The organism is Clostridium sp. LXY-7, assembly GCF_056172015.1.
Window position 1 is genome coordinate 1 of the sequence record NZ_JBLLJL010000001.1, and the last position, 57671, is coordinate 57671.

Annotated in this window: 69 protein-coding genes, 2 tRNA genes, 2 rRNA genes and 2 other annotated features (1 of these 75 running past the window's edge); of the genes, 71 read left to right on the plus strand and 2 right to left on the minus strand. The window is 32.7% G+C overall.

What is annotated here, in order from left to right; translation table 11 throughout:
* The 3 genes from ACI48Q_RS00005 to ACI48Q_RS00015 form a co-directional block, all read left to right on the plus strand.
* Positions 1 to 179 (plus strand): 23S ribosomal RNA (locus tag ACI48Q_RS00005); the annotation flags it as partial.
* A gap of 177 nt (positions 180 to 356) precedes the next feature.
* A 5S ribosomal RNA gene (rrf, locus tag ACI48Q_RS00010) occupies positions 357 to 474 on the plus strand.
* A 6-nt stretch (positions 475 to 480) separates the two neighbouring features.
* A tRNA-Asn gene (locus ACI48Q_RS00015) sits at positions 481 to 555 on the plus strand.
* Between the two features lie 225 nt (positions 556 to 780).
* Here the strand turns inward: ACI48Q_RS00015 and deoD are convergent.
* On the minus strand, positions 781 to 1488 hold the full coding sequence (gene deoD / locus ACI48Q_RS00020; protein WP_474916985.1) for a purine-nucleoside phosphorylase: 708 nt from the start codon (positions 1486 to 1488) through the stop codon (positions 781 to 783).
* 341 nt (positions 1489 to 1829) lie between these two features.
* Here deoD and fusA (ACI48Q_RS00025) point away from each other — a divergent pair, with 341 nt between their 5' ends.
* The 14 genes from fusA (ACI48Q_RS00025) to disA all read left to right on the plus strand — a co-directional run bounded on the left by fusA (ACI48Q_RS00025) (position 1830) and on the right by disA (position 16983).
* Positions 1830 to 3908, plus strand: a complete 2079-nt coding sequence (gene fusA, locus ACI48Q_RS00025; protein ID WP_474916986.1) for an elongation factor G — start codon at positions 1830 to 1832, stop codon at positions 3906 to 3908.
* A 137-nt stretch (positions 3909 to 4045) separates the two neighbouring features.
* On the plus strand, positions 4046 to 4282 hold the full coding sequence (locus ACI48Q_RS00030) for a hypothetical protein (RefSeq protein WP_474916988.1): 237 nt from the start codon (positions 4046 to 4048) through the stop codon (positions 4280 to 4282).
* On the plus strand, positions 4245 to 4400 hold the full coding sequence (locus ACI48Q_RS00035; protein ID WP_474916989.1) for a hypothetical protein: 156 nt from the start codon (positions 4245 to 4247) through the stop codon (positions 4398 to 4400). Before ACI48Q_RS00030 ends, ACI48Q_RS00035 begins: the two co-directional genes overlap by 38 nt.
* A 190-nt stretch (positions 4401 to 4590) precedes the next feature.
* A complete protein-coding gene (locus tag ACI48Q_RS00040; protein ID WP_474916991.1) occupies positions 4591 to 5235 on the plus strand; it encodes a histidine phosphatase family protein in 645 nt (214 codons plus the stop codon).
* 38 nt (positions 5236 to 5273) lie between these two features.
* Entirely contained in the window at positions 5274 to 5972 is a 699-nt protein-coding gene (locus ACI48Q_RS00045; protein WP_474916992.1) for a TraX family protein, read from the plus strand.
* A gap of 97 nt (positions 5973 to 6069) precedes the next feature.
* Entirely contained in the window at positions 6070 to 7320 is a 1251-nt protein-coding gene (locus ACI48Q_RS00050) for an aminopeptidase P family protein (protein ID WP_474916994.1), read from the plus strand.
* 67 nt (positions 7321 to 7387) lie between these two features.
* Entirely contained in the window at positions 7388 to 9130 is a 1743-nt protein-coding gene (locus ACI48Q_RS00055) for an ABC transporter ATP-binding protein (RefSeq protein WP_474916996.1), read from the plus strand.
* 103 nt (positions 9131 to 9233) lie between these two features.
* On the plus strand, positions 9234 to 9458 hold the full coding sequence (locus ACI48Q_RS00060; RefSeq protein WP_474916998.1) for a hypothetical protein: 225 nt from the start codon (positions 9234 to 9236) through the stop codon (positions 9456 to 9458).
* A 385-nt stretch (positions 9459 to 9843) separates the two neighbouring features.
* Positions 9844 to 10302, plus strand: a complete 459-nt coding sequence (locus ACI48Q_RS00065) for a CtsR family transcriptional regulator (protein ID WP_474917000.1) — start codon at positions 9844 to 9846, stop codon at positions 10300 to 10302.
* A 19-nt stretch (positions 10303 to 10321) separates the two neighbouring features.
* Positions 10322 to 10831: a UvrB/UvrC motif-containing protein gene (locus ACI48Q_RS00070; protein WP_474917001.1), complete on the plus strand. Its 510-nt coding sequence runs from the start codon at positions 10322 to 10324 to the stop codon at positions 10829 to 10831.
* 12 nt (positions 10832 to 10843) lie between these two features.
* Positions 10844 to 11866: a protein arginine kinase gene (locus ACI48Q_RS00075; RefSeq protein ID WP_474917002.1), complete on the plus strand. Its 1023-nt coding sequence runs from the start codon at positions 10844 to 10846 to the stop codon at positions 11864 to 11866.
* A gap of 23 nt (positions 11867 to 11889) precedes the next feature.
* Entirely contained in the window at positions 11890 to 14325 is a 2436-nt protein-coding gene (locus tag ACI48Q_RS00080) for an ATP-dependent Clp protease ATP-binding subunit (RefSeq protein ID WP_474917004.1), read from the plus strand.
* 189 nt (positions 14326 to 14514) lie between these two features.
* Positions 14515 to 15885, plus strand: a complete 1371-nt coding sequence (gene radA / locus ACI48Q_RS00085; protein WP_474917006.1) for a DNA repair protein RadA — start codon at positions 14515 to 14517, stop codon at positions 15883 to 15885.
* Between the two features lie 33 nt (positions 15886 to 15918).
* On the plus strand, positions 15919 to 16983 hold the full coding sequence (disA, locus tag ACI48Q_RS00090; protein WP_474917008.1) for a DNA integrity scanning diadenylate cyclase DisA: 1065 nt from the start codon (positions 15919 to 15921) through the stop codon (positions 16981 to 16983).
* Positions 16984 to 17013: 30 nt separating this feature from the next.
* Here the strand turns inward: disA and ACI48Q_RS00095 are convergent, their stop codons facing one another.
* Complete coding sequence (locus ACI48Q_RS00095; protein WP_474917010.1) at positions 17014 to 17424, minus strand: nucleoside triphosphate pyrophosphohydrolase family protein; 411 nt, start codon at positions 17422 to 17424, stop codon at positions 17014 to 17016.
* 260 nt (positions 17425 to 17684) lie between these two features.
* On the opposite strand from ACI48Q_RS00095, the gene ACI48Q_RS00100 reads away from it, so the two are divergent.
* From ACI48Q_RS00100 to rpsD, 54 genes are all read left to right on the plus strand, one after another.
* The gene (locus ACI48Q_RS00100; RefSeq protein ID WP_474917011.1) at positions 17685 to 18776 is read left to right on the plus strand and encodes a PIN/TRAM domain-containing protein; all 1092 of its coding nucleotides are present in this window, start codon (positions 17685 to 17687) and stop codon (positions 18774 to 18776) included.
* A 163-nt stretch (positions 18777 to 18939) separates the two neighbouring features.
* Positions 18940 to 19111, plus strand: a binding site (T-box leader).
* 65 nt (positions 19112 to 19176) lie between these two features.
* Complete coding sequence (locus ACI48Q_RS00105) at positions 19177 to 20889, plus strand: proline--tRNA ligase (protein ID WP_474917012.1); 1713 nt, start codon at positions 19177 to 19179, stop codon at positions 20887 to 20889.
* A 163-nt stretch (positions 20890 to 21052) separates the two neighbouring features.
* Positions 21053 to 22264, plus strand: coding sequence for a threonine ammonia-lyase (gene ilvA / locus ACI48Q_RS00110; protein WP_474917013.1), 1212 nt, complete (start codon positions 21053 to 21055; stop codon positions 22262 to 22264).
* A 183-nt stretch (positions 22265 to 22447) separates the two neighbouring features.
* Entirely contained in the window at positions 22448 to 22858 is a 411-nt protein-coding gene (locus tag ACI48Q_RS00115) for a Mini-ribonuclease 3 (RefSeq protein ID WP_474917014.1), read from the plus strand.
* Position 22859: 1 nt separating this feature from the next.
* A complete protein-coding gene (thyX, locus tag ACI48Q_RS00120; RefSeq protein ID WP_474917015.1) occupies positions 22860 to 23651 on the plus strand; it encodes an FAD-dependent thymidylate synthase in 792 nt (263 codons plus the stop codon).
* Between the two features lie 16 nt (positions 23652 to 23667).
* Positions 23668 to 24597, plus strand: a complete 930-nt coding sequence (gene rlmB, locus ACI48Q_RS00125; protein WP_474917016.1) for a 23S rRNA (guanosine(2251)-2'-O)-methyltransferase RlmB — start codon at positions 23668 to 23670, stop codon at positions 24595 to 24597.
* Between the two features lie 18 nt (positions 24598 to 24615).
* Positions 24616 to 25125, plus strand: coding sequence for an NYN domain-containing protein (locus ACI48Q_RS00130; RefSeq protein ID WP_474917017.1), 510 nt, complete (start codon positions 24616 to 24618; stop codon positions 25123 to 25125).
* A 70-nt stretch (positions 25126 to 25195) separates the two neighbouring features.
* Entirely contained in the window at positions 25196 to 25846 is a 651-nt protein-coding gene (gene sigH / locus ACI48Q_RS00135; protein ID WP_474917018.1) for an RNA polymerase sporulation sigma factor SigH, read from the plus strand.
* Between the two features lie 57 nt (positions 25847 to 25903).
* Positions 25904 to 25979, plus strand: a tRNA-Thr gene (locus ACI48Q_RS00140).
* Between the two features lie 80 nt (positions 25980 to 26059).
* The gene (gene tuf, locus ACI48Q_RS00145) at positions 26060 to 27253 is read left to right on the plus strand and encodes an elongation factor Tu (protein ID WP_474917019.1); all 1194 of its coding nucleotides are present in this window, start codon (positions 26060 to 26062) and stop codon (positions 27251 to 27253) included.
* Positions 27254 to 27517: 264 nt separating this feature from the next.
* Positions 27518 to 27667, plus strand: a complete 150-nt coding sequence (gene rpmG, locus ACI48Q_RS00150) for a 50S ribosomal protein L33 (protein WP_021285011.1) — start codon at positions 27518 to 27520, stop codon at positions 27665 to 27667.
* Positions 27668 to 27707: 40 nt separating this feature from the next.
* Entirely contained in the window at positions 27708 to 27932 is a 225-nt protein-coding gene (secE, locus tag ACI48Q_RS00155) for a preprotein translocase subunit SecE (RefSeq protein WP_474917020.1), read from the plus strand.
* A 46-nt stretch (positions 27933 to 27978) separates the two neighbouring features.
* Entirely contained in the window at positions 27979 to 28500 is a 522-nt protein-coding gene (nusG, locus tag ACI48Q_RS00160) for a transcription termination/antitermination protein NusG (protein ID WP_474917021.1), read from the plus strand.
* A 95-nt stretch (positions 28501 to 28595) separates the two neighbouring features.
* Positions 28596 to 29021: a 50S ribosomal protein L11 gene (gene rplK, locus ACI48Q_RS00165; RefSeq protein WP_474917022.1), complete on the plus strand. Its 426-nt coding sequence runs from the start codon at positions 28596 to 28598 to the stop codon at positions 29019 to 29021.
* Between the two features lie 64 nt (positions 29022 to 29085).
* On the plus strand, positions 29086 to 29775 hold the full coding sequence (gene rplA / locus ACI48Q_RS00170; RefSeq protein WP_474918307.1) for a 50S ribosomal protein L1: 690 nt from the start codon (positions 29086 to 29088) through the stop codon (positions 29773 to 29775).
* A 33-nt stretch (positions 29776 to 29808) separates the two neighbouring features.
* Positions 29809 to 29934 (plus strand) — a sequence feature (ribosomal protein L10 leader region).
* A gap of 30 nt (positions 29935 to 29964) precedes the next feature.
* On the plus strand, positions 29965 to 30471 hold the full coding sequence (gene rplJ / locus ACI48Q_RS00175; protein WP_474917023.1) for a 50S ribosomal protein L10: 507 nt from the start codon (positions 29965 to 29967) through the stop codon (positions 30469 to 30471).
* An 81-nt stretch (positions 30472 to 30552) separates the two neighbouring features.
* On the plus strand, positions 30553 to 30918 hold the full coding sequence (gene rplL / locus ACI48Q_RS00180) for a 50S ribosomal protein L7/L12 (protein WP_474917024.1): 366 nt from the start codon (positions 30553 to 30555) through the stop codon (positions 30916 to 30918).
* Positions 30919 to 31230: 312 nt separating this feature from the next.
* The gene (gene rpoB, locus ACI48Q_RS00185; RefSeq protein ID WP_474917025.1) at positions 31231 to 34944 is read left to right on the plus strand and encodes a DNA-directed RNA polymerase subunit beta; all 3714 of its coding nucleotides are present in this window, start codon (positions 31231 to 31233) and stop codon (positions 34942 to 34944) included.
* 20 nt (positions 34945 to 34964) lie between these two features.
* Complete coding sequence (gene rpoC / locus ACI48Q_RS00190; RefSeq protein ID WP_474917026.1) at positions 34965 to 38492, plus strand: DNA-directed RNA polymerase subunit beta'; 3528 nt, start codon at positions 34965 to 34967, stop codon at positions 38490 to 38492.
* Positions 38493 to 38606: 114 nt separating this feature from the next.
* The gene (locus ACI48Q_RS00195; RefSeq protein WP_474917027.1) at positions 38607 to 38843 is read left to right on the plus strand and encodes a ribosomal L7Ae/L30e/S12e/Gadd45 family protein; all 237 of its coding nucleotides are present in this window, start codon (positions 38607 to 38609) and stop codon (positions 38841 to 38843) included.
* A gap of 119 nt (positions 38844 to 38962) precedes the next feature.
* A complete protein-coding gene (rpsL, locus tag ACI48Q_RS00200; protein ID WP_474917028.1) occupies positions 38963 to 39340 on the plus strand; it encodes a 30S ribosomal protein S12 in 378 nt (125 codons plus the stop codon).
* A gap of 129 nt (positions 39341 to 39469) precedes the next feature.
* Positions 39470 to 39940, plus strand: coding sequence for a 30S ribosomal protein S7 (rpsG, locus tag ACI48Q_RS00205; protein WP_474917029.1), 471 nt, complete (start codon positions 39470 to 39472; stop codon positions 39938 to 39940).
* A 76-nt stretch (positions 39941 to 40016) separates the two neighbouring features.
* On the plus strand, positions 40017 to 42074 hold the full coding sequence (fusA, locus tag ACI48Q_RS00210; RefSeq protein ID WP_474917030.1) for an elongation factor G: 2058 nt from the start codon (positions 40017 to 40019) through the stop codon (positions 42072 to 42074).
* An 82-nt stretch (positions 42075 to 42156) separates the two neighbouring features.
* The gene (tuf, locus tag ACI48Q_RS00215; protein WP_474917019.1) at positions 42157 to 43350 is read left to right on the plus strand and encodes an elongation factor Tu; all 1194 of its coding nucleotides are present in this window, start codon (positions 42157 to 42159) and stop codon (positions 43348 to 43350) included.
* Positions 43351 to 43957: 607 nt separating this feature from the next.
* The gene (gene rpsJ / locus ACI48Q_RS00220; RefSeq protein ID WP_474917031.1) at positions 43958 to 44266 is read left to right on the plus strand and encodes a 30S ribosomal protein S10; all 309 of its coding nucleotides are present in this window, start codon (positions 43958 to 43960) and stop codon (positions 44264 to 44266) included.
* A gap of 112 nt (positions 44267 to 44378) precedes the next feature.
* Positions 44379 to 45008 (plus strand): 50S ribosomal protein L3, encoded by a 630-nt coding sequence (gene rplC / locus ACI48Q_RS00225; protein ID WP_474917032.1) that lies wholly within the window; start codon positions 44379 to 44381, stop codon positions 45006 to 45008.
* A gap of 17 nt (positions 45009 to 45025) precedes the next feature.
* Positions 45026 to 45646, plus strand: coding sequence for a 50S ribosomal protein L4 (gene rplD / locus ACI48Q_RS00230; RefSeq protein WP_474917033.1), 621 nt, complete (start codon positions 45026 to 45028; stop codon positions 45644 to 45646).
* On the plus strand, positions 45646 to 45942 hold the full coding sequence (rplW, locus tag ACI48Q_RS00235; protein ID WP_474917034.1) for a 50S ribosomal protein L23: 297 nt from the start codon (positions 45646 to 45648) through the stop codon (positions 45940 to 45942). Before rplD ends, rplW begins: the two co-directional genes overlap by 1 nt.
* Before the next feature lie 57 nt (positions 45943 to 45999).
* On the plus strand, positions 46000 to 46833 hold the full coding sequence (gene rplB / locus ACI48Q_RS00240) for a 50S ribosomal protein L2 (RefSeq protein ID WP_474917035.1): 834 nt from the start codon (positions 46000 to 46002) through the stop codon (positions 46831 to 46833).
* A 63-nt stretch (positions 46834 to 46896) separates the two neighbouring features.
* Positions 46897 to 47178 carry a 30S ribosomal protein S19 gene (rpsS, locus tag ACI48Q_RS00245; RefSeq protein WP_474917036.1) on the plus strand — a complete coding sequence of 94 codons (282 nt, stop codon included), beginning with the start codon at positions 46897 to 46899 and terminating at the stop codon, positions 47176 to 47178.
* A gap of 22 nt (positions 47179 to 47200) precedes the next feature.
* Positions 47201 to 47536, plus strand: a complete 336-nt coding sequence (rplV, locus tag ACI48Q_RS00250; RefSeq protein WP_474917037.1) for a 50S ribosomal protein L22 — start codon at positions 47201 to 47203, stop codon at positions 47534 to 47536.
* Positions 47537 to 47551: 15 nt separating this feature from the next.
* Complete coding sequence (gene rpsC / locus ACI48Q_RS00255) at positions 47552 to 48217, plus strand: 30S ribosomal protein S3 (RefSeq protein ID WP_474917038.1); 666 nt, start codon at positions 47552 to 47554, stop codon at positions 48215 to 48217.
* 27 nt (positions 48218 to 48244) lie between these two features.
* Positions 48245 to 48688, plus strand: coding sequence for a 50S ribosomal protein L16 (rplP, locus tag ACI48Q_RS00260; RefSeq protein ID WP_474917039.1), 444 nt, complete (start codon positions 48245 to 48247; stop codon positions 48686 to 48688).
* Positions 48678 to 48890: a 50S ribosomal protein L29 gene (rpmC, locus tag ACI48Q_RS00265; RefSeq protein WP_474917040.1), complete on the plus strand. Its 213-nt coding sequence runs from the start codon at positions 48678 to 48680 to the stop codon at positions 48888 to 48890. Before rplP ends, rpmC begins: the two co-directional genes overlap by 11 nt.
* 21 nt (positions 48891 to 48911) lie before the next feature.
* On the plus strand, positions 48912 to 49166 hold the full coding sequence (gene rpsQ / locus ACI48Q_RS00270) for a 30S ribosomal protein S17 (protein ID WP_474917041.1): 255 nt from the start codon (positions 48912 to 48914) through the stop codon (positions 49164 to 49166).
* 23 nt (positions 49167 to 49189) lie between these two features.
* Entirely contained in the window at positions 49190 to 49558 is a 369-nt protein-coding gene (gene rplN, locus ACI48Q_RS00275) for a 50S ribosomal protein L14 (protein ID WP_474917042.1), read from the plus strand.
* 17 nt (positions 49559 to 49575) lie between these two features.
* A complete protein-coding gene (gene rplX, locus ACI48Q_RS00280; RefSeq protein WP_474917043.1) occupies positions 49576 to 49890 on the plus strand; it encodes a 50S ribosomal protein L24 in 315 nt (104 codons plus the stop codon).
* A gap of 22 nt (positions 49891 to 49912) precedes the next feature.
* Positions 49913 to 50455, plus strand: coding sequence for a 50S ribosomal protein L5 (rplE, locus tag ACI48Q_RS00285; protein WP_474917044.1), 543 nt, complete (start codon positions 49913 to 49915; stop codon positions 50453 to 50455).
* Between the two features lie 15 nt (positions 50456 to 50470).
* The gene (locus ACI48Q_RS00290; protein ID WP_010295312.1) at positions 50471 to 50656 is read left to right on the plus strand and encodes a type Z 30S ribosomal protein S14; all 186 of its coding nucleotides are present in this window, start codon (positions 50471 to 50473) and stop codon (positions 50654 to 50656) included.
* A gap of 32 nt (positions 50657 to 50688) precedes the next feature.
* Complete coding sequence (gene rpsH / locus ACI48Q_RS00295) at positions 50689 to 51087, plus strand: 30S ribosomal protein S8 (protein WP_474917045.1); 399 nt, start codon at positions 50689 to 50691, stop codon at positions 51085 to 51087.
* A gap of 23 nt (positions 51088 to 51110) precedes the next feature.
* Entirely contained in the window at positions 51111 to 51650 is a 540-nt protein-coding gene (gene rplF / locus ACI48Q_RS00300; protein ID WP_474917046.1) for a 50S ribosomal protein L6, read from the plus strand.
* Positions 51651 to 51672: 22 nt separating this feature from the next.
* Positions 51673 to 52035: a 50S ribosomal protein L18 gene (gene rplR / locus ACI48Q_RS00305; RefSeq protein WP_474917047.1), complete on the plus strand. Its 363-nt coding sequence runs from the start codon at positions 51673 to 51675 to the stop codon at positions 52033 to 52035.
* A gap of 17 nt (positions 52036 to 52052) precedes the next feature.
* Positions 52053 to 52550 (plus strand): 30S ribosomal protein S5, encoded by a 498-nt coding sequence (rpsE, locus tag ACI48Q_RS00310; RefSeq protein WP_474917048.1) that lies wholly within the window; start codon positions 52053 to 52055, stop codon positions 52548 to 52550.
* 13 nt (positions 52551 to 52563) lie between these two features.
* Complete coding sequence (rpmD, locus tag ACI48Q_RS00315; protein ID WP_474917049.1) at positions 52564 to 52743, plus strand: 50S ribosomal protein L30; 180 nt, start codon at positions 52564 to 52566, stop codon at positions 52741 to 52743.
* Between the two features lie 17 nt (positions 52744 to 52760).
* The gene (gene rplO, locus ACI48Q_RS00320) at positions 52761 to 53201 is read left to right on the plus strand and encodes a 50S ribosomal protein L15 (protein ID WP_474917050.1); all 441 of its coding nucleotides are present in this window, start codon (positions 52761 to 52763) and stop codon (positions 53199 to 53201) included.
* Positions 53202 to 54482: a preprotein translocase subunit SecY gene (secY, locus tag ACI48Q_RS00325; protein WP_474917051.1), complete on the plus strand. Its 1281-nt coding sequence runs from the start codon at positions 53202 to 53204 to the stop codon at positions 54480 to 54482.
* Positions 54483 to 54508: 26 nt separating this feature from the next.
* Entirely contained in the window at positions 54509 to 55171 is a 663-nt protein-coding gene (locus ACI48Q_RS00330; protein WP_474917052.1) for an adenylate kinase, read from the plus strand.
* Positions 55158 to 55904: a type I methionyl aminopeptidase gene (map, locus tag ACI48Q_RS00335; protein WP_474917053.1), complete on the plus strand. Its 747-nt coding sequence runs from the start codon at positions 55158 to 55160 to the stop codon at positions 55902 to 55904. The genes ACI48Q_RS00330 and map overlap by 14 nt, the downstream gene beginning before the upstream one ends.
* 13 nt (positions 55905 to 55917) lie before the next feature.
* Positions 55918 to 56187 (plus strand): RNA-binding protein, encoded by a 270-nt coding sequence (locus ACI48Q_RS00340; protein ID WP_474917054.1) that lies wholly within the window; start codon positions 55918 to 55920, stop codon positions 56185 to 56187.
* Positions 56188 to 56208: 21 nt separating this feature from the next.
* Positions 56209 to 56427, plus strand: coding sequence for a translation initiation factor IF-1 (infA, locus tag ACI48Q_RS00345; RefSeq protein WP_431552861.1), 219 nt, complete (start codon positions 56209 to 56211; stop codon positions 56425 to 56427).
* A gap of 12 nt (positions 56428 to 56439) precedes the next feature.
* Positions 56440 to 56553: a 50S ribosomal protein L36 gene (gene rpmJ / locus ACI48Q_RS00350; protein ID WP_025434559.1), complete on the plus strand. Its 114-nt coding sequence runs from the start codon at positions 56440 to 56442 to the stop codon at positions 56551 to 56553.
* Between the two features lie 41 nt (positions 56554 to 56594).
* Positions 56595 to 56963, plus strand: a complete 369-nt coding sequence (gene rpsM / locus ACI48Q_RS00355) for a 30S ribosomal protein S13 (protein WP_474917055.1) — start codon at positions 56595 to 56597, stop codon at positions 56961 to 56963.
* Between the two features lie 15 nt (positions 56964 to 56978).
* Positions 56979 to 57371: a 30S ribosomal protein S11 gene (gene rpsK, locus ACI48Q_RS00360; RefSeq protein ID WP_474917056.1), complete on the plus strand. Its 393-nt coding sequence runs from the start codon at positions 56979 to 56981 to the stop codon at positions 57369 to 57371.
* 20 nt (positions 57372 to 57391) lie between these two features.
* Positions 57392 to 57671, plus strand: partial view of a 30S ribosomal protein S4 gene (gene rpsD, locus ACI48Q_RS00365; RefSeq protein ID WP_474917057.1) — the start only. It continues 341 nt past the right edge of the window; 280 of the gene's 621 nt are visible here — the first part of the coding sequence; the start codon lies at positions 57392 to 57394; the stop codon falls past the right edge of the window.

The window sequence follows — 57671 nt, forward strand, 5'->3', positions numbered from 1 at the left end:
AGCTATGTTGGGAAGGGATAAACGCTGAAAGCATCTAAGCGTGAAGCCCACCCTAAGATGAGATTTCCCATGACGTAAGTCAGTAAGACTCCTGGAAGAACACCAGGTTGATAGGTGAGAGGTGTAAGCATGGTAACATGTTCAGCTGACTCATACTAATAAGTCGAGGGCTTGACCTAATAATGACGAAATTCTTATGTTTACTATGTAATTTTGAGAGAATATCTCAATGTAAAATTGGTAGAGGCAAGCAGTACAAGGAAACAAAGGAATGAGGAGCGGAGTTTACATAGACGTAAATGAGCACCGTAATGACTGAAGTTGACGAAGTAATGTGAAGGCTATAACAATTTTAATCTGGTAATGATGCGTTTTGTGGATACACCCGTTCCCATACCGAACACGAAGGTTAAGCACAAGACGGCTGAGAGTACTGCAGGGGAAGCTCTGTGGGAGGGTAGGTGGTTGCCAGGTCAATATTCCGTGGTAGCTCAATGGTGGAGCACTCGGCTGTTAACCGATAGGTTGGAGGTTCGAATCCTCTCCACGGAGCCATTTTAATTTGGTGATAAAGAATATAAGTAGTTCTTAACAGAACTACTTTTTTATTTTTCATATGAAGTAAATATAACTTTATGGATTAATTTTAATAAAGTTATACACAATTAAAATTAAAATTGTCAACATATCAACAGCGCAAGAAAAAATTAATGTGGATAAAATCCATTTATTTAAATTAAAATAAAACTGCTACTGAATTCTCAGTAGCAGTTTTATTTTTTAAGCTAGTTCTAGAGCAATTTCCATCATTGTAGTAAAAGTAGTTTCTCTTTCTTCTGCAGTAGTGGCCTCATGAGTAATTATAGAATCAGATACTGTTAATATGCAGATAGCATTTGCGCCGGCATTAGCAGCATTCATATATAGTGCAGCAGCTTCCATTTCAATAGCTAATACGCCCATTTCAGACCATCTTTTCCATGAATCAGTATTTACATCATAGAAGATATCAGAAGATAAAATATTTCCTACTTTAGGGGAAATACCTTTCTTGTTAGCAATAGTTACTGCCTTATTAAGTAATTTCCAAGAAGCCGTAGGGGCATATGTTCCAGGTAAATTATATTGAGATACATAGTTTGAATTGGTAGATGCGCTCATTCCTATAACGATATCTCTTACTTTCACATTTTCTTGAATTGAACCACAAGATCCAATTCTAATTAAGTTTTTCACTCCATAAAAGTGAATAAGCTCATAGGAATAGATTCCCATAGAAGGCATACCCATCCCTGTACCCATAACAGAAATTTTTTTCCCTTTATATGTGCCAGTATATCCAAACATATTTCTTACAGTATTAAATTGGTTTACATCTTCTAAGAAATTTTCAGCTATGTATTTTGCTCTTAATGGATCACCAGGCAGCAAAATAGTTTCAGCAATAATATTATTTTCTGATACATTGATATGTGGCGTTGGCATCATTTAAATCACACTCCAATTTAATTATATGTATTATTATAACAAAATAAATTCCAATTTAGGTATATTATATTAATCTCAAAGGAAAATAGACAAATTGTAGTGTAGATTTTAATCTTTTATTATATAAAGATAATAGTATGTTAATAAAATCGTTACATATATACTAAAATAAATATAATAAAGAAAGATTTTATGGGTAGTATTAGTAACAAATGAAGTTAAATAATTTAAATATTTATAATATTATAAATATTTAAAAAATTCGAAGGATATATTAAATATTTATAGAATATATATTTATATTGGCATTATGTTTTTAAAAAAAGTAGGAGGTACGGCATATGAAAGAGTATAAAATTAACAACTTGAGAAATGTGGGTATAATTGGACATAGTAGTTCAGGAAAAACAACTTTAATGGAAGCTTTGTTATATCAAACAGGAGAAATTGATAGAATAGGAAAAGTTGAAGATGGAACTACTGTAAGTGATTATGATGTTGAAGAAAAGAAAAGAAAAATATCATTATCAACATCGGTAGCACATTGTGAATGGAAAGATGTTAAGATTAATTTAGTGGATATGCCAGGATTTTTTGATTTCGTAGGTGAGGTTATAGAGGGCTTAAGTGCAATAGACATGGCTATGATAACTGTTTGTGGAGTTTCAGGTATAGAAGTTGGAACGGAGAAAGCTTGGGACTATGCTGAAGAACGCAAATTACCAAGAGCAATGTTTATAAATAAACTTGACAGAGAAAATAGTAATTTTGAAAAAGTTTTATCTCAGCTGAAAGAAAAATTTGGTGTGTCAGTAGTACCAATTCAATATCCAATAGGATCAGAGCAGGATTTTAAAGGAGTTATTAGCATAATATCAAACAAAGCTAGAATATATAATCCAAAAACTAATCAAGTTGAAGAATCAGAAGTACCAGAGGAATTAAGAGATAGTGTTGAAGAGTGCAAACAAATGTTAATGGAAGCAGTAGCTGAAACAGACGAAACACTACTTGATAAATATTTTAATGAAGGCGAATTAAGCATGGATGAAATTTACCAAGGTTTAATAAAAGGGGCATCTATGGGGGATATCTGTCCAATTATGTGTGGATCAGCATTAAACAATGTTGGAATTATGACATTATTAGAGGATATCGTTGAATGTTTTCCATCGCCTATAGAAACAAATTCTTATATAGCAAAAGACATAAAGAATAATGCCTATATCAATGTAAAAATTAATGAAAATGATCCATTCTCAGCATTGGTATTTAAAACTATTGTTGACCCGTTTATAGGGAAATTATCAATGTTTAGAGTTATTACAGGAGCTGCAACTGCTGATAATATAGTTTATAACTCTTCAAAAGAGAAAGAAGAGAGAATGGCGACCTTATATTTTATGAAAGGTAAAAAACAATATCCCACTCAAGAAATAAAAGCAGGTGATATTGGGGCAGTTGCTAAATTGCAATTCACTAGCACAGGTGACACATTATGTAGCCCTAGTCGACATATAGAATTTAATAGAATTTCTTTCCCATTACCAATTTATTCAAGAAGTGCATTTCCTAAGTCAAAAGGTGATGAAGATAAAATTTCCAACGGTCTCTCTAAGCTATTAGAGGAAGATTCAACATTTTCAATATCAAGGGACTTAGAAAATGCTGAAACTATAATTTCAGGGTTAGGATCAACTCACCTAGAGGTATTAATAAATAAATTAAAAAATAAATTTGGTGCAGATGTAGAGCTGAAAGTACCTAAAACTCCATATAGAGAAACCATTAAAAAGATGGCAGATATTCAAGGAAAGCATAAGAAACAATCAGGCGGACATGGACAATATGGAGATGTAAAAATTAAATTTGAACCAAGAATTGATGGAGAGGACGAATTAGATTTTGTTGATGCAGTAGTAGGAGGAGTAGTTCCGAGACAATATATACCAGCTGTTGAAAAGGGATTAAGAGAATGTATAACTCATGGAGTACTTGCAGGATATCCAGTAATTAGATTAAGGGCAACTTTACATGATGGGTCATTCCACCCAGTAGATTCTTCTGAAATGGCCTTTAAAATTGCAGCATCTATGGCATATAAAAAAGGACTACAGGAAGCACAACCGATATTACTAGAACCTATAATGTATGTAGAGATAGAAGTTCCAGATGATTATATGGGGGATGTTATAGCTGATATTAATAAGAAAAGAGGAAGAATTTTAGGTATGGAGCCTGCTAATAAGGGACAAAAAGTAGTAGCAGAAGTACCTCAATCAGAACTGTATAATTATGCAACAGATTTAAGAAGCTTAACTGGTGCAAGAGGAACATTTAGAACTAGATTTGAAAGATATGAAGAAGTTCCTACAGACATAGTAAACAGAATTATTAATGATATTAAAAGAGAAGCTTAATATACAAGAAAAAGCTAGTGAGTAAAGCTCACTAGCTTTTTTAAGTGTAAAAAGATTAATGCTAATTTGAAACTTTGTGAATAAATAGCAATGTATGTTGACAAAATATTAATAACTCAGTAGGCAGGTGATGAAAAGTGTCTAACTATAAAATTAATATATATGGATGTATAAATTTAAGTGATTATAGTACGATACATGATTACATGGGAATAGTTGGTCCACAAGATAACTTCACTATTGAAATGAGTTATACAGAGGAAGAAGATGCTAAAGTTATATGTAACATTTTAGAGAGTGATGGATTCGATATTATAGTTAGAGGAGGTATAGATGATGAAAAATGCTATATACGAGCATGTAGAAGAAAATAATGATGAATTCAAAAGAAACTTTAGAGAAGGAAAAAACAAAAAAGATAATATCTCAGATGATTTATTAATAGAACAGCTTTTCTTTCAGTCTAAATTATTTCCACTAAGAAAAAAATAAAGTTAATTTATTAGAAAAGAAATTCCTATGATATTGGTAAATTCTTTTCTATTTTTATTTTAAATAATTTATATTTGTAATAGTATAGAGAGTAGGTATAATTTAATCAAAATTAATATGATTATGAAATTTGCATATAAGGAAAAGTTATATTAAAATTAATTTATGATTAAATAGCAGGAGGTATATAATGGCAACGACTTTATATATTACTAGACATGGTGAGACTACATGGAATAAAGAAGGGAGAATGCAGGGATGGAATGATTCTCCATTAACAGAACTTGGTATAATTCAGGCAGAATGGTTAAGGGATAGAATTAATGACCTCAAAATAGATGCTATATATGCAAGTCCTAGTGGAAGAGCTTTTGATACAGCAGAAATAGTTAAGGGCGATAGAAATATAAAAATTCTTCAACATCAAGGATTAAGGGAAATAAAGTTAGGAGATTTTCAAGGATTAAATCAGCAAGAAATCAAAGAGTTATCAGAGGAACAATATTATAACTATTGGAATAGACCTCATATGTACAAGCCAATTGGAGAAGGTGAAGGCTTTGAAGATATGATAGAGCGAGTAAATGAGGGATTAAAGGATATAATTAGAAAGCATCCTGATGAAAACATACTTATAGTTACTCATACACTTCCTATAAAAGCTATATTTTTTAAATTAGAAAATAGACAATTAAGTGAGTTATGGAAGACTCCATTTATAAAACAAACTAGTTTAACTATTATAGAAGTGGAAAATGATAAATATAATATGGTGATGTGCGCAGATACTTCACATCATGAGTATTCCTTTAAAGAATATAATGAATTTAAGTAATATAAATAAATAATTATAATAAAAAGAGGGTTGGGATCATGAATAATTCTTTTTTGAAAGTATTTGCTTGCTTAACAATGCTAATGGACCATATAGGAGCTGTATTTTTCCCAGAATATATAATTTTTAGAATAATAGGAAGGTTAGCCTTTCCTATATTTGCATTTTTTATAGTTGAAGGTTATTATAAAACTTCTAATATGGGAAAATATGTTGGAAGGCTATTTATATTTGCAGTGATTTCTCAATTTCCATTTATGTTTGCATTTGATGTTAATTTCAGTAATCTAAATATATTTTTCACCTTAGCGGTGGGACTAGTTGTGTTAAATATTATAGATAGAAATTTTAATAAAAATTCAACACTCAATTTAATGGTAAAAGTAGTATTAGTTATGATTTTATTAGTTGCAGTGGAAAATGAGTATTATACTACAGACTATGGGATGTATGGTGTTGCGGTAATAGTAACATTTAAAGCCTTTAGAGAAAACTTTAAAAAGTTAACGCTGATACTACTAATAATAAATATTTTATATGTATTACCTATAATGAAATATTTATTATTGGCAGATGGCAGCATTAACTTAAGAGTTCTATTACAAAGTTTTAGCTTGTTATCATTAATATTCATATATAAGTATAATGGAGAAAAAGGAAGAAGACTTAAATGGTTTTTCTATAGTTTTTATCCAGTTCATTTAGGAATAATTGCTATAATAAAATATTTATTATAGATTAATATTTAATGTTAGTAAAGCTAAAAAGGCTATAAGCTAATTATAATATCAGATATCTATTTTAAAATTATATAAATATAATGGGGGTTAGGGTATGAGAAAAGAGATTTTTATTGAAAGAAGAAGGAAGTTAGGGGAAAAAATAGAAGACAATTCTATGATGATATTGTTTGCAGGGCAAGCGCCCTATAAATCGGCAGATGAGGTGTATAAGTTTACACCTAATAGAAATTTTTACTATATGACAGGAATAGATAGGGATAAAATCATACTTGTTATGACAAAGCTAAATGGAAAATTAAGTGAAAGTCTATTTATAGAGGAAAGCGACCCAGTAATGGCTAAGTGGGTTGGAGATACTATAGGTGAGCAGGAGTGTAAAAACATTTCAGGCATAGAGAACATTATGTTTTTAAAAGATTTTGTGGATACTATGGGAGGATATTTAAATAGAACGGAGATAGATAAACTTTATCTTGATTTAGAAAGACAAGAGTATAATATTATGGAAACTAAAGCTCAAGAGTTTGCTTTAGACTTATCTAAAAGATATCCATATCTAAAAATTCATAATATATATCATACCATATGTGAAATTAGAACTATAAAAGAACCAGACGAAATTGAAGAAATTAAGAAGGCTATAGATATTACTTATGAAGGCATTAAGGAAATGTGGAGATATGCTAAACCAAGTATGATGGAATATGAAATCGAAGCGTATTTTGATTTTATATTAAAGAAAAATGGAGTAAAAGATTATGCATTTACTACTATAGCAGCATCTGGCAAAAATGCTACAGTACTTCATTATGAAGATAATAATTGTCAAACAAAAGATGGAGATTTGATGCTTTTAGATTTAGGAGCTCAGTATAATTATTATAACGCTGATATAAGTAGAACATTCCCTGTAAATGGTAAGTTTACAGAAAGACAAAAAGAGATTTATAATATAGTATTAGAAGCTAATGAGAAAATTAATGATATTATAAAACCGGGAATGACAATTAAGGAATTAAATGATGTAGCAAAAAAAGTATTAAGCAATGGATGTAAAAGAATAGGACTAATAAAAGATGATAACGAAATATCAAAATATTATTATCATGGAGTAGGACATCTTTTAGGATTAGATACCCATGATGTAGGAGCCAGAGATATAGTATTAAAGCCAGGAATGGTACTGACTAATGAACCAGGACTTTATATTGAAGAAGAAGGAATTGGGATCAGAATTGAAGATGATGTATTGGTAACAGCGGATGGAAATATAAATCTAAGTTCCCATGTAATTAAGTCAGTAGAGGATATTGAAAAGTTTTTCAAAGAAAATAATATATAATAGATTAAGGCTTTTCTAGCAGTACTATAGAAAAGCCTTGATATTTGCAAATGAAAGGGGTATAAAAATGATAAAAAAATTTATTTCTTACTATAAACCACATAGAGGTTTATTTATTTTAGACATGGTATGTGCGTTTTTAGTTGCAATAATGGATTTGGTATTTCCAATGTTAACAAACTTCTTGTTAAAAGATGCTATACCAAATAAAAATTTAAGGACTATATTAATATTTACCTTTGTATTGGCGGTATTATATGTAATAAAATTAATAGCTAGTTACATAGTTGATTATTGGGGACATGTTATGGGAGTGAGGATGCAGTACGATATGAGAAAAGAGGTATTTTCTCATTTGCAAACATTATCTTTTAGTTATTTTGATAATAATAAAACAGGAAATATAATGTCTAGGATAGTTAATGACTTGATGGATATATCAGAACTGGCACATCATGGGCCTGAGGATTTATTTATATCATTAGTAATGTTAATAGGTTCTTTTATACTATTGTGTAATATAAATATTAAGTTAACTGTAATTGTATTTATGTTCATACCTATAATTATATGGTTTGCTCTTACTAAAAGGGTAAAAATGTCTAAAGCTTTTTATGATGTAAGAAAAAAAATTGCATTAGTTAATACAAAAATAGAAAGTAGTATTTCTGGTATAAGAGTTGCAAAATCTTTTACAAATGAAGAATATGAAATGGATAAATTTGATGAGGGAAATGTAGAGTTTAAAACAAGCAGATCATATTCTTATAAATATATGGCCGAATTTATGTCTGGAATGAAATTTCTTGTAGATATGCTTAATGTAATAGTCTTAGGATTTGGTGGATACTTTGTTTATAAAGGTGAGATAGATATAGTTGATTTAGCTACTTACTTCTTATATATAGCTTATTTTATGCAACCTATTAGAAGGCTTACATCATTCATAGAGCAATATCAAACTGGTATGTCTGGATTCCAAAGATTTATAGAAATGATGGAAACTAAACCTGAAATAATAGATAGTGAAGAAGCTAAGGATATAGAAAATGTAGAAGGAAATATTGAATTTAAAAATGTTACTTTTAGATATAATGATAGTACAGAAATACTATCAAATATTGATTTAAGTATCAATGCTGGAAAAACTTTAGCGTTAGTTGGACCATCAGGAGGTGGAAAAACAACTATTTGCCATTTAATTCCAAGATTTTATGAATTAAATGAAGGAGATTTAACTATTGATGGAGAAAGTATAAAGAACATAAAATTAAAATCATTAAGGAAAAATGTAGGGGTAGTTCAGCAAGATGTATTTTTATTTACAGGAACTATCAAGGATAATATCTTATATGGTAATCCAGAAGCGAATGATGATCAAGTTATAGAAGCTGCAAAGAAGGCTAATATTCATGACTTCATTATTTCCTTACCTGAAGGATATGAAACTTATGTTGGGGAAAGAGGAGTTAAATTATCAGGTGGGCAGAAGCAAAGAATATCTATAGCTAGAGTGTTTTTAAAGAATCCGCCTATATTAATACTTGATGAAGCTACATCGGCACTAGATAATGCATCTGAACTTATCATACAGAAGTCTTTAGAGGAATTATCTAAAGGTAGAACAACTATAGTAGTTGCTCACAGGTTATCTACTGTAAAAAATGCAGATGAAATAGTAGTGCTAACTAAAGAAGGGATAAAAGAGCAAGGAACCCACGAAGAACTTTTAAACCACAATGGAATGTATTCTAAATTATATAATTCTCAGTTTAATGGATTTTTAGATGATAAATCTATTGAGGATTAATAAATACTGAAGAAAAAGGATTTATAAGTATAGTGAACTTATGCTAAAATAGTAAGGTATGCTTTTAATACTTATGGTAATATATAGAAAATGGAGGAGCGATATGATTAAAAACAAGGAAAATGTGTGCGAAGTAGTACAAGATTTAAGAAGCTTTAGTTATGTTAAGGAAGGGACCTCTGTAGACGTTGCCTTAATGACTGAAGAAAATATTAATATAAGGTATTATGATGAAAAATTAATTACTATTAATTATTGCCAATTTGATGAAGGCATTTCAACTTTATATAAGGATAGAAAATATATAAATAAGGTACTTTTCCAATAGGAGAAGTACCTTATTTATATTTTAAAGTTAAGCTTTGTTTTAATATGTAATTCTAAAATCAACAACTATTTAAAACAAAGCATAGAATTAAGTCAATAACATAAATAGAGAAATAACTAGAAAAAGTAAGAGCAGCATAATTAATTTAGTATAATCATGAATATTAATTAAAAATATGAAAATTTGAAAGTATATAAGCATTGAAAATTTCTTGAAGAGCATATAATATCTTATTAAGGTCAAAGAAAGTCAAAGTAAATAATATTTATAAAATTTTTAACAATAGGTTTAAATTTAGCATAATGGAGGAAATAATTATAGAAAGACTCATATAGAAGCAATTGATTATAGAATATGAGTTCAATAACAGAAGGTAGGGGTTTAAGTGGCTAGATTATCAGATGTAATAGAAGGATTTATAAAAGAATTATTGGATGAGACCAAGAGTGAAGAGGTGGAAATTCAGAGAAATGAGTTGGCAAATTATTTTAGTTGTGCACCTTCTCAAATAAATTATGTTTTGACTACTAGATTTACTCAAGATAAAGGGTATTATATTGAAAGCAGAAGAGGTGGAGGAGGATGTATAAAGATAACGAGAATATGCTATGCAAATGATAAATCCTTAGTTGAATTGTTAATAGATAAGATAGGAGATTATATTACAAATGATGCAGCGAATAAGCTTATAGAGGGCCTTTATGAGAGTGATGTGTTGACACAAAGAGAAGTATTAATAATAAAAAGTGTAATCAATGATAGAACTTTAAATCTTGCAATGGATAATAAAAATAAGGTGAGGGCAGATATTTTAAGAAGTATCATTTTAAATATTTTTAAATAGGGAAATAGGAGTGAGAGTTATGTTATGTCAGGTATGTGGAGAAAAAGAGGCTAATTTTCATATGACTAAGATAATAAATGGCGAAAAAGAAGAAAAGCATATATGCGATGAGTGTGCTAAAACTGTAGAGGGAGGAATTTTATTAAGTGATATAAAACTTAATAATAAATTTTCATTTCAGGATATGTTAAGTGGATTAATTGACTATATGAATCCATCTACGAAAACAGCGTTACCTAGTGAAGTGTCATGTGATGTGTGTGGAACTACCTATAGAGATTTTAGAGAAAAGGGATTGCTTGGGTGTAGCCAGTGTTATAGCACATTTAAATCTACTGTAGATCAAGTAGTGAGAAGAGTACAACCATCTTTGGAGCATAGAGGTAAAATTCCTAAGACAAGTGGAAAACAAATCCTTTTAAAAAGAGAGATTTTGAGGTTGAAACAGGAATTACAAAATGCTATTTCACTAGAGGAATTTGAAAAAGCAGCAGAAATTAGAGATGAACTAAGAAAGTTAAGTTCATAGTGGGGGATAGATATGGAAAATTGGTTTGAGAGTAACAGAGTTAATGATGATGTGGTTATAAGTAGTAGAGTTAGATTAGCGAGAAATATAAAAGGAGTACCTTTTCCAAATAGAATGGATAATGATCAGGGAAAAGAAGCTATTGAGAAAATAAAAAGCGCATTTTTTAAGAAAGATGATAGTACATCAAATTTTGAGATAATCTATATGTGGAATGTAGATGAATTATTAGGGGCTTCTTTTGTAGAAAAGCATATTATTAGTGAGTCATTATTAGAAAATAGAGAGAAATCAGCATTTATAATAGACAAAGAGAAGACCATTAGTATAATGATAAACGAAGAAGATCATTTGAGACTTCAATGTATAAGTGAAGGATTAAATTTGAAGGAATGTTATGAAACTATTAATGATGTAGATAACATGCTGGAAGAAGAATTAGAGTTTGCATATGACGAGGAGCTTGGATATTTAACTAGCTGCCCAACTAATATAGGTACAGGATTAAGAGCATCAGTAATGATTCATTTACCAATGCTTTCAAGATTAGGAACAATAGATAGGTTGGGTAATATGCTTAGTAAAATGGGGATGACTATTAGAGGGCTATTTGGGGAAGGATCAAAAGGATATGGGAATATATATCAAATATCTAATCAAGTTACATTGGGTCCTAGCGAAGAAGAGATAATAGACAACTTAGTGGTAGTAGTCAATAAAATCATTTTAGAAGAAAAAGAAGCTAGAGAAAAGTATTTTAGAACTTATAGAGATGAATTTGAGGATAAAATCATGAGAGCTTTAGGCTTATTAAAATATTCGAGGGTATTGTCTTCACAAGAAGCTTTAGAATTGTTGTCCTATATAAGATTAGGTATAGAAATGAACATAATTCAAGATATAGAAAAGGATTTAATTAATGAACTTATGATAAACGGCTTATCATCAACTATGCAAAGCAATGCAGGAACTATATTAAATGAATATCAAAGGAATGTTAAGAGAGCTGAGATTATGAGAAATAAGTTAAAATAGAATGGTTAAGGGGTGATAATTGTATGTTCAATAAATTTAATGAAAGAGCAAGAAAAGTCCTAATGCTTGGAAATGAAGAAGCAAGAAACTTTAAACATGGCTATGTTGGAACTGAGCATATGCTAATGGGAGTAATAAAAGAAGAGGGCATGGCATCTCAGTTATTAAATAATATAGGGGTTACCTTAGATAGGGTTAAAGCGCTTGTTGAGAAGTATATAGGATATGGCGATATTGATATGCCAATAGATGAAATTTATTTAACTCCAAGAACAAAGAGATTAGTAGAGTTAAGCGTTGTAGAAGCAAGAGGATTAAATCACAATTTTGTTTCTCCAGAGCATATATTACTTGCAATTATAAGAGAGCCAGAAGGTGTTGCATACACTATTTTATCTAATTTGGGAGTGGATTTTAACAAGTTAAGGAATGAATTATCTAAGGGAGAAGTCATTCAAGATAATACAAATTCAGTTATTAGGGGAAAGGAGAATAATAGAAATACTCCAACATTAAATAAATATGGAAAAGATCTAACTGATCTTGCACTGGAAGGTAAATTAGATCCTGTTATAGGAAGAGAAAGAGAAACTGAAAGAGTATTAGAAATACTTTGTAGAAGGATGAAAAATAACCCTTGTTTAATAGGTGACCCTGGAGTTGGAAAGACCGCTATTGCAGAAGGTTTGGCTCAAAGGATAGCGCAAGGAAATATACCAGAGATTCTAAAGGGGAAAAAAGTTATTACAGTAGATATGAGCTCTATGGTGGCAGGTGCTAAATACAGAGGAGAATTTGAGGAAAGAATTAAGGCTATGATGGATGAAATATATAGAGTCGGAGATGTAATATTATTTATAGATGAAATTCATACTATAGTTGGAGCAGGGGCGGCTGAAGGAGCAATAGACGCTTCAAATATATTAAAACCAGCATTAGCCCGTGGAGAACTTCAATGTATAGGAGCTACAACACTAGATGAGTATAGAAAGTATATAGAAAAGGATGCAGCATTAGAGAGAAGATTTCAGCCAGTAGTAGTAGAAGAACCTAGCAAAGAAGAAACAATAGCCATATTAAGTGGATTAAGAGATAAATATGAAGCCCACCATAGAGTTAAGATTACAGACAATGCTATTGTAGCTGCTGTAAATCTATCAGATAGATATATAACAGATAGGTATTTACCAGATAAAGCTATTGATTTGATAGATGAAGCAGGTGCAAAGGTTAGAATAGAGAGATTGACTCCTCCATCAGATATGAAAGCCTTAGAGGATGAATTAGAAAAAGTAACTAAAGAAAAATCAGATGCAATTGCATTACAAGACTTTGAGAAAGCAGCTATGTTAAGAGATAAAGAGAAAGAAATTAAGGATAAGGTTGAAAGCAGCAAAAATAATTGGGTATCTAAAAATAGTGATGCTGATGCTATTATTGATGAAAAACATATAGCTACAGTTATATCAAATTGGACTAAAATTCCTGTAGAGAAGTTAACTGAAAAAGAATCTGAAAGATTATTAAATCTTGAAGAAATACTTCATAAAAGAGTAATAGGTCAAGAAGAAGCAGTAGATGCAATTGCTAGAGCAGTTAGAAGATCTAGAGTAGGATTAAGAGATCCAAAACGTCCTATAGGAAGCTTTATATTTCTTGGACCTACAGGAGTTGGAAAAACAGAATTATCAAAGGCATTAGCAGAAGCTATGTTTGGTGATGAAAATTCAATGGTAAGAATTGATATGTCTGAGTACATGGAAAAGCATACTGTATCGAAACTTATAGGAGCTCCTCCAGGATATGTAGGATTTGATGAAGCTGGCCAACTTACTGAAAAAATTAGGAGACATCCATATTCAGTGGTATTGTTTGATGAAATTGAGAAAGCTCACCCAGATGTATTTAATATACTATTACAAATTCTTGAAGATGGTAGATTAACAGATTCTAAAGGAAAAACTGTAGATTTTAAAAACACTATAATAATAATGACTTCTAATGCAGGTGTTTCAACAATAAAAAAACAAAATTCTATGGGTTTTGCAAATATGGGTAGCAAAGATGAAGCAAGAAATGAATATGAAAAAATGAAAGAGCATGTGTTAGAAGAAATCAAACATGTATTTAGACCAGAATTTTTGAACAGATTAGATGATATAATAGTATTCCATAAGTTAGATGAAGAGAATTTAATTAGAATTATAGACTTAATGCTTGAGGTTGTATGTGAAAGATTAAAAGAAAGTGAAATAGATATATCATTTACAAAAGAATCAAAGGAATTATTAGCAAAGGAAGGTTTTGACTCAAATTATGGAGCAAGACCACTTAGAAGGGCTATAACTAAAGTCATTGAAGATAAACTTTCAGAAGAAATATTAAGAGGTAATATCACAAAGGGAGATAATATAGAGGTTATCGTAGAAGAAAATGAATTAAAATTTAATAAAAAATAAGTTAATGTAAACTTTATTATTGAGTTTAACTAATAATGTCTATATAATTAAAATATAGTTAATACTAATAAAAAAACCACTATTAATAGTGGTTTTTTTATTAGTAAAGGCTTACAAATAGTAATTAATATTACATAATATTGCAAAGATATTATAAAATATGTAATTATATATAGAGGAAGTGATTTTGTGGCAAAGGCAAAAACTATATATGTGTGTAATGAATGTGGATATGAAGCACCTAAATGGTATGGAAAGTGTCCTGGATGTAATAATTGGAATACAATGCAAGAAGATATAAAGATTAAAACAGATTCAACTTTTAAGCGTGCGGTTACAACTTCAGGAGAGAATAAGCCACAAAGTATAGTGAATATAAAGTCTAGTAAATATGAAAGAATAAATACAGGCATAGAAGAATTAAATCGAGTACTTGGTGGAGGGTTGGTAAGGGGGTCATTGACTCTTATATCAGGAGATCCCGGAATAGGGAAATCTACTATACTTCTTCAAAGCTCAAGTAATATAGCTAAAGCTTATGGAAAAGTACTTTATGTATCTGGAGAAGAATCAGAAGAACAAATAAAAATGAGGGCAGAAAGGCTAAATGCTATAAGTGATAATCTGTATGTAGTATCTGAAACTAATATAGACATGATAGAAAATCATATAAATGATATAGAACCAGTATTTATAATCATAGATTCTATTCAAACTCTATATAAAACCACAATTACTTCTGCACCAGGGAGTGTTTCACAAGTTAGAGAATGTACTAATGAATTAATGAGAATAGGAAAAACTAGAAACATATCTCTTTTTATAGTTGCTCATGTAACTAAACAGGGGGAACTAGCTGGCCCTAGGGTGCTAGAACATATGGTTGATACAGTGTTGTATTTTGAGGGAGAGAGAACGCAAGAATTTAGGATATTAAGAACTATTAAAAATAGATTCGGAACTACTAGTGAAATAGGAGTTTTTGAGATGAGAGAAAGTGGATTAGAGGAAATAAGAGATGCTTCATCTGTATTTCTTCAACAAACAAGTTCTAAACAGGAAGGTTCTGTAGTTATTGGGATAATAGAAGGTACAAGACCAATATTAGTAGAGATTCAAGCTTTAGCTAGTGAAACTAAGGCACCGATGCCGAGAAGAACAGCTGTTGGTGTAGATAATCAAAGATTAAACTTAATCTTAGCTGTATTAGAAAAAAAACTAAGAATACCTTTTTATAACACGGATGTATATGTAAATGTGGTAGGGGGATTAAGTTTAGAAGGTACTTATGGTGATTTAGGGGTAGTTATAGCTCTGATTTCAAGTATTAAGGGAAAAGAAGTTAAGCTAGACAATACTCTAATAATTGGAGAAGTAGGATTAACAGGAGAAGTAAGACCAGTATCCCATGTAGAAAAAATAATAAATGAGGCATACAAAATGGGATTTAATAACATAGTAATTCCTAGTAGAAATAAGGAAAAATTAGATATAAAACTTAAAGGGATAAATATAATAGGTGTTAGTACAGTTAGGGAGGTTATTAAAGAGCTTTTTTAAGATTAATACAATATAAGGTTTATGGAGGAAAATATGAGGGAACAGAAACAGAAGGAGCTTATGAGTATATTAAAAATTATGTCTCCAGGAACACAGTTAAGAGAAGGGTTAGATAACATATTAAGGGCGAAAACTGGTGGACTTATAGTTCTAAGTGATAGCGAAGAGATTTTAGATATTGTAGATGGAGGATTTTCTATAAATTCAGAATATACTCCAGCATATATCTACGAATTAGCTAAAATGGATGGGGCTATTGTCGTTAGCAGTGATTTGAAAAAGATTTTAGTAGCTAACACGCAACTGATGCCTGACCCAACAATTCCAACCCAAGAAACTGGAACTAGACATAGAACAGCACAAAGAGTAGCAAGGCAAACAGGTTCTATAGTTGTAGCCATCTCTCAGAGAAGGAACATAATAACACTTTATAAAGATGACATAAAATATGTGGTTAGAGAAAGTGGAGAAGTATTGGCAAAAGCTAATCAGGCTATACAAACCTTAGAGAAATATCAGTTAGTTCTAGAAAGAGTAATGAGTAATTTAAATCTATTAGAATTACAAGATATGTCAACTTTATTAGATGTAGTAACGGCTATTCAAAGAAGTGAGATGGTAATGAGAATAGTTAACGAAGTGGAAACATACATATGTGAGCTAGGAAATGAGGGTAGACTTATTTCTATGCAATTAGGAGAGCTTATAAAAGGTGTAGAACAAGAAGGAATATTTCTTGTAAGGGATTATTGTAACGAAAACAATAACTACATGCAAATATGCAGAAGTTTAGAAAAATTATCAGCAGATGAAATATTAGATTTAGATTTAATATCAAAGGTATTAGGTTATTCAAATGTATCCTTAGTTGATAATTTAATATCTCCAAGAGGTTACAGAATAATAAATAAAATTCCGCGATTACCATTTGCAATAATAGAGAATCTGATTAAGCACTTTAGTGAATTGCAAGCTGTCATGAATGCATCTTATGAAGAATTAGATTGTGTTGAAGGCATAGGTGAAGCTAGAGCAAAAACTATAAAAACTGGTATTAGAAGACTTAGAGAACAATTTATATTAGATAAGCAAATATAGCACAAATTAAGTTTGTGCTATATTTTCATGCTATAGAAGGTTGCATTTTTCAAAGGTTTTAATATCTTTATATTCATTTAATAATATGTCATAAAGGTTTAAATCAAGTGTATTACAAAGAGAAGTAATATAAAATAGATGACTGCCGAGCTCTCTTTCAATAACTTTTCTGCAATTTGTGCAAAGCTCACCCTCTAAGTGATTAGCTAAACATTCATTTAAATTATCTAAATCTATATTATCTAAATCTATATTATTCCCAATATGTTGTTTTTCAGCATTGATTTTCACACAACCACAGTTAGTTACAGATTTTATTACAGCTCTACTTACCCTAGCTTGAGATTCTTGAAGCTTACTTAATATATCTAATATACTTTTATGCTTTAATAAACAAGTACTTACTGTATCTTGAAATTCATCAAAAATAAGGTCCTTCATAGTGTTCACTCCTTTTAAGTTATTTGGTAAAATACAAACCTGATGAATATATAATATATTAGTATTCTAAATATTAATAGGGGGTGATAAGATGAAGTAGTATAAATTTTAATTATTAATAGCAGGTCAATTTTTAATTAACAAACAATAAATTTATTGAAATACCGTTATTCATAAGATATAGTTAATAATATAGCATAGAATAGTGAAAATTTGTAAATAATTATGATAAACTTAAAAAATCTGTAGGAGGTGAGCAAATGTTAAGAAAGATATTGAGAGGACTATTTACGTTAGTAGGCGGAGTAATTGGGTATGTTTTTGCAGAATGGGTAATACAAAATAAATATTTATCTATGATAGGAGTAAATACATCTACTTTAACTACAATATCTTTTATTATATTTTCTATCTTATTATTTGGCTTTATATTTTATTTTATTTCTCCTTTTATAAATAATGGAATTATAAATACTATGGATTATCTTGAAAAAGCAGTTCAAAAAATTCCAGTGGTGGACATTGTGTTTGGAGTTATTGGAGCTTTAGTAGGTTTAATTATTTCTGTATTATTATCTAGTCTTATAAGAGCAGAGTCGATGATTTTAAATATAATAATTATAATAATAGCTGCTATTATCACAGTACTATTTGCAGACATATCTGTAAGAAAAAAAGATGAAATAATATCTATACTATCGGGATTTAAAAAAAATACCAGTGCTAAAGAGGGTAAGCATAAAAATTCATCAAAAGTTGGTCCTAAAGTATTAGATACATCAGTTATAATTGATGGTAGAATTTTTGATATATGTCAATCAGGATTCATAGAAAGTGCTTTGGTAATTCCAACTTTTGTATTAGATGAATTGAGACATATAGCAGACTCAAGTGATTCTCTAAAGAGAACAAAAGGTAGAAGAGGATTGGATATACTTAATAAAATTCAAAAAGAGTTAAGTATTAAGGTAGAAATATGGGAAGGTGACTTTAAAGATATAAAGGAAGTTGATATAAAGTTACTAAAATTAGCGCAAACATTAAATGGTAAAGTACTAACAAATGACTATAATTTAAATAAGGTAGCAGAGCTTCAAGGAGTGCCAGTGCTAAATATAAATGAACTAGCTAATGCTGTTAAACCAGTATTATTACCAGGTGAAGAAATGGAAGCTCAAATTGTAAAGGATGGAAAAGAAATTGGTCAAGGAGTGGCATACTTGGATGACGGAACTATGATAGTTGTAGAGGATGGAAGAAAATATGTAGGTGCAACCATAGCTATAATAGTTACATCAGTGCTTCAAACAGCAGCGGGAAGAATGATATTTGCAAAACCTAAAGAAGTATAAACAAGTAATTATAAAAAATAATATGTTAGTACTAATATATTATTTTGCACAAAGAAAGACCTATACTATATTATATAATATAGTATAGGTCTTTTATAAAAGTAGGAGAGCTGAAGGTTGACAAACTTTAGTGTTCTATGTATAATTTATTAAAACTATATAGAGATATGCTATGATGAAGAATAGTAGAAATTTATTTACAGAGAGAAAATCGTAAGCTGAAAGATTTTCACAAATTTTGAACCCGCTTTTGAGCAGTAGTTAACTACCGGTAAAATACCGTTATATAATTGAGTACAAATTTAGGTGGTACCGCGATAAAACTCGCCCTATGAATAGGGTGAGTTTATTTTTTTGCAAAATTAATAATTAATATATAAATATGTAGGAGGAAGAAAAAATGAGACTTTCAAATATGCTTATAAGCACATTAAGAGAGATTCCAGGAGAAGCTGAAATTAGTAGTCATCAGTTAATGCTTCGTGCGGGAATGATAAGAAAAGCAGCATCAGGGGTTTATACTTTTATGCCCAATGGAATTAGAGTATTAAGAAACATTGAAAATCTAGTTAGAGATGAAATGGATAAGGCTGGAGCTCAAGAATTTTTAGCATCTGCATTAATTCCAGGGGAACTTTGGAAGGAGTCTGGTAGATGGGATACTTTAGGACCAGAAATGTTTAGATTAAAAGACAGAAATGGTAGAGATTTTTGCTTAGGACCAACTCATGAAGAAGTATTCACAGATATTGCTAGAAGTGAAATTAGGTCATATAAACAATTGCCATTGAATCTTTATCAAATACAAACAAAATACAGAGATGAAAGAAGACCAAGATTTGGAGTTATGAGATCTAGAGAGTTTGTAATGAAGGATGCCTATAGTTTTGATAAAGATAATGATGGATTAGACATATCTTACCAGAAGATGTATAAGGCGTATAATAGTATATTTAGTAGATGTGAACTAGACTTTAGTGCAGTTGAAGCTGATTCAGGTGCAATGGGTGGTTCAGGGTCAGCAGAATTTATGGTTAAATCAGAAATTGGTGAAGATGAAATTGCATTTTGTACAGAGTGTAGCTATGCTGCTAATATGGAAAAAGCAATGGCTATTCCACAAGAGCAAGAAAAGGAAGAACTATTAGATGCAAGAGAAATTGAAACTCCTAATATTAGAACTATTGAAGATCTAGTTAATTTCTTTAACACTACTGAAAAGAAATTTGCTAAAACTCTTATTTATAAGGTTGACGAAAAAGTTGTTGGCGTAATGGTAAGGGGAGATAGAAGTGTCAATGAGATTAAAGTGATAAATGCATTAGGTGGAGCTATAGATTTTTCAATGGCGGATGAATTAGTAGTCAGAAGGGCAACCAATGCAGAGATTGGATTCGCCGGACCTATAGGAATCAAAGTAGACGTGCTATTGGTAGATAGTGAGGTTACTAAAATGTATAACTTTATTGTTGGAGCTAATCATACAGGGTATCATTACGAAAATGTAAATTATGGAAGAGATTTCAGTGGTATAGTAGGAGATTTCAGGAATGTAGTCTTAGGGGATATATGTCCAAAGTGTGATGGACCTTTTGATATTAGAAGAGGAGTTGAAGTGGGGCACATATTTAAGTTAGGAACAAAATATTCAGAATCTATGAAAGCTAACTTTCTAGATGAAAAAGGGGACGAAAAACCATTAGTAATGGGATGTTATGGGATAGGAATAAATAGGACTATGGCAGCTATAATTGAACAACATCATGATGAAAATGGAATAATATGGCCATTAGCAGTAGCACCATTTAAAGTAATAATAGCACCAGTATTTATAAAAAATGAGGAACAAATGGAAGTGGCAGAAAAGTTATATTCTGAATTAAAAGAGTTAGGAATAGACGTATTATTAGATGATAGAGATGATAGAGTTGGAGTTAAATTTAAGGATGCAGATCTTATAGGCATACCTATAAGAATAACTGTAGGCAAAAAAATATTAGAGAATAAAGTTGAATTTAAATTAAGGAAAGAAACTGAGATAGAAAATATAGCTATAGATGAAGTTATTGATAGAATTAAGAAAGAGTTTAAAATTAATAACATTAAAATTTAGTTTGGTGAAAGTAGAATGAGATATTTATTATAAAGATATGATATAGAGTTTGATTTTACCAAATTTAGTGTTAGAAGACTGTGTTAACTTTACTGTATTGGGGAATATTAAGTGTGATCAGAGAAATTGTTTTAATAGAAGAAATAAATAAGGAGAGATATAGATGATTACACTTAAGGATGTAAAAGAAGCACAAGGAAATTTAAAAGGTATTATAAGAAGAACACCATTATTTTATTCTTCTACTATTTCAAGACAGAGTGGGTGTGAAACTTATTTAAAGTATGAAAATAAACAAAAAACAGGATCTTTTAAATTACGAGGAGCTTATAACAAAATTTGTTCATTGTCAGAGCAAGAAAAAAAGAATGGTGTAATCGCTTCATCAGCTGGAAATCATGCGCAAGGAGTGGCATATGCAGCAACAGCTTTTGGAATTAAATCAATCATAGTTATGCCTATAACAGCTCCACTTACTAAGGTTCAAGCTACTAAGAATTATGGAGCGGAAGTTATACAGTATGGTGAAGTTTATGATGAATGTTATGATAGAGCTATTCAAGTTCAGAAGGAAACAGGAGCAACATTCGTTCACCCATTTAATGATGATAAGGTAATAGCAGGTCAAGGAACTATTGCATTAGAGATTCTCGACGATATACCAGACGTAGATGTAATAGTTGTTCCTATAGGTGGAGGTGGATTAATATCTGGCATAGCAATAGCTGCTAAAGAGATTAATCCCAACATAAAAATAATAGGAGTTCAAGCAGAAATAATTGCATCTAGTAAAATATCTCTTCTTAAGAATCGAATAACTACACTTCCAGGTGTAAAATCTTTGGCGGATGGAATATCAGTTAAAACTCCAGGAGAAGACACATTTAAATATATGAGAAAATATATAGATGATATTGTAACTGTAAGTGAAGATGAAATTGCGAGTGGTATATTCACATTAATTGAAAGAAACAAAATACTAGCTGAAGGAGCGGGAGCTGCTACTGTAGCAGCTCTTTTATCTGGAAAGATAAAAGAAGATGGTAAAAAGGTAGTAGCTGTTATCAGTGGAGGAAATATAGATATAGCTATGGTGTCTAAGATAATTGATAGAGGACTAGTAATGTTAAAGAGGAGAATAAATATATCAATAGAAATTCAAGATAAGGTTGGAGAATTAAGTTCCGTAATATCTGAGATAGTTAGATTGGGTGGTAATATATCTAAAACAAGACAAGATAAAACATGGAATTCAAAAGGACTAGATTTTACAAATGTAGCATTTGAAATAGAAACTCAATCTAAAGAACATGCAGACACTATATTGTTCTCACTGGAAAATAAGGGATATAAATTTATGTTGTTGGAGAAATAAAGATGTGTTATGTTTAAATTAATCTTAATTTCAAATTAGCATTATGTTTATAGATTAAAATTTTATTTAGATGACAGTGATCTAAATAAGAGTTATCATTAATTTAATGATAACTCTTATTTACATATTATGATTTTAATCGGTATAATAAGATGTAAAATATAATTCAACGAGGAGAAATTTATGGAATTTCAATTACTTAAGGGGAGATTTACTGAAGAGGAAGCTAAATTTTTAAATCCTCTTGTGCTAGCATTAATAGGAGATGCAGTTTATGAAGTTTTTATAAGAACTTATATAGTTAGTGAAAATAAAACGATGAATGTTCATAAAATACATATAAAAACAGTATCACATGTAAAAGCTAAAGCTCAAAGCAACTATATGAAACATATCTTAGAATATTTAAATGAAGAAGAGATGGCGATATTTAAGAGAGGTAGGAATACTAAATCTAATGCACCTAAAAATGCAGATATAGGTGAATATAGATGGGCGACAGGATTTGAGGCACTAATAGGATACTTATACATATTAAACAAAGAAGAAAGATTAGATTATTTATTAAATGAAATTATTAAGGTAGGTGTTTAGAGTGAAAGTAAAATTATTAGAACATACTCCAGATCCAGAGAAAGTAGTGGCTGCAGCAGCAAAACTGTGTTATAGTTCTGTGGGAATAGATGAAATAGGTGAAAGCTTAACTGAGGAGAAGACAACTAACTTTATAAATATGTTAGCTAGTTATGGACATTATTCGCCTATGGAACATGTAAGTTTTACATTTGCCATAGAAGGAGTTTCAAGAAGTTTAACACATCAATTAGTAAGACATAGAGTTGCGTCATATTCTCAACAAAGCCAAAGATATGTAAAATTAGATGCTTTTCAATACATAATTCCTCCAGCTATAGAAAAAGATGAGGAATGCAAAAGAATATTTATAGAAGCCATGAAAAGAGATCAAGAGGATTATGACAGAATAACTGAATTGCTAAAGGAATCAATATTTAGTAAATTAGTTACAGAAGTGAAAAAAAATAGACAATGTGAAGAGATTAATGAAAAGGAGTTAAAAAAACTTAAAGCTACTGCTGAGAAAAGAGCCATAGAGGATGCAAGATATATATTTCCCAATGCATGTGAAACAAAAATTATAGCTACAATGAATGTTAGAGAACTTATACATTTCTTTAATCATAGATGTTGCGATAGAGCACAGTGGGAAATAAGAGATTTAGCTCTTAAAATGCTTAAGGAAGTAAAAGTAGTAGCACCTAATTTGTTTAAGGGCGCAGGACCAAGCTGTGTTAAAGGTGCTTGTCCAGAAGGCTCCATGACTTGTGGGAAAATAATTGAAATTAGAAAGAAATACAGTAATATATAAGTAGGAGAGATATTTTATGAAAGAGAAATTTAGAGGCAAAAGTGAAAGAATAGTTTCCAAAAGAAGTACTTCAACAGAAGCAAGAAGAGGTGGAGCGGAATTCAGAAGAAAAACATCAGAGACTAAAAAAGATGTAGCAGAATCTAGGAGAAACACATCAGAAATAAAAAAAGATGCAGCGGTGAAAGAAATTAAAAAAATTGATGTAGTAAGAGAAGATATAATAGAGGGAAGAAACGCTGTAATTGAGGCGCTAAAATCTGATAGAACTATAGAGCAGATTTTTGTGGCTAAAGGTGACACTAAAGGATCTATAAATGTAGTATTTGGATTAGCAAAAGAAAAAGGGATTGTAGTTAAGCAGGTAGAGAGAGCTAAGCTAGATGCAATGAGTGAATTAGGAAACCATCAAGGCGTAATAGCTATGGTTACACCGTATAAATATTATCAGGTTTCAGATATTTTTGAATATGCCCAATCTAAAAATGAAGAACCATTTATTTTAATATTAGATGAAATAGAAGATCCTCATAATCTAGGTTCAATAATTAGAACGGCAGAAGTGTGTGGAGTTCATGGAATAATAATACCTAAAAGAAAGAATGTTGGTATAACTCCAACTGTATATAAAACATCTGTAGGGGCAACAGAATATATTAAAATTGCAAAAGTAACTAACATAAATGCTACAATTGAAGAGTTAAAAGAACAAGGTGTTTGGGTGTATGGGGCAGATATGGTAGGAGATAAATATTGCTACGAAGCTAATCTTAAGGGGTCGATAGCATTAGTAGTAGGTAGCGAAGGTAAAGGAATTTCTAAACTGACTAAAGAAAAGTGTGATGTACTAATAAAGATACCGATGGTTGGAAAGGTAAACTCTTTAAATGCATCTGTAGCTTGTGGAATAGTTACATACGAAATTATGAAACAAAGAATATTATAGTTTAGGCTGGAATTATACTTGAAACATATATTTGTAGATGGTTATAATGTTATAAATAGCTGGCCCTCTCTAAGAGGTATAAAAGATTATAGCTATGAGGGTGCTAGAAGCAAACTTATAGATTTGCTTTTGAACTATTCAGCATATAAAGGGTGTAAAATAATATTAGTCTTTGATGCACATAGAGTTAAAGGAAGTTTGGAAAAAAAAGAGAGGATGGGAAATCTAACTGTTGTATTTACAAAGGTAGATGAAACCGCTGATAGCTATATAGAGAGGGTTGTTAATGGTATTGGGAGGAAATCGGAAGTGTATGTAGTTACATCTGATTCTCTTGAGCAACAGTTGGTATTCCAGCGTGGAGCTATAAGGGTATCCTCAATAGAGTTTTATCACTTGGTTACAGAAGAGAATAATAAAATATCAAAAAGCTACGAAAAAAAGTATTCCGAAAAAAGAAACTTGTTAGAGGAGTTTTTAGATAAAGAGAGTGTGGAAAAACTTGACAAAATAAGAAAAGGTAAGTGATATTCCTTGACTGGATAAAAAAAGGTAATATATAATTTATATTGAGTTCACATACATTTGGAGGGGATATATGGTGGGAAAGAATGCAATTAATGATGAATTCAATTCTCAATTTGAGGGGAAGACGGATGAAGAGATTGTTATACAGGCGAGAAATGGGAATGGTAGAGCCTTAGAATATCTTCTTAACAAATATCAAAATTTTGTTAAATCCAAGGCAAAGTCTTATTTTTTAATTGGAGCTGATAAGGAAGATATATATCAAGAGGGAATGATTGGATTATTTAAATCAATAAGAGATTTTAAGGATGATAAATTAGCATCCTTTAAAGTTTTTGCAGAACTATGTATAACTAGGCAGATAATAACTGCAGTAAAAACTGCAACAAGACAAAAACATATTCCACTTAACACATATGTATCCCTTAATAAGCCTATCTATGATGAGGAATCTGATAGAACACTATTAGATATAATATCTGGTATAAAAGTTTCAGATCCAGAGGAACTTATCATAGGTAGAGAAGAATTATCAAATATTGAAAATAAGATACAAGAAGTGTTGTCAGATTTAGAAATGAAAGTTTTATCATCTTATTTAGATGGTAAATCTTATCAAGAGATAGCATGTGATTTAGATAGGCAGGCAAAATCTATAGATAATGCATTGCAGAGGGTTAAAAGAAAACTTGAGAAATGTCTAGAACAGGATAAAGATTAATATTGACAATAAAGAGTAATAATAGTATACTCAATAATTGATAGAGTGTTAATAAATGCTCATATAGCTCAGTAGGTAGAGCGTCACCTTGGTAAGGTGGAGGTCACCGGTTCAATCCCGGTTATGAGCTCCAATTTTACACAACACACGTGGATAAGTTTACTTTAAAAAGTTAAATAAATCAAGAAAACTACACAAGGAGGAAATAAGAAAATGGCAAAGAGTAAATTTGAAAGAAATAAACCGCACGTTAATATTGGAACAATAGGACACGTAGACCACGGTAAGACAACATTAACAGCTGCAATCACAAGTGTATTAGCAAACAGAGGATTTGCTGAGGCATTCAAATATGACGAAATAGATAAAGCACCAGAAGAGAAAGAAAGAGGAATCACAATCAACACATCACACGTTGAGTATCAAACAGAAACAAGACATTATGCACACGTTGATTGTCCAGGACACGCTGACTATGTTAAAAACATGATAACAGGAGCAGCACAAATGGATGGAGCTATACTAGTAGTTAGTGCAGCAGATGGTCCAATGCCTCAAACAAGAGAGCACATCCTACTAGCATCAAGAGTAGGAGTACAATATATAGTTGTATTCTTAAACAAAGCAGATATGGTAGATGATCCAGAATTATTAGAATTAGTAGAAATGGAAATCAGAGAGCTATTAAGCGAATATGACTTCCCAGGTGATGATATTCCAATAATCACAGGATCAGCATTAAAAGCATTAGAAAATCCAACAGACGAAGAGTCAATAAAATGTATCCTAGAATTAATGGAATCAGTAGATAACTATATCCCAACTCCAGAGAGAGCAACAGATAAGCCATTCCTAATGCCAGTAGAGGATGTATTCACAATCACTGGAAGAGGAACAGTTGCAACAGGAAGAGTTGAAACTGGAATACTTAAAGTTGGAGAAGAAATTGAAATCGTAGGATTAAGCGAAGAGAAAAGAAAAACAGTTTGTACAGGCGTAGAAATGTTCAGAAAGTTACTTGATGAAGCAAGAGCTGGAGATAACATCGGAGCATTACTAAGAGGAGTACAAAGAACAGACATACAAAGAGGTCAAGTTTTAGCAAAAACTGGATCAGTGCAACCACACGTTAAGTTTGTAGGTCAAGTATATGTACTTAAAAAAGAAGAGGGTGGAAGACATACACCATTCTTTGATGGATACAGACCACAGTTCTACTTCAGAACAACAGACGTAACAGGATCAATCAAATTACCAGATGGAATGGAAATGGTAATGCCAGGAGACCACATTGACATGAACGTAGAATTAATCACTCAAATCGCAATGGATGAGGGATTAAGATTCGCAATCAGAGAAGGTGGAAGAACAGTAGGTTCAGGAGTTGTTACTTCTATAATAAAATAATACAGTAAGCTGTTATTAATGAATAGTGGGACTGGGTTTCTAAGCCTAGTCCTTTTAAAAGGTATAAAATTCCTTGAAAAAGTAAACAATTAATAATGAGTTATTATATATGAATTTATTAACAATTGACACAACACATAAGTTGTGATAAATTATTTAAGTAACAAAATTCATTTATGGCTTGATTTTAAAATAAATCAATTGACTTTTAGATAATTGTGGAAAATAAATTTAATTAAAACACAAAGCTAGGAGGTGTAGATTGTGAGAGTTAAAATAACTTTAGCATGTACTGAGTGTAAACAAAGAAACTACAATACAATGAAAAATAAAAAGAACAATCCAGACAGAATTGAGATGCAAAAATATTGTAAATTCTGCCACAAACATACACTTCATAAAGAGACAAAATAGTTCTTCAATAATTTTGATTATTTTGGGGATGTGAAAAAAGATGGCTGAAAAAGTTGATGTTAAAGTAAATAAAACCAAAAAGCGTTTAAAGATAGCGCAAATTTTTATCGACTTAAAAGCAGAATTTAAAAGAGTAACATGGCCTTCAAAACAAGAGCTGAAGAAAGCTAGTGCGGCAGTTATTAGCTTTTGTCTTATTTATGTAATTTTTGTAGGTTTGTTAGATGCTGGTTTTAAGAACCTCTTTGATTTGATTTTTAAATAATTTAAAAAGGAGGTAGGGGGTCTGATTATTAATCACCCCTGAAGCTATGGCAGAAAAAGCTAAATGGTATGTAGTGCATACTTACTCAGGATATGAAAACAAGGTTAAAGCTAATCTTGAAAAGGCTATAGAAAATAGAAACCTAGAAGAATATGTTCATGATATTCAGGTTCCTATGGAAGAACAAATAGAGATAAAAGATGGCAAGGAAAAAGTAACCTATAGAAAAGTGTTCCCTGGATATGTAATGGTAAAAATGGTTATGACAGATGACTCATGGTATATCGTTAGAAATACTAGGGGTGTTACAGGATTTGTTGGTCCAGGATCTAAACCAGTACCATTAACAGATGAAGAAATTGAAAATATGGGAATCGTTGAAAAACAAATCGAAGTAGATTTTGAAATTGGAGAGCACGTTAAAGTTGTGTCTGGTCCATTTGAAGATTTCGAAGTATCGATTACTGAAATTTGTGTTGAAAAACACAAAATTAAAGGTTTAGTTAACATGTTTGGCAGAGAAACCTCTGTTGAACTTGATTTTAATCAAATACAAAAACAAGATTAGAACTTAATAAGAGTAGATTTTACTAAATATATTCTTATTTAAGTGGGAGGATTGAAAAATCCGCATTTACCACATTACTAGGAGGTGTAAAACTCATGGCTAAGAAAATAACAGGAATGATAAAACTTCAACTTCCTGCGGGAAAAGCAACACCAGCACCACCAGTTGGACCTGCATTAGGACAACACGGTGTTAACATTATGGGATTCTGTAAGGAGTTTAATGCAAAAACTGCAGATCAAGCAGGTATGATAATACCAGTTGTAATAACTGTATACCAAGATAGATCTTTCAGTTTCATACTAAAAACTCCACCAGCAGCAGTATTGCTAAAGAAAGCGGCTGGAATCGAAAGCGGTTCAGGAGTTCCAAACAGAACTAAAGTTGCTAAAGTATCAATGGCTAAAGTAAAAGAAATAGCTGAATTAAAGATGCCAGATTTAAATGCTGCATCAGTAGAAACTGCTATGAGCATGATAGCTGGAACAGCTAGAAGTATGGGTATAGTAGTTGAAGAGTAATTTATAAATTCGGTGGGAGGTAATAACCGTTAATACCACAAAGGAGGATTGCAAAATGGGCAAAATGGGAAAGAATTACATAGAGAGTGCAAAGTTAATTGATAGAAACGCTCTATATACACCATCAGAAGCTATGGAGCTTACATTAAAAACATCAAAGGCTAAATTTGATGAGACGATAGAAGTTCACGTAAGACTTGGTGTTGACCCAAGACATGCAGATCAACAAGTTAGAGGAGCAGTAGTACTTCCTCACGGAACTGGTAAAACAGTTAGAGTTTTAGTTTTTGCTAAAGGCGATAAAGCTAAGGAAGCAGAAGCTGCTGGAGCTGACTATGTAGGAGCAGAAGAACTAGTAGATAAAATTCAAAAGGAAAACTGGTTCGAGTTTGACGTAGTAGTTGCTACACCAGATATGATGGGAGTAGTGGGAAGACTAGGTAGAGTATTAGGACCAAAAGGATTAATGCCAAACCCAAAATCAGGAACAGTTACATTTGATGTTGCTAAAGCATTAGCTGATATCAAAGCTGGTAAAGTTGAATATAGAGTAGATAAAACTGCTATAGTTCACGTTGGAGTAGGTAAAAAATCATTTGGAACTGAGAAGTTAATGGATAACTTCCACACTTTAATGGAAGCAGTTGTTAAAGCTAAACCGTCTGCTGCAAAAGGACAATACATTAAATCAGTTACTGTAGCATCAACTATGGGACCTGGAGTAAAAATCAATCCAACGAAAGTTCTTGATTAGTATTGACTTATTGCATTAAATGTGTTAGTATATAAGAGTTGAATATATGTTCCGTAGACAGTAGGTGCGTTAAGCGTAACTTTATACCTACCGAGGATACTAATAAATAGATTTTATTGGTCTCTTCGTGTTTGCGGGGAGACCTTAATTTTTAATAAACAGTGAAAACTGTGAGGAGGTGGACACACAGTGCAAAGCAAAAATAGATCATTAAAGGAAGCAAAAGTTGCTGAAATAAGAGAAAAATTAGAGAAAGCTCAAGGAGTAATTCTTAGTGAATACCAAGGATTAACTGTTGAAAAAGATACAGAATTGAGAAAGAAACTAAGAGAAGCTGGTGTTGAGTATAAAGTTTATAAAAACACTTTAGTTGTATTAGCTGCTAAGGAACTTGGAATAGAGGGATTAGACCAATATCTTCAAGGACCGGTTTCAATAGCTTTTGGATATGAAGATCCAACTGCTCCAGCAAGAATTTTAAATGATTTTGCTAAAGCAAATAAAAAACTACAATTAAAAGCTGGATTAGTTCAAGGTGAATTATTTGATGGAAATAAGGTTCAAGAACTTGCATCAATACCACCAAGAGAAGTACTTATTGCAAAACTACTTGGAAGCTTCAAAGCTCCACTTTCAAACTTAGCATATTTATTAAATGCTATAGCTGAGAAAAAAGGTGCAGAGGTTGCTGAGTAATAATAATCTGACAATTTGTTAGATACAATCATAAATATAGAGTAAATTAATAAGATAAAAAATTCGGAGGTGCATTTTAAAATGACAAGAGAAGATATTATTCAAGCTATAAAAGATATGAGCGTTTTAGAATTAAATGAATTAGTTAAGGCTTGCGAAGAGGAGTTCGGAGTAAGCGCGGCTGCACCAGTTGCAGTAGCAGGAGCAGCTGCACCAGGAGCTGCAGCTGAAGAAAAAACTGAGTTTGATGTTGTTTTAGCTAGTGCTGGAGCAAACAAAATAAAAGTTATAAAAGTTGTTAGAGAAATAACAGGATTAGGATTAAAAGAAGCTAAAGATATAGTTGATGGAGCTCCTAAAACATTAAAAGAAGCTGTAAGCAAAGAAGATGCTGAAGCTATGAAAGCTAAACTTGAAGAAGTAGGCGCTGGAATAGAAATAAAATAGTAATTAAAATAATGGAGTACTTGCATCAAGTGCTCCATTTTTATAAGGATGGATTTGTAATAATATTTTATTATTTTAATTGACAAGCGACAAGTGTAATGATATCATATTTTAATGCGAATAAATAAATTAAATCAACAATTGTTTTCTTTATAGCAAATAATTTCATTTTGTAATTTAATTTTACAGATTGAATATATTTATGTTATTGTGGGAATAATTGTATGATGAGTCATTGTAAGTCCGAAATACAGTTTTTAGAGAAAATGTGTGTTTTGGGTTATTTTAGTTTATACAAGGGGTGAAAATTGAATGGTACATCCTGTAAAAATTGGTAAAAGAACAAGAATGAGTTTTTCAAAAGTAAAAGAATCAGCTGAAATGCCTAATTTAATTGAAGTACAATTAGATTCATATGATTGGTTTTTAGCAGAAGGCTTACAGGAGGTATTTGAAGACATTAATCCAATTCAAGATTATACTGGAAACTTATCACTTGAGTTTGTTGGTTATAAGCTGGATATGGATAATATCAAATACACTGTAGAGCAATGTAAAGAAAGAGACACTACTTATGCAGCACCATTAAAAGTTAAAGTAAGATTACAAAATAATGAAACTGGAGAAATTAAAGAGCAAGAAGTGTTTATGGGAGATTTCCCGTTAATGACTGAACAAGGTACATTTGTTATAAATGGAGCAGAGAGAGTTATAGTTAGTCAGTTAGTTAGATCTCCAGGAGTATATTATAACTATACCATTGATAAAACTGGTAAAAGTCTATTCTCAGCAACTGTTATTCCAAACAGAGGAGCATGGTTAGAGTATGAAACAGACTCTAATGATATAATTTATGTGAGAATAGATAAAACAAGAAAACTTCCAATAAGTGTATTACTTAGAGCGATGATGAATTATGGAAGCGATGCTGAAATAATTGAGTTTTTTGGTGAAGAGGAAAGGCTTAAAGCTACACTTGAAAAAGATAACACCAAAGAAAAAAATGATGCTTTATTGGAAATATATAAAAGATTAAGACCGGGTGAGCCACCAACTGTGGATAGTGCTATTTCCCTAATAGAATCACTATTTTTTGATGCTAAGAGGTATGATCTATCTAGAGTTGGAAGATATAAGTTTAATAGAAAGCTTGCCATTGGATCAAGAATTGCTGGCAATACGGCAGCAGAAAATATAGTTAATCCTGTTACTGGGGAAATTTTAGTTGAAAAAGGCAAGAAGATAAATAGAGATATTGCTATACAAATTCAGGATTTAGGTATAAATTCTGTAGATATTCAGGTAGATGACAGAATTATAAGAGCAGTTGGAAATAACTTTGTTAATATAGCTAAACATGTGAATTTTGATATTTCTAGCTTAAATATTAAAGAATATGTACATTATCCTACATTAAAAGGAATTTTAGATACTTATAGTGATGAGGATACGATAAAAGAACAAATAAAACTAAATATTAATAAACTTATTCCAAAGCACATAGTTAGAGATGATATATATGCTACAGTTAGCTACCAGTTAGGATTAGCTTATGGAATAGGTCATGTGGACGATATAGACCATTTAGGAAACCGAAGATTAAGATCTGTAGGAGAACTTTTACAAAATCAATTTAGAATTGGTTTATCAAGAATGGAGAGAGTTGTTAAAGAAAGAATGACAATTCAAGACCAAGAAATAATTACTCCTCAGGCCTTAATTAATATAAGACCAGTAGTAGCTTCTATTAAAGAGTTTTTTGGAAGTTCACAGCTTTCACAGTTCATGGATCAAACTAATCCATTATCTGAACTTACTCACAAGAGAAGATTATCTGCATTAGGACCAGGAGGATTATCAAGAGAGAGAGCAGGATTTGAGGTTAGAGACGTTCACCACTCTCACTACGGAAGAATGTGCCCGATAGAGACTCCAGAGGGACCTAACATAGGACTTATTAACTCACTTGCTGCATATGCAAAGGTTAATGAATATGGATTTATGGAAACGCCATATCGTGTTGTGGATAAGGCTACGGGACTAGTAACAAATGACATAATATATATGACAGCAGATGAAGAGGATAACTATTTGGTAGCTCAAGCAAATGAACCATTAGGTGAAGATGACAAATTTGTCAATAAAAAGGTTACTGTTAGAGTTAGACAGGATACAATAGTTGTTCCCCGTGAAGATGTAGATTTAATGGATGTATCTCCAAGGCAAATAGTATCTGTAGCAACAGCTATGATACCATTCTTAGAGAATGATGACGCATCACGTGCACTGATGGGATCAAACATGCAACGACAAGCAGTGCCTCTACTTAAGGCTCAAGCTCCTGTTGTTGGTACAGGTATTGAATATAAGGCAGCTGTAGATTCAGGAGTGCTTCCAAAGGCTAAAAATGCTGGGACTGTTGTATATGTAAGTGCTAATGAAATCAGAGTAAAGAGAGACGAAGATGGTGGAATTGACACTTATAATTTATTAAAGTTCAAGAGATCTAACCAAGGAACATGTATAAACCAAAGGCCTATAGTAGATAAGGGCGAAAAGATTAGTGCAGGAACAGTATTAGCGGATGGACCATCAACTGACTTAGGAGAAATTGCACTAGGTAAAAATATAAGAATTGGTTTTATAACTTGGGAAGGATATAACTATGAGGATGCTATGTTAGTGTCTGAAGAGTTAGTCAAAGATGATATATTTACATCTGTTCATATAGAAGAGTATGAAGCAGAAGCTAGAGACACAAAACTAGGACCAGAAGAAATAACTAGAGACATTCCAAATGTTGGTGAAGATGCATTAAAAGATATTGATGAACGTGGAATAATAAGAATAGGAGCAGAAGTAAGATCAGGAGATATCTTAGTTGGTAAGGTGACACCTAAAGGAGAAACTGAACTTACAGCTGAAGAAAGACTTTTAAGAGCTATATTTGGAGAAAAAGCTCGTGAAGTTAGAGACACATCTCTTAGAGTTCCTCATGGTGAGGCAGGTATTATTGTAGATGTAAAAGTATTTACAAAAGAAAATGCTGATGAGCTTCCACCAGGCGTAAATCAATTAGTAAGATGTTATATAGCACAAAAGAGAAAGATATCTGTTGGAGATAAAATGGCAGGAAGACACGGTAATAAAGGGGTTATCTCTAGAGTATTACCAGAAGAAGATATGCCATTCTTACCAGATGGAAGACCACTTCAAATATGTCTAAATCCACTAGGAGTTCCTTCACGTATGAATATCGGTCAGGTACTTGAGGTTCATCTTGGATGGGCAGCTAGTGAATTAGGATGGCATATAGCTACGCCTGTATTTGATGGTGCTCTTGATGTTGAGATTGAAGCGTGCTTAGAAAAGGCAGGATATAATAGAGACGGAAAAACTATGCTATATGATGGAAGAACAGGGGAACCTTTTGACAATAGAGTTACAGTTGGTTACATGTATATTTTAAAGCTTCATCACTTAGTTGATGATAAGATACACGCAAGATCTACAGGTCCGTACTCATTAGTAACTCAGCAACCACTTGGTGGTAAAGCTCAGTTTGGAGGACAGAGATTTGGAGAGATGGAGGTTTGGGCGTTAGAAGCATACGGTTCAGCTCATACACTTCAAGAAATACTTACAGTTAAGTCTGACGATGTAGTAGGAAGAGTTAAGACTTATGAAGCTATTGTTAAAGGTGAAAATATACCAGAGCCAGGTGTGCCAGAATCATTTAAGGTTCTTGTTAAAGAACTTCAAGCACTATGCTTAGATGTTAAGTTGCTAGATGAATCTTATAAAGAGATAAAACTTAGAGATACAATAGAAGAAGAGTTAGAAGAATTAGAAGTTAATATAGAAGGTAGTGAGGAGATTGTTCCACAGCAACCTGAAACAGAATATATAGAACAATTAGACTTAGAAGAAACAGAATCTGAAGAAGAAGAAATTGATTATGACAATATAAAGTTAGAAGACTTTAATGATGATTTAGTTCTAGATGATTTTAATGATGAACACTAAAAGTGAAGGGAGGATTACCCTTGTTTGAATTAAACAATTTTGATGCAATGCAAATAGGGCTAGCATCTCCAGAACAGATCAGAGAATGGTCAAGAGGAGAAGTTAAAAAGCCTGAGACTATAAACTATAGAACTTTAAAACCAGAGAGAGATGGATTATTCTGTGAAAGAATCTTTGGACCAATGAAAGATTGGGAATGTCACTGTGGTAAATATAAGAGAGTTAGATATAAAGGTATAGTTTGTGACCGATGTGGAGTTGAGGTTACAAAATCTAAAGTTAGACGTGAAAGAATGGGGCATATAGAACTTGCGGCTCCAGTATCCCACATTTGGTACTTTAAAGGTATTCCATCACGTATGGGATTAATACTTGATATGTCTCCAAGATCTTTAGAGAAAATATTATACTTTGCTTCTTATGTGGTATTAGATCCTAAAGATACTCCATTAGATAAAAAGCAAATATTATCAGAAAAAGATTTTAGAGAAGCAATAGATAAGTATGGATATAATGCATTTGATGCAGGTATGGGAGCTGAATCTGTAAAAAGATTATTACAGGATTTGGATTTAGAAGGACTTTCTGCAGAACTAAAAGAGGATTTAAAAACAAGCACAGGACAGAAGAGAATAAGAACAATAAGAAGACTTGATGTAGTTGAATCTTTTAGAAAGTCGCAAAATAAACCTGAGTGGATGATAATTGATGTGATACCAGTTATTCCACCAGATTTAAGACCAATGGTTCAGTTAGATGGAGGAAGGTTTGCTACTTCAGATTTAAATGACTTATACAGAAGAGTTATAAATAGGAATAACAGACTTAAAAAGTTATTAGATTTACAAGCGCCTGACATTATTGTCAGAAATGAAAAGAGAATGCTTCAGGAAGCTGTAGATGCTCTTATTGATAATGGTAGAAGAGGAAGACCAGTAACAGGTCCAGGAAATAGACCATTAAAATCACTTTCAGATATGCTTAAAGGTAAACAGGGTAGATTTAGACAGAACTTACTTGGAAAGCGTGTTGACTACTCAGGACGTTCAGTTATCGTAGTAGGACCAGAGTTGAAAATGTATCAATGTGGACTTCCGAAAGAGATGGCACTTGAGCTATTCAAACCATTTGTAATGAAGAAACTTGCTGATGCAGGGCTTGCACATAATGTTAAGAGTGCTAAGAGAATGGTAGAACGAGTTCAACCACAGGTATGGGATGTTTTAGAGGAAGTTATTCAAGATCATCCAGTATTGCTTAACCGTGCTCCAACTCTACACAGACTTGGAATTCAAGCATTCCAACCAGTGCTTGTTGAAGGAAGGGCTATAAAATTACATCCTCTTGTTTGTACTGCTTACAATGCTGACTTTGATGGAGATCAGATGGCGGTACACGTACCATTATCTGTAGAAGCACAAGCAGAAGCTAGATTCCTAATGTTAGCCGCTCATAACATAATGAAACCATCAGATGGTAAACCAGTTTGTGTACCTACACAGGATATGGTATTAGGATCCTACTACTTAACTTTGGATAAAGAGGGTGCTAATGGAGAGGGAAGAATGTTCTCTTCACCTGACGAAGTATTAATGGCATATGCAGTTAAAGACATAGATATCCATGCAATAATAAAAGTTAAGATGTCTAAGATTGTAAATGGTGAAAAGAGAACTGGCATCATAGAAACTACTCCAGGAAAGCTTATATTTAATGAATCTATTCCTCAGGACTTAGGATTCGTAGATCGAAGCCTACCAGAAAATGAGTTTAAATTAGAGATAGATTTCTTAGTTAGCAAGAAAAATTTAGGTAATATTATAGATAAATGTTATCTAAAATATGGTGCAACAGAAACATCAAAAATGCTTGATAACATAAAAGCTAAAGGGTATCATTACTCTACTATAGGAGCTATAACGGTTGCTATTGCAGATATGGAAGTTCCACCAGAGAAAAAAGAACTTCTTGCAGAGGCTGACGCTACAGTAGATAAAATTGAAAAGATGTATAGAAGAGGATTTATATCTGATGATGAGAGATATGAAAGAGTTATAGAGAAGTGGACTAAAACTACAGAAGATATAGCTAATGCACTTATGAAGAGCTTAGATAAGTTTAATCCAATAAATATGATGGCGGATTCTGGGGCCAGAGGGTCTAAGAGCCAGATAAAACAACTTGCAGGTATGAGAGGTCTTATGGCCGCTCCATCTGGTAAAATTATAGAATTACCTATTAAAGCATCCTTCAGAGAAGGCCTAGACGTATTACAGTATTTCATATCTACTCATGGAGCTAGAAAAGGAAATGCTGATACTGCTCTTAAAACCGCAGACTCAGGGTATCTTACAAGAAGACTTGTTGATGTTAGTCAAGATGTAATAGTAAGACACGAGGATTGTGGTACTAAAGAAGGCTTTGAAGTAAGTGAAATAAAAGAGAGTAGTGAAATAATTGAGCCATTAAGTGAAAGACTTACTGGAAGATATAGTGCTCAAGATATTATAGATCCAACTACGGGTGAACTATTAGCTCATAAGGATCAGTATATGGATGTAAAACTAGCAGATAAAATCGAAAAATCTGGAGTTAAAAAAGTTAAAATACGCTCAGTATTTACATGTAACTCTAAGATAGGGGTTTGTGCTAAGTGTTATGGAATGAATATGGCAACATCTGAGAAAATAAATATAGGTGAAGCTGTAGGAATTATAGCAGCTCAATCTATCGGAGAACCTGGAACACAACTTACAATGAGAACATTCCACACGGGTGGAGTTGCTGGATCAGATATAACTCAAGGTCTTCCAAGGGTTGAAGAGCTTTTTGAAGCTAGAAAACCAAAAGGTCTTGCAATAGTAAGTGATAGCGCTGGTACAGCACGAATAGAAGAAACTAAGAAAAAGAGAACTGTTGTAGTGTCTAGTGATTCAGGAGAAGAGTTTAGTTATGATATACCATTTGGATCTAGAGTTAAAGTTACAGATGGAGAAGTAATTGGAGCTGGAGATGAAATTACGGAAGGTTCAGTTAACCCACATGACATAATAAGAATTAAAGGGGTTAATGGAGTTAAAAACTATCTTCTATCAGAAGTTCAAAAAGTTTATAGACTTCAAGGTGTTGACATTAATGATAAACATTTAGAGGTTGTAGTTAGACAAATGACAAGAAAAGTTAAAATAGAAGAGACCGGAGACACTGATTTATTACCAGGAACCTTAATTGATATATTTGATTTTGAGGAAGCTAATGAGAAAGTTTTAGCAGAGGGTGGAGCACCAGCTGAAGGGAAAATATCATTACTAGGTATTACTAAAGCAGCCCTTGCTACAGATTCATTCTTATCTGCTGCTTCATTCCAAGAAACTACTAGAGTTCTTACAGATGCAGCAATTAAAGGGAAAATAGATCCTCTAGTTGGATTAAAAGAGAATGTTATCATAGGTAAACTCATACCAGCAGGAACAGGTATGACAAGATATAGAACAATAAAAATATCTACTGAAGATAAACCGCAAGAAGAAGTGGAAATTGAAGCTTAGTGGAAATTATATTATATTGACACTATTGATATTAAGTGATAAAATACAGAATGTGTGTGATTTTTAATGCTGTATTTTATCACTTGAAAGTTACACATATAAGGGGGAAATAGTATGGTAGGTAGAATTACTGGAGAAAAAGTTGTAGGTGTAAAGCAAACAATTAAAGCACTTAAGAATAAAGAAGGTAAAACTCTTTATGTTGCTAAAGATGCAGATTTAAAATTACTTGAACCTATAATTAGATTAGCAGAAATAAACTCCCTGCCAGTTGTGTATGTAGACACTATGAAGGAACTAGGAGTACTTTGTGGAATAGCTGTTTCAGCAGCAACTGCACTTACCTTATAATTTAGCTAACAAGTAATTTTTTATATAGTATCTAGTATGGTATAAATTAGTGTTAATTTAGTTTATACTATATGATAGATAAATTAGGTTGACATTTTAAAATTTGAGGAGGTGAAATAATGCCAACTATTAACCAATTAGTAAGAAAAGGAAGAAAATCTGTTGAATCAAAATCAAATGCACCAGCACTTAAAGCTTGTCCACAAAAAAGAGGAGTATGTACTGTTGTTAAAACAACAACTCCAAAGAAACCAAACTCAGCTTTAAGAAAAATTGCCAGAGTTAAACTTGCAAATGGATTTGAGGTATCTGGTTATATTCCAGGAGAAGGCCACAACTTACAAGAACACAGTGTTGTTCTAATAAGAGGTGGAAGAGTTAAAGACCTACCAGGGGTTAGATATCACATTGTTAGAGGTGCTTTAGACTCAGCTGGAGTAGCAAACAGATCACAATCAAGATCTAAGTACGGTGCTAAGAGACCTAAGAAAAAATAGTGGGTCTAATTAAAGAGTGCTATGCCTTCGCGTTTATATAGATATACATAGATTGTTGGAGCAGAGCACTTTGCGGTAGAAATATCGAGTACCTATGAGTTAATTTAAAATGTTAAGGAGGGAAGAAAAGTGCCAAGAAAAGGATATATTGCAAAAAGAGATGTATTACCAGATCCAATGTATAATTCGAAAGTTGTTACTAAATTAGTAAACAGCATCATGGAAGATGGTAAAAAAGGAGTAGCACAAAAAATATGCTACGATGCCTTTGAAATAATAAAAGAAAAAACTGGAAAAGAGCCTCTAGAGGTTTTTGAAACAGCTATGAACAATGTAATGCCATTACTAGAAGTAAAAGCTAGAAGAATAGGTGGTGCTACATACCAAGTACCTATAGAAGTTAGACCAGAGAGAAGACAAACTTTGGGAATCAGATGGATGCTTTTAGCTTGTGAAAAAAGAGGCGAAAAGTATATGAGAGAAAGATTAGCTAATGAGTTAGTTGACGCTTCAAACAACACAGGAGCTGCTGTTAAGAAGAGAGAAGACACTCATAAAATGGCTGAAGCAAATAAGGCTTTTGCTCATTACAGATATTAATATAAAAGAACTGTTTTGGCTTTTGCCAAAACAGTTTTCTAGAATTTAAATTACTCGTAGAGAGGAGGAATTTAGCGTGGCAAGACAATACGCTTTAGAAAAATATCGTAACATAGGAATAATGGCTCATATAGATGCTGGTAAAACAACGACTACAGAGCGTGTATTATTCTATACTGGTAGAACACATAAAATCGGAGAAACCCATGAAGGTGCGGCAACAATGGACTGGATGGTTCAAGAGCAGGAGAGAGGTATAACAATTACTTCCGCTGCAACAATGTGTTTCTGGAAAGATCACGTAATAAACATCATAGATACACCTGGACACGTAGATTTTACAGTTGAGGTTGAAAGATCTCTAAGAGTTCTTGATGGAGCTGTTTCTGTATTCTGTGCTAAGGGTGGAGTTGAACCTCAATCAGAGACAGTATGGAGACAGGCGGATAAATATAATGTTCCAAGAATGGCTTATGTAAATAAAATGGATATTATGGGTGCTGACTTCTTTAGAGTTGTTGGTATGATGAGAGATAGATTACATGCTAATGCAGTGCCAATACAATTACCAATAGGTAAAGAAGATTCATTCGTAGGAATTATTGACTTAATTGAAAATAAAGCTGAAATATATAAAGATGAATTAGGTAAAGAATTTGAAATCACAGATATTCCAGAAGATATGAAAGATTTAACAGAAGAGTACAGAGGTGCAATGATAGAAGCTATCGCTGAACTTGATGAAGAGTTAATGATGAAATATCTTGATGGTGAAGATATAACAGTAGAAGAATTAAAGACTGCATTAAGAAAAGGTGTATGTAACAACGAAATAGTTCCTGTAATATGTGGTTCATCATATAGAAACAAAGGTGTTCAAATGATGATCGATGCTGTTATTGAATATATGCCATCGCCACTTGATATACCTGCTATAAAAGGTACAAATCCTGAAGGAGAAGAAATCGAAAGACACACTAGTGATGAAGAGCCATTATCTGCATTAGCATTTAAGATAGCTACAGATCCATTTGTTGGTAGATTAGCTTTCACTAGAATTTACTCAGGAGTAATGGAAAGTGGTACATATATATTAAACTCTACCAAAAATAAAAAAGAGAGAATTGGAAGGCTTGTTAAGATGCATGCTAACCATAGAGAAGAAGTTCAACAGCTTCGTGCAGGTGACTTAGGTGCTGTAATAGGACTAAAATCTACTACAACAGGAGATACACTATGTGATGAAAATCATGAAGTTATCCTTGAAAACATGGTATTCCCTGAACCAGTTATTGATGTTGCTATAGAGCCAAAATCAAAAGCAAGTCAAGAAAAAATGGGTGTTGCTTTAGCAAAACTTGCTGAAGAGGATCCAACTTTCAAGACATTTACTAATCAAGAAACTGGTCAAACAATTATATCTGGTATGGGAGAGCTTCATCTTGAAATTATCGTTGATAGACTTCAAAGAGAATTTAAGGTTGAGTGTAATGTAGGTAAACCACAAGTTGCTTACAAAGAAACAATTAGAAAAGAAGTTAAGGCAGAAGGTAAATTTGTTAGACAATCAGGTGGACGTGGACAATACGGTCATGCGGTTATTGAACTTATACCTCAAGCTGGAGATTATGTATTCGAAAATGCTGTTGTTGGGGGATCTATACCAAAAGAGTATATATCACCAATTGATGCTGGTATAAAAGAAGCTTCTCAAGCTGGTATACTTGGTGGATTCCCAGTTCTTAACTTTAAAGTTAGACTTGTTGATGGATCATACCATGATGTTGACTCATCAGAAATGGCGTTTAAAATTGCAGGATCTATGGCATTCAAAAATGCTATGGCTAAAGCAGATCCAGTGTTACTTGAACCTATAATGAGGGTTGAAGTAATTGTACCAGAAGAGTACATGGGAGACGTTATGGGAGATGTTAACTCAAGAAGAGGAAGAATCGAAGGAATGGAGCCACAAGCTGGAGCACAAGTTATAAGAGCTATGGTACCACTATCTGAGATGTTTGGATATGCAACAACATTAAGATCTAGAACTCAAGGTAGAGGAAACTACAGCATGGAGTTTGCTGCATATGAAGAAGTTCCAAAGAGTATTCAAGAGACAGTAATTAAAAAATAATATATTAAATAGCTTATTTAATTTAATATAAAAAATAAAAGATAAATTCTTTAATGTTTATATTTAAGGAGGAAATAAGAAAATGGCAAAGAGTAAATTTGAAAGAAATAAACCGCACGTTAATATTGGAACAATAGGACACGTAGACCACGGTAAGACAACATTAACAGCTGCAATCACAAGTGTATTAGCAAACAGAGGATTTGCTGAGGCATTCAAATATGACGAAATAGATAAAGCACCAGAAGAGAAAGAAAGAGGAATCACAATCAACACATCACACGTTGAGTATCAAACAGAAACAAGACATTATGCACACGTTGATTGTCCAGGACACGCTGACTATGTTAAAAACATGATAACAGGAGCAGCACAAATGGATGGAGCTATACTAGTAGTTAGTGCAGCAGATGGTCCAATGCCTCAAACAAGAGAGCACATCCTACTAGCATCAAGAGTAGGAGTACAATATATAGTTGTATTCTTAAACAAAGCAGATATGGTAGATGATCCAGAATTATTAGAATTAGTAGAAATGGAAATCAGAGAGCTATTAAGCGAATATGACTTCCCAGGTGATGATATTCCAATAATCACAGGATCAGCATTAAAAGCATTAGAAAATCCAACAGACGAAGAGTCAATAAAATGTATCCTAGAATTAATGGAATCAGTAGATAACTATATCCCAACTCCAGAGAGAGCAACAGATAAGCCATTCCTAATGCCAGTAGAGGATGTATTCACAATCACTGGAAGAGGAACAGTTGCAACAGGAAGAGTTGAAACTGGAATACTTAAAGTTGGAGAAGAAATTGAAATCGTAGGATTAAGCGAAGAGAAAAGAAAAACAGTTTGTACAGGCGTAGAAATGTTCAGAAAGTTACTTGATGAAGCAAGAGCTGGAGATAACATCGGAGCATTACTAAGAGGAGTACAAAGAACAGACATACAAAGAGGTCAAGTTTTAGCAAAAACTGGATCAGTGCAACCACACGTTAAGTTTGTAGGTCAAGTATATGTACTTAAAAAAGAAGAGGGTGGAAGACATACACCATTCTTTGATGGATACAGACCACAGTTCTACTTCAGAACAACAGACGTAACAGGATCAATCAAATTACCAGATGGAATGGAAATGGTAATGCCAGGAGACCACATTGACATGAACGTAGAATTAATCACTCAAATCGCAATGGATGAGGGATTAAGATTCGCAATCAGAGAAGGTGGAAGAACAGTAGGTTCAGGAGTTGTTACTTCTATAATAAAATAGTTATAATAGCTACAACTAAAAAGATAATTAATGTTAAAATAAATTAATGATTAAATCTAAAATATTTTAGTAAACAGTGTACACTTAAAAAGCCTAGGCAATTATAGAGAGAGGGGGACGCCCTTCTCTCTATTTTTTAATGCATAAATAAAATATCAAGGTGAAATATCTATAAATTCAAAAAATTACTTCTATAATAAATACTATTGTAATAATAAAAAAAATTTTGTAAAATAATTAATTATAAGATAGGAATTAATTATTAGCTAGTAGGATATAATAAAAAATGTATATTAATTACAATTAATTACATATATATTTCCGGTAATTCAATAGTAAAGGCTATGATTAAATTTAAATAAAAGCACTTGTCAAAGGATTTAAAATAGTGTATACTATAGAAGTTGCAATGTAGTAACAGCGATGAGGTAAGAGGTTGCCGGACTTCCGGGGAATTCTTAACCGAGCATGTCCTAATCAAGAATTGGGCGACGGGGTCTGTGTTATTCTTTGTGTGCGTGTTAAAATGAAACACACGGAGCAGTTTACAGAACATCCGCTGTTGTACGTGAGAAGTAATAGCGTGCGATGAAAAGGAGGGAATAAAATGTCAAAACAAAAAATAAGAATAAGACTTAAGGCGTTTGATCACACAATACTTGATCAATCAGCAGAAAAAATAGTTGAAACTGCTAAATCAACAGGAGCAAAAGTAGCTGGTCCAGTACCTCTACCAACTGAAAAAGACATAATCACAGTATTAAGAGCTCCACATAAATATAAGGATTCAAGAGAGCAGTTCGAAATCAGAACTCACAAGAGATTAATCGACATATTAAGTCCATCACCAAAAACTGTTGATGCATTAATGAGATTAGACTTACCAGCAGGCGTTGATATCGAGATAAAATTATAGTCGTACATATGATATATACATATTGTATAGAGAAGAGTACGAATAATAGATTAGTATAACTAACTGTTATGATCACTGTGGTGATCCGCTAATAAGTAGGAGGTGTATTTACATGAAAAAAGCTATAATGGGTAAAAAACTTGGAATGACTCAAATATTCGATGAGAATAGAAAAGTTGTGCCAGTAACTGTTGTAGAAGCAGGTCCATGCGTAATTATCCAAAAGAAAACTATGGAGAACGATGGATACGAGGCAATAAAAGTTGCTTTCGGAGATATAAGAGAGAATTTAGTGAATAAACCAAAAAAAGGTGAATTTACTAAAGCTGGAGTTTCAGTTAAGAGACATATAAAGGAGTTTAGATTAGAAGATGTAAGCTCATATGAAGTTGGAACTGAAATCAAAGCAGAAATTTTTGCTGCAGGAGATAAGATCGACGTATCAGGAATTTCTAAAGGAAAAGGATTTGCTGGTGTTATTAAAAGATGGAATTTCCACAGAGGACCAATGAGTCACGGATCAAAATTCCATAGAGCAGTAGGATCCATGGGAGCTTCATCAGATCCATCAAGAACATTCAAGAATAAGAAGATGCCAGGACATATGGGAAATGTTAATACTACAGTATTAAACCTTGAGATTGTAAGAGTAATTCCAGAAAAAAATATAATCCTTGTAAAAGGTGGAATACCAGGACCAAACAAAGGTTTAGTAGTAATAAGAAATGCAGTTAAGGCTTAAAGAAAGGAGGATGCAGAATGCCTACATTAAAAGTGTATAACATAGAAGGAAAAGAAGTTGGAGATATCCAATTAAATGAAAGCATTTTCGGAGCTGAAATAAGCACAGAATCAATGCATCAAGTTGTATTAGCTCAATTGGCTAATAAGAGACAAGGAACACAAAGTGCTAAAACTAGAGCAGAAGTACGTGGCGGTGGAATTAAGCCATGGAGACAAAAAGGAACTGGTAGAGCAAGACAAGGTTCTATTAGAGCTCCACAATGGATTCACGGAGGTATTGTATTTGCACCAAAACCACGTGATTACAGAGTTTCAATTCCAAAGAGCATGAGAAGAACAGCTATGAAATCAGCATTAACTTCAAAAGTTCAAGATAACGAAATGATAGTATTAGAAAGCTTAAATTTTGAAGCACCAAAAACTAAGGATATGATAAAAGTTCTTAATGCTTTTGAAGCAAAGAAAACATTAATCGTTGTAGCTGAATCAAACGAGAATGTTTATAAATCAGCTAGAAACATTCCAGGAATAACTGTGTTACCAGTAAACAATTTAAATGTTTATGACATATTAAAGTATGAAAAATTCATGGTAACTAAGGATGCTGTATCAAAAATTGAGGAGGTGTATGTATAATGAAAATGACTAGCTATGATATAATAAGAAAGCCTGTTATAACTGAAAAGAGTATGGCTGCTATGTCAGATAAGAAATATACTTTCATCGTTGACATACACGCTAACAAAGTTCAAATAAAGAATGCAGTAGAAGAAGTATTCGGAGTAAAAGTTGACGACGTTAAAACTCTAAGAAACTTAGGAAAAGTTAAGAGAGTTGGAGTTCACGTTGGTAAGAGAGCGGACTTTAAAAAAGCTATTGTTACATTAACAGAAGATAGTAAAACAATAGAATTCTTTGAAGGAATGCAATAATAAATAAAGCGAGTATTGGCTAGAGCCAGATAAGCTACTAAGAAGGAGGGAAACCTAATGGCAGTTAAGAAATTTAACCCTACCACACCTTCAAGAAGAAATATGACTATGGCAACATTTGAAGAAATCACTACAAACGTACCAGAAAAGTCACTTCTTGTAAGCAAAAAAAGAACTGGTGGTAGAAATGCACAAGGTAAAATAACTGTTCGTCACCATGGTGGTGGAGCAAAACAAAAATATAGATTAATAGACTTTAAAAGAACTAAAGATGGTATACCAGCTAAAGTTTCAACTATAGAATATGATCCTAACAGATCTGCATATATCGCATTAGTTGTTTACGCTGATGGAGAGAAGAGATACATAATAGCTCCTGTTGGATTAAAAGTTGGGGACGTTATAGTATCTGGACCAGAATCAGATATAAAAGTTGGTAATACTCTTCCAATATCTAACATACCAGTTGGTACAGTAATTCATAACATAGAATTACAAGTTGGAAAAGGTGCTCAATTAGTTAGATCAGCAGGTTCTTCAGCTCAATTAATGGCTAAAGAAGGAGAATATGCTCAAGTAAGACTTCCAAGTGGAGAAGTTAGATATGTAAGAATAAACTGCAGAGCTACAATCGGAACAGTTTCAAACTTAACTCATGAGATTGTTAACGTAGGTAAAGCAGGAAGAACGAGACATATGGGTATCAGACCTACAGTAAGAGGTTCTGTTATGAATCCTAACGATCACCCACACGGTGGTGGAGAGGGAAGATCTCCAATTGGTCATCCAAGTCCGCTTACTCCATGGGGTAAACCAGCACTTGGATACAAAACAAGAAAAACTAAGAAATACTCTGATAAATTTATTGTTAAGAAAAGAAACAGTAAATAGCTAGAAGAGAAATTTATTCTCTTCTAGGTTATCTATATGTTGTATGAAGGGAGGCCACTAATAGTGAGTAGATCAGTAAAAAAAGGACCTTATGTACAAGAATCACTTTTAAATAAAATAGACGAAATGAATAAAGCGGGCGAGAAAAAAGTTATAAAGACTTGGTCAAGAAGCTCTACAATATTTCCACAAATGATAGGACACACAATAGCTGTTCATGATGGAAGAAAGCACGTGCCAGTATATGTACAAGAAGATATGGTAGGACATAAGCTTGGTGAATTTGCTTTAACTAGAACTTTTAAAGGTCATATCGCTAAAGAAAAATCAAGCAAAGTGAGATAGTACAGAAAGGAGGAAACTAACAATGGAAGCTAAAGCTATAGCTAAATATGTAAGAATGTCTCCTATGAAAGTTGGGATCGTTCTTGATTTAATTAGAGGAAAAGATGTAAATGAAGCTTTTGCTATATTACAATACACTCCAAAAGACGCAGCTGTTGTGATTAATAAAGTATTAAAATCAGCTGTTGCTAATGCAGAGAATAACATGAACTTAGATAGAAACAGATTATATGTTGCAGAAGCTCATACGGGAGCAGGTCCAACATTAAAGAGATTCAGACCTCATGCTCAAGGTAGAGCATTTAGAATACTTAAAAGAACTAGCCATATAACTCTAGTAGTTAAAGAAAGAGCATAAAGGAGGGATTAAACAGTGGGTCAAAAAGTACATCCACACGGCCTAAGAGTTGGTGTGATTAAAGATTGGGACGCTAAATGGTATGCAAATAAGAAAAACTTCTCTGACAATCTAGTTGAAGACAATATGATTAGAGAATACTTAAAGAAGAGATTATTTGCAGCTGGAATAGCTAGAATAGAAATAGAAAGAGCTGCTAAAAGAATAAAGCTTAATATACATACTGCTAAACCAGGAATGGTTATCGGTAAGGGCGGTCAAAGTATAGAAGAGTTAAAAGTTGAGCTTAAAAAATTAGTTGGAGACAAAAATGTACTAATAAACATAGTGGAAGTTAAAAGTCCAGAAAGTAATGCTCAATTAATGGCTGAAAATATAGCTGCTCAATTAGAAAAGAGAATATCTTTCAGAAGAGCTATGAAACAAACAATCCAAAGAGCTATGAAAACAGGCGTTAAAGGTGTTAAAACTGCTTGTTCAGGTAGACTTGGTGGAGCAGAAATTGCTAGAACTGAGCAATATCATGAAGGAACAATTCCACTACAAACTTTAAGAGCTGATATAGATTATGGATTTGCAGAAGCAGATACAATTTACGGAAAAATCGGAGTAAAAGTTTGGTTATATAAAGGTGAAGTTCTTCCAACTAAGAAAGTTCAAAAGGAAGAAGCTAACGCATAATAACGTGTAAGGAAGGAGGAATTTGACATGTTAATGCCTAAAAGAGTTAAACATCGTAAGGTACAACGTGGCAGAATGAAGGGTAAAGCTACTAGAGGTAACTTTATCGCTTATGGAGATTTTGCTTTACAAGCAACAGAGTGTGGTTGGATTACAAGCAATCAAATCGAATCTGCCAGAATAGCTATAAATAGATATGTAAAAAGAGGAGGAAAGGTTTGGATAAAAATCTTCCCTGATAAACCAGTAACAGAGAAACCAGCAGAAACTCGTATGGGATCTGGTAAAGGTTCACCAGAATACTGGGTAGCAGTAGTAAAACCAGGTAGAGTATTATTTGAAATAGCTGGAGTTTCAGAAGAAGCTGCTAGAGAAGCTATGAGACTAGCATCTCACAAATTACCAGTGACAACAAAGTTTGTTACTAGAAGAGATTTTGAGGAAATGGGTGGTGAAATCAATGAAGGCTAATGAATTAAAAGAGTTGAGACAAAGTACTCCTCAAGATTTAAACGCAAAATTAGCTGATCTTAAATCAGAATTATTTAACCTTAGATTTCAGTTAGCTACAGGACAGTTAGAAAACCCAATGAGAATAAAAGAGGTTAAAAAGTCTATAGCCCAAATTAAAACCATCCTTAGAGAAGAAGAAATAAGGGCTTTTGAGCAGTAATACTGAAAGGAGGTTCATCTTGTGGAAAGAGGAAATAGAAAAACTAGAATAGGTAAAGTTGTTTCCGATAAAATGGATAAGACTATAGTTGTTGCAGTTGAAACAAAGGTAAGACATCCATTATACGGAAAAACAGTTAACAGAACTACAAAATTCAAAGCTCATGATGAAAATAATGAAGCTAGAGTTAATGATAGAGTATCAATAATGGAAACAAGACCTTTATCTAAGGATAAAAGATGGAGACTTGTTGAAATCATGGAAAGAGCTAAATAGTTAACTGAAAGGAGGGTATTTACATGATACAACAACAGACATTATTAAAAGTAGCAGACAATTCTGGTGCTAAAGAAATAATGTGTATTAGAGTGCTAGGTGGTTCTAAAAGAAAATGGGGAAACATCGGCGATGTAATTGTTGCTAGCGTTAAAAGTGCAACACCAGGTGGAGTTGTTAAAAAAGGTGACGTAGTTAAAGCAGTTATAGTTAGATCAGTAAAAGGTTTAAGAAGAGCAGACGGGACTTATATCAGATTTGATGAGAACGCAGCTGTTATTATAAAAGAAGATAAAAATCCTAGAGGAACTCGTATATTCGGACCTGTTGCTAGGGAGCTAAGAGATAAAGAATATAATAAAATTTTATCTTTAGCACCTGAAGTACTATAGGATAGGAGGTTGCTAGAATGAAGGTTCATGTAAGAAAGAAAGACACTGTAATGGTTATTTCAGGTAAAGATAAAGGTAAGACTGGAGAAGTATTAGCCGTTTATCCTAAAACTGGAAAAGTTCTTGTTAAAGACGTTAACGTTGTAACAAAACATCAAAAACCAAACAAACAAAATATGCAAGGTGGAATAGTTCATATTGAAGGAGCTATAAACAGTTCAAAAGTTATGTTATACTGCGAAAAATGTAAAAGTGTAACTAGAATAAGTAATAAAGTACTTGAAGATGGTACAAAAGTTAGAGTATGCAAAAAGTGTGGAGAAACATTTTAGTTTGCGAAAGGAGGTTTAACCAATGGTTACAAGACTACAAGAGAAATATAATAACGAAGTAGTTCAAGCTATGATGGATAAGTTCGGATACAAGAATATTATGGAAGTACCAAAGCTTGAAAAAATAGTTATCAACATGGGTGTTGGAGAAGCTAAAGACAACTCTAAAGTTTTAGATTCAGCTATGAGTGATATACAATTAATCACTGGACAAAAGCCAGTATTAACTAGAGCTAAAAAATCAGTAGCGAACTTTAAATTAAGAGAGAATATGCCAATTGGATGCAAAATTACATTAAGAAAAGAAAAAATGTATGAGTTTGCTGACAAGTTAATGAATATAGCATTACCTAGAGTTAGAGATTTCAGAGGAGTACCTTCTAAGTCATTTGACGGAAGAGGAAATTATGCCCTAGGAATTAAAGAACAATTAATATTCCCTGAAGTTGAGTATGATAAAATCGACAAAGTAAGAGGAATGGATATAATATTTGTAACTACTGCAAAGACAGACGAGGAAGCAAGAGAATTATTAAGGTTCCTTGGAATGCCATTTGCTCAATAATAAGGAGGGAATAGAGTGGCACGTAAAGCTTTAATAGAAAAATGGAAAAAAGAGCCTAAGTATTCAACTAGAGCTTACACTAGATGCAGATTATGTGGAAGACCACATTCTGTTTTAAAGAAATTTGGTATTTGCCGTATATGCTTCAGAGAACTTGCTTATAAAGGACAAATTCCTGGATGCAAAAAGGCAAGCTGGTAATAGAAACATCATATCGAAAGGAGGCACAATAAATGAATATGACAGATCCTATCGCAGATTTGCTAACACGTATAAGAAATGCAAATGTGGTTAGACATGAAATAGTAGAGGTTCCTTCATCAAACATTAAGAAAGCTATTGCAAATATAATGCTACAAGAAGGATATCTTAAAAATATAGAAGAGTATCAAGATGGAACTGTTTCAATGTTGAGACTTACAATGAAATATGGTCAAAACAAAGAAAGAGTTATAACAGGATTAAAGAGAATATCTAAGCCAGGACTAAGAGTATATAGTGGAAAAGAGGATATTCCAAAAGTGCTAAACGGACTAGGAGTTGCTATAATATCAACATCTAAAGGTTTAGTAAGTGATAGAGAAGCAAGAAATTTAGGATTAGGCGGAGAGGTTATCTGCTATATCTGGTAGTTTATTGAACAGGAGGTGCGATTATGTCAAGAATAGGAAGACTTCCAATAGCTATACCAAGTGGTGTAACTGTTACAGTAACACCAGACAACATTGTTACAGTTAAAGGACCTAAGGGTGAATTAACTAGAACAATGGCAAGAGATATTAACATAGCTATAGAGGATAGCGCAGTGGTTGTAACAAGACCAAGCGACGTAAAAGAACATAGAGCTCTACATGGATTAACAAGAGCATTAATAAATAACATGGTAGTTGGAGTAACTGATGGTTTCTCTAAGACATTACAACTAGTTGGTGTTGGATACAGAGCAGCACTAAAAGGAAAAGGATTAGCTTTAAGCCTTGGATTTTCACATCCAGTAGAGGTAGAAGCTGTAGAAGGAATTACGTTTGAAACTCCTGATGCTAATACTATAATAGTTAAGGGTATAGACAAAGAATTAGTTGGAGATATTTCAGCTGATATAAGAAGTTGGAGAAAACCTGAGCCTTATAAAGGAAAAGGTATTAAATACTCTAATGAAGTTATCAGACGTAAGGAAGGTAAGACTGGTAAGTAATAGATAGGAAGGAGTGAATTACATGTTCAACAAAGCTGATAGAAAGCTATCAAGAGAAAAACGTCACCTAAGAGTTCGTAAAAAAGTTCATGGAACAGCTGAAAGACCAAGATTAGCTGTATATAGAAGTGAAAAAAATATTTACGCTCAGATAATAGATGATGTAGCAGGAAGAACATTAGTTTCAGCATCTAGTTTAGATAAAGACTTTGCTATCAAAGTTGGAAGTAATAAAGAAGCAGCTAAATTAGTTGGTGAAATGATAGCTAAGAAAGCTGTGGAAGCAGGAATTACTGAAGTAGTATTTGATAGAGGCGGATATATATATCACGGAAGAGTGCAAATGCTTGCTGATGGCGCAAGAGAAGCAGGTCTTCAATTCTAAAAAAAGGAGGGAAATACATGAAAATAGATCCTAGCACACTTGATCTTAAGGAGAAAGTTGTACACATAAATAGAGTTGCTAAGGTTGTTAAAGGTGGTAGAAATTTCAGATTCAGCGCACTAGTAGTTGTTGGTGATGAGAACGGACACGTTGGTGTTGGAATGGGAAAATCTATTGAGATACCAGAGGCAATCAGAAAAGGTATTGAAGATGCTAAGAAAAATATCGTTAAAGTTGAGTTAGATGGAACAACAGTACCACATACAATAGATGGAAGATTTGGAACTGGAACAGTTCATATTATGCCAGCTGCAGAGGGTACAGGAGTTATCGCTGGAGGTCCAGCTAGAGCAGTTCTTGAATTAGCAGGATTAAAAGATGTTAGAGCTAAATCATTAGGTTCTAATAATCCAAAGAACATGGTTAGCGCTACAATTAACGGATTATCAAGATTAAGAACAGCAGAGCAAGTTGCAAAACTTAGAGGCAAAACTGTTGAAGAAATTTTAGGATAGGAGGGGAATTACCTTGGCTAAAGTTAGAATAACACTTGTTAAGAGTATTATAGGTAGAAAGAAAGATCATATTGCTACAGTAGAGGCTCTTGGATTAAAGAAAATAGGAAAAACTGTTGAGCACGAGGCTACTCCTCAAATTAAAGGTATGATAAATAAAGTAAGTTATCTACTTCAGGTAGAAGAAGCTTAATCTAAGGAGGTGTAAATATGAGACTTCATGAGTTAAGACCAGCAGAAGGAGCTAAAAAATCTCCTAAGAGAATCGGTAGAGGAGCTGGTTCAGGTTGGGGTAAAACAGCTGGAAAAGGTCAGAAAGGACAAAACTCAAGATCAGGTGGTGGAGTAAGACCTGGATTTGAGGGAGGTCAAATGCCTTTATACAGAAGATTACCTAAAAGAGGATTTACAAATATATTTGCTAAAGAATATACTTGTATCAATGTTGATAGATTGAACATATTTGAGAATGGAACAGAAGTTACACCAGAATTACTTCTTGAAACTAAAATGGTTAAGAAGTTAAATGATGGTATAAAAATTCTTGGAAATGGAAACATAGAGAAGCAATTAACTGTAAAAGCTAATAAGATTTCTAAAGCTGCAGCAGAGAAGATTGAAGCGGCAGGAGGAAAAGTTGAGGTGATATAGATGTTATCAACCCTACGAAATGCTTGGCGAGTTCCTGAGCTTAGGAAGAAAATGCTATTCACTCTATTAGTTGTAATAATCTTTAGGATGGGAATATATATTCCTGTACCTGGAGTAGATGTTAGTAAGTTAACTAATTTGACCTCTAATTCTGGATCATTACTTAATTTTTATGATATGATTTCAGGAGGAGCGTTTTCAAAGTTTAGTATTTTTGCATTATCGGTTCAACCGTATATTAATGCATCAATAATTATTCAACTACTTACAGTAGCTATTCCATATCTTGAACAATTATCTAAAGAAGGTCAAGAGGGAAGAAAGAAGATTCAAAATTACACTAAGTATGCAGCATTAGTTTTTGCTGTGATTCAAGCATATGCAATGTATGCGTTAATAGCTGGATCAGGTGCAATAGCATCAGAAGGTAAAGCAGGACTATTATTGATAGTACTAACAATGGTAGCAGGTTCTAGCTTGTTAGTATGGATAGGAGAGCAAATTTCAGTTTATGGAATCGGAAATGGAGTATCAGTTATCATATTTGTTAATATAATATCTTCATTACCTACTACGGCTCTTCAAATAGCAGGACTTTTTGAACAAAATAGAGTAAGTCTAGTAGAGGTTATAATATTTATAACAGTGGCTATAGCGTTGTTACTAGCGGTAATTGCTACAAATTTAGCTGAAAGAAGAATACCAGTACAGTATGCTGGGAAAGCTGTAGGAAGAAAAGTTGTAAAAGGACAATCAACTCATATTCCTATAGGTTTTAACTCATCAGGAGTTATGGCTATAATATTTGGTATGTCAGTAATGGCAATGCCTGCAACCATAGCACAGATTTGGCCTACTTCTGCATTTGCAAAGTTTGTTACGCAAAGTCCATGGAGTATATTTAGATCTGGTTCTATGTTGTATATTGTTTCATATTTTGCATTAATATTATTCTTTGCTTGGTTCTATACACTAATTACTTTCAAGCCAGAAGAAATGGCTGAAAATATGAATAAGTCATCAGGATTTATTCCAGGTATAAGACCAGGAGAAAAAACTGCAATATATCTAGAAAAAGTATTGACAAGAATAGCTATACTAGGTGGAACTTTTGCGGCTATTATAGCAGTAGCACCAATAGTAACGGAAGCGTTTAGCAACTTTAAAGGAATCCAATTTGGTGGAACTACATTACTAATAATGGTTGGAGTATCTGTGGATACAATGAAACAGTTAGAATCACAACTAGTGATGAGACATTATCAAGGGTTCCTTAAGTAAATAAAAAGATTTTGGAGTTGATGCTAGTGAAGATTATTTTATTAGGTCCTCCGGGAGCCGGAAAAGGAACACAAGCAAAATCAATAAGTAATAAGTACTCTATACCGCATATATCCACAGGGGACATATTTAGGAAAAATATTTCTGAAAAAACAGTCCTAGGAATCGAAGCTAAGAAATATATCGATAAAGGGCATTTAGTACCTGATGAATTAACCATAGATATCATTAAGGATAGATTAAAACAAGATGATTGTAAAAAGGGTTTCTTATTAGATGGCTATCCGAGAACTGTAAATCAAGCCGAAGCCTTAGAAGTTATGTTAAATGAACAAGGAGTTAAACTTGATACAGCTTTATTAATAAAGGTTCCAAAAGAGTATATAGTAGATAGAATGACAGGTAGAAGAGTATGTACTACTTGTGGAGCTAGTTATCACATAAAATATAATCCTACTAAAAATGGTAACAAATGTGACATTTGTGGTAGCGATGTAGTACAGAGAGTTGATGATAATGAGGCTACTGTAAGTGAGAGATTAGATATATATGATGCTCAAACTCAACCACTGATAGATTATTACAATAGTAAAAATTTATTATCAGAAGTTGATGGAACTAAAGCTATTAATGATGTTTTTAAGAATGTCTGTGGTATCTTAGGAGCGATAAATAGTGATAATAATTAAGAACAATATGGAAATTGAGTATATGAAGAGTGCAGGTAGAGTTGTTGCGGAAACCCTTGCAATGATTGAAAAGGTAATAAAACCTGGAATAACTACCGCAGAAATTGATAAACTTGCTGAAGAGTTTATATCAACACATGGTTCGAAACCATCGTTTAAAGGATATGGTGGTTTTCCGGCTTCCATATGCACATCAGTAAACGATGTTGTAATACATGGAATACCTAGCAATATGGTATTACAGGATGGAGATATTATTAGTGTTGATTGTGGAGCTATACTTAATGGTTATCATGGAGATGCTGCACGAACTTTTCCAGTAGGAAATATATCTAAGGAAGCACAACAGCTAATAGATGTCACAAGAGAATCTTTCTTTAAAGGCATTGAAAAAGCGGTAGTAGGGAATAGACTTACTGATATATCAGCATCTGTACAAAAACATGCTGAAAGGTTTGGATATTCTGTGGTTAGAGATTTTGTTGGACACGGCATAGGAACTTCTATGCATGAAGATCCCCAAATTCCTAATTACGGCACTGCTGGTAAAGGACCGAAGTTAGTTCATGGTATGGTGCTCGCCATTGAACCTATGATAAATATGGGAACTTATAAGGTGAATACTAAACCAGATGGGTGGACTGTGATTACTAGTGATGGAAAATTATCTGCTCACTATGAGAATACAGTTGCTATAACTAATAATGGACCCCTAATACTGACTTTGATCTAACGAGGTGACTTGAGTGGATGATAACAACCTTTTAGGAAAGGTAGTACATTCTAAATCGGGCAGAGATAAAGATAGGATTTTTATCATTGTCGGAGTGATTGACGCTAATTACGTCTATATTTCAGATGGAGACCTTAGAAAAATTGAAAAGCCAAAGAAGAAGAGAATTAAACATTTAGTTTTCAACGATATTATGGCTGAAGAAATTAGAGAGCTAATTATAAATGGAAAAACAGTTAGTAATTCTAAAATAAGAAAATTTTTGCAGGTTGAGGATATATAATTGAGGAGGTTTGATTACCTTATGTCAAAAGATGATATAATTGAAATGCAAGGTGTTGTACTAGAAACACTACCTAATGCTATGTTTCAAGTTGAATTAGAAAGTGGGCATAAAATATTAGCCCATATTTCAGGAAAATTAAGAATGAATTTTATTAGAATATTACCAGGCGATAAGGTTACGGTAGAGCTTTCTCCATATGATTTGACGCGTGGGAGAATAACTTGGAGAGATAAATAAGGAGGGTTAGCTATGAAAGTAAGACCATCAGTTAAACCTATATGTGAAAAATGTAAAATTATAAAAAGAAAAGGAAGAGTAATGGTTATCTGTGAAAATCCTAAACATAAACAAAAACAAGGCTAATAAATAAGTAAGTAGAAGTACTTAGGAGGTGTAAGTCGTAGATGGCAAGAATAGCAGGTATTGACCTACCAAAAGAGAAAAGAGTAGAGATAGGTCTAACTTATATATTTGGTATAGGATTACCAAAATCACATGAGATACTTGAAGCTACAGGAATAAATCCAGATACAAGAATTAAGGATTTAACTGAAGATGAAGTAAACGCATTAAGAGATTATATAAATAAATCTTTATTAGTTGAAGGTGATTTAAGAAGAAAAGTTGCTTTAGACATAAAGAGATTAAAGGAAGTTGGATGCTACAGAGGCATGAGACATAGAAGAGGACTTCCAGTTAGAGGTCAAAAGACTAAAACTAACGCAAGAACAAGAAAAGGCCCTAAAAAGACAATCGCGGGTAAGAAGAAATAGTAAGGAGGGAATAGAATGGCTAAGAATGTTAAAAGAAGTAGAAGAAAAAAAGAGAGAAAAAATGTTGAGCACGGAGCTGCACATATTAAATCTACTTTCAACAACTCCATCGTTACACTTACTGATGCAGTAGGAAATGCATTGTCATGGGCTAGTGCTGGTGGATTAGGATTTAGAGGATCAAGAAAGAGTACTCCATTTGCAGCTCAAATGGCAGCTGAAACAGCAGCTAAAGCAGCAATGGAACATGGATTAAAGAGTGTTGAGGTTTACGTAAAAGGACCAGGAGCAGGAAGAGAAGCAGCTATAAGATCTCTTCAAGCAGCTGGATTAGAAGTTACGCTAATTAAAGACGTAACTCCAATTCCACACAATGGATGTAGACCACCAAAAAGAAGAAGAGTTTAATCAACAGGAGGTGTAAATTAATGGCAAGATATACTGAAGCTACTTGCAGGCTTTGTAGAAGAGAAGGCCTAAAACTTAACCTTAAAGGTGATAGATGCTTCACTGAAAAGTGCGCATTCGCTAGAAGAGGTTATGCACCAGGTCAGCATGGTCAAAGCAGAAAGAAAATGTCAAACTATGGAATGCAATTAAGAGAAAAGCAAAAAGCTAAGAGAATATATGGAGTACTTGAAGGTCAATTCAGAAAGTACTATGAGAAGGCTGAAAAACAAAGAGGTATAACAGGTGAAAACCTACTAA

Bases quoted from the DNA above. Each gene is read 5' to 3' on its own strand.
- deoD (WP_474916985.1), bottom strand. From the start codon at position 1,488: ATGATGCCAACGCCACATATCAATGTATCAGAAAATAATATTATTGCT.
- fusA (WP_474916986.1), top strand. From the start codon at position 1,830: ATGAAAGAGTATAAAATTAACAACTTGAGAAATGTGGGTATAATTGGA.
- ACI48Q_RS00035 (WP_474916989.1), top strand. From the start codon at position 4,245: ATGAAAAATGCTATATACGAGCATGTAGAAGAAAATAATGATGAATTC.
- ACI48Q_RS00040 (WP_474916991.1), top strand. From the start codon at position 4,591: ATGGCAACGACTTTATATATTACTAGACATGGTGAGACTACATGGAAT.
- ACI48Q_RS00045 (WP_474916992.1), top strand. From the start codon at position 5,274: ATGAATAATTCTTTTTTGAAAGTATTTGCTTGCTTAACAATGCTAATG.
- ACI48Q_RS00050 (WP_474916994.1), top strand. From the start codon at position 6,070: ATGAGAAAAGAGATTTTTATTGAAAGAAGAAGGAAGTTAGGGGAAAAA.
- ACI48Q_RS00055 (WP_474916996.1), top strand. From the start codon at position 7,388: ATGATAAAAAAATTTATTTCTTACTATAAACCACATAGAGGTTTATTT.
- ACI48Q_RS00060 (WP_474916998.1), top strand. From the start codon at position 9,234: ATGATTAAAAACAAGGAAAATGTGTGCGAAGTAGTACAAGATTTAAGA.
- ACI48Q_RS00070 (WP_474917001.1), top strand. From the start codon at position 10,322: ATGTTATGTCAGGTATGTGGAGAAAAAGAGGCTAATTTTCATATGACT.
- ACI48Q_RS00075 (WP_474917002.1), top strand. From the start codon at position 10,844: ATGGAAAATTGGTTTGAGAGTAACAGAGTTAATGATGATGTGGTTATA.
- ACI48Q_RS00080 (WP_474917004.1), top strand. From the start codon at position 11,890: ATGTTCAATAAATTTAATGAAAGAGCAAGAAAAGTCCTAATGCTTGGA.
- disA (WP_474917008.1), top strand. From the start codon at position 15,919: ATGAGGGAACAGAAACAGAAGGAGCTTATGAGTATATTAAAAATTATG.
- ACI48Q_RS00095 (WP_474917010.1), bottom strand. From the start codon at position 17,424: ATGAAGGACCTTATTTTTGATGAATTTCAAGATACAGTAAGTACTTGT.
- ACI48Q_RS00100 (WP_474917011.1), top strand. From the start codon at position 17,685: ATGTTAAGAAAGATATTGAGAGGACTATTTACGTTAGTAGGCGGAGTA.
- ACI48Q_RS00105 (WP_474917012.1), top strand. From the start codon at position 19,177: ATGAGACTTTCAAATATGCTTATAAGCACATTAAGAGAGATTCCAGGA.
- ilvA (WP_474917013.1), top strand. From the start codon at position 21,053: ATGATTACACTTAAGGATGTAAAAGAAGCACAAGGAAATTTAAAAGGT.
- ACI48Q_RS00115 (WP_474917014.1), top strand. From the start codon at position 22,448: ATGGAATTTCAATTACTTAAGGGGAGATTTACTGAAGAGGAAGCTAAA.
- rlmB (WP_474917016.1), top strand. From the start codon at position 23,668: ATGAAAGAGAAATTTAGAGGCAAAAGTGAAAGAATAGTTTCCAAAAGA.
- sigH (WP_474917018.1), top strand. From the start codon at position 25,196: ATGGTGGGAAAGAATGCAATTAATGATGAATTCAATTCTCAATTTGAG.
- tuf (WP_474917019.1), top strand. From the start codon at position 26,060: ATGGCAAAGAGTAAATTTGAAAGAAATAAACCGCACGTTAATATTGGA.
- secE (WP_474917020.1), top strand. From the start codon at position 27,708: ATGGCTGAAAAAGTTGATGTTAAAGTAAATAAAACCAAAAAGCGTTTA.
- nusG (WP_474917021.1), top strand. From the start codon at position 27,979: ATGGCAGAAAAAGCTAAATGGTATGTAGTGCATACTTACTCAGGATAT.
- rplK (WP_474917022.1), top strand. From the start codon at position 28,596: ATGGCTAAGAAAATAACAGGAATGATAAAACTTCAACTTCCTGCGGGA.
- rplA (WP_474918307.1), top strand. From the start codon at position 29,086: ATGGGAAAGAATTACATAGAGAGTGCAAAGTTAATTGATAGAAACGCT.
- rplL (WP_474917024.1), top strand. From the start codon at position 30,553: ATGACAAGAGAAGATATTATTCAAGCTATAAAAGATATGAGCGTTTTA.
- rpoB (WP_474917025.1), top strand. From the start codon at position 31,231: ATGGTACATCCTGTAAAAATTGGTAAAAGAACAAGAATGAGTTTTTCA.
- ACI48Q_RS00195 (WP_474917027.1), top strand. From the start codon at position 38,607: ATGGTAGGTAGAATTACTGGAGAAAAAGTTGTAGGTGTAAAGCAAACA.
- rpsL (WP_474917028.1), top strand. From the start codon at position 38,963: ATGCCAACTATTAACCAATTAGTAAGAAAAGGAAGAAAATCTGTTGAA.
- tuf (WP_474917019.1), top strand. From the start codon at position 42,157: ATGGCAAAGAGTAAATTTGAAAGAAATAAACCGCACGTTAATATTGGA.
- rpsJ (WP_474917031.1), top strand. From the start codon at position 43,958: ATGTCAAAACAAAAAATAAGAATAAGACTTAAGGCGTTTGATCACACA.
- rplC (WP_474917032.1), top strand. From the start codon at position 44,379: ATGAAAAAAGCTATAATGGGTAAAAAACTTGGAATGACTCAAATATTC.
- rplD (WP_474917033.1), top strand. From the start codon at position 45,026: ATGCCTACATTAAAAGTGTATAACATAGAAGGAAAAGAAGTTGGAGAT.
- rplW (WP_474917034.1), top strand. From the start codon at position 45,646: ATGAAAATGACTAGCTATGATATAATAAGAAAGCCTGTTATAACTGAA.
- rplB (WP_474917035.1), top strand. From the start codon at position 46,000: ATGGCAGTTAAGAAATTTAACCCTACCACACCTTCAAGAAGAAATATG.
- rplV (WP_474917037.1), top strand. From the start codon at position 47,201: ATGGAAGCTAAAGCTATAGCTAAATATGTAAGAATGTCTCCTATGAAA.
- rplP (WP_474917039.1), top strand. From the start codon at position 48,245: ATGTTAATGCCTAAAAGAGTTAAACATCGTAAGGTACAACGTGGCAGA.
- rpmC (WP_474917040.1), top strand. From the start codon at position 48,678: ATGAAGGCTAATGAATTAAAAGAGTTGAGACAAAGTACTCCTCAAGAT.
- rplN (WP_474917042.1), top strand. From the start codon at position 49,190: ATGATACAACAACAGACATTATTAAAAGTAGCAGACAATTCTGGTGCT.
- rplX (WP_474917043.1), top strand. From the start codon at position 49,576: ATGAAGGTTCATGTAAGAAAGAAAGACACTGTAATGGTTATTTCAGGT.
- rplE (WP_474917044.1), top strand. From the start codon at position 49,913: ATGGTTACAAGACTACAAGAGAAATATAATAACGAAGTAGTTCAAGCT.
- rpsH (WP_474917045.1), top strand. From the start codon at position 50,689: ATGAATATGACAGATCCTATCGCAGATTTGCTAACACGTATAAGAAAT.
- rplF (WP_474917046.1), top strand. From the start codon at position 51,111: ATGTCAAGAATAGGAAGACTTCCAATAGCTATACCAAGTGGTGTAACT.
- rplR (WP_474917047.1), top strand. From the start codon at position 51,673: ATGTTCAACAAAGCTGATAGAAAGCTATCAAGAGAAAAACGTCACCTA.
- rpsE (WP_474917048.1), top strand. From the start codon at position 52,053: ATGAAAATAGATCCTAGCACACTTGATCTTAAGGAGAAAGTTGTACAC.
- rplO (WP_474917050.1), top strand. From the start codon at position 52,761: ATGAGACTTCATGAGTTAAGACCAGCAGAAGGAGCTAAAAAATCTCCT.
- secY (WP_474917051.1), top strand. From the start codon at position 53,202: ATGTTATCAACCCTACGAAATGCTTGGCGAGTTCCTGAGCTTAGGAAG.
- infA (WP_431552861.1), top strand. From the start codon at position 56,209: ATGTCAAAAGATGATATAATTGAAATGCAAGGTGTTGTACTAGAAACA.
- rpmJ (WP_025434559.1), top strand. From the start codon at position 56,440: ATGAAAGTAAGACCATCAGTTAAACCTATATGTGAAAAATGTAAAATT.
- rpsM (WP_474917055.1), top strand. From the start codon at position 56,595: ATGGCAAGAATAGCAGGTATTGACCTACCAAAAGAGAAAAGAGTAGAG.
- rpsK (WP_474917056.1), top strand. From the start codon at position 56,979: ATGGCTAAGAATGTTAAAAGAAGTAGAAGAAAAAAAGAGAGAAAAAAT.